General features: G+C 63.8%; 52 protein-coding genes and 1 tRNA gene (1 of these 53 only partly in view). 19 read left to right on the forward strand and 34 right to left on the reverse strand.

What is annotated here, in order from left to right; genetic code table 11:
- Positions 1 to 115 precede the first annotated feature (115 nt).
- Both QRN45_RS15490 and rpoB read right to left on the reverse strand, forming a co-directional pair.
- Positions 116 to 4,015, reverse strand: a complete 3,900-nt coding sequence (locus QRN45_RS15490) for a DNA-directed RNA polymerase subunit beta' (protein WP_078108087.1) — start codon at positions 4,013 to 4,015, stop codon at positions 116 to 118.
- 103 nt (positions 4,016 to 4,118) lie between these two features.
- Positions 4,119 to 7,625, reverse strand: a complete 3,507-nt coding sequence (gene rpoB / locus QRN45_RS15495; RefSeq protein ID WP_078108119.1) for a DNA-directed RNA polymerase subunit beta — start codon at positions 7,623 to 7,625, stop codon at positions 4,119 to 4,121.
- Between the two features lie 397 nt (positions 7,626 to 8,022).
- Between rpoB and QRN45_RS15500 the strand changes: the two genes are divergently transcribed.
- Together QRN45_RS15500 and QRN45_RS15505 are read left to right on the forward strand one after the other, a co-directional pair.
- On the forward strand, positions 8,023 to 9,234 hold the full coding sequence (locus QRN45_RS15500; protein ID WP_284763884.1) for an acetyl-CoA C-acetyltransferase: 1,212 nt from the start codon (positions 8,023 to 8,025) through the stop codon (positions 9,232 to 9,234).
- Positions 9,235 to 9,286: 52 nt separating this feature from the next.
- Positions 9,287 to 9,754, forward strand: coding sequence for an aminoacyl-tRNA deacylase (locus tag QRN45_RS15505; protein ID WP_284763885.1), 468 nt, complete (start codon positions 9,287 to 9,289; stop codon positions 9,752 to 9,754).
- A 139-nt stretch (positions 9,755 to 9,893) separates the two neighbouring features.
- Here the strand turns inward: QRN45_RS15505 and rplL are convergent, their stop codons facing one another.
- From rplL to QRN45_RS15550, 9 genes are all read right to left on the reverse strand, one after another.
- Entirely contained in the window at positions 9,894 to 10,271 is a 378-nt protein-coding gene (gene rplL, locus QRN45_RS15510) for a 50S ribosomal protein L7/L12 (protein ID WP_059387353.1), read from the reverse strand.
- 76 nt (positions 10,272 to 10,347) lie between these two features.
- Positions 10,348 to 10,953, reverse strand: coding sequence for a 50S ribosomal protein L10 (rplJ, locus tag QRN45_RS15515; protein ID WP_264636751.1), 606 nt, complete (start codon positions 10,951 to 10,953; stop codon positions 10,348 to 10,350).
- Between the two features lie 302 nt (positions 10,954 to 11,255).
- Positions 11,256 to 12,407: a GNAT family N-acetyltransferase gene (locus QRN45_RS15520; RefSeq protein ID WP_372489595.1), complete on the reverse strand. Its 1,152-nt coding sequence runs from the start codon at positions 12,405 to 12,407 to the stop codon at positions 11,256 to 11,258.
- The gene (locus QRN45_RS15525) at positions 12,386 to 13,462 is read right to left on the reverse strand and encodes a GNAT family N-acetyltransferase (protein WP_284763886.1); all 1,077 of its coding nucleotides are present in this window, start codon (positions 13,460 to 13,462) and stop codon (positions 12,386 to 12,388) included. The genes QRN45_RS15520 and QRN45_RS15525 overlap by 22 nt, the downstream gene beginning before the upstream one ends.
- Before the next feature lie 111 nt (positions 13,463 to 13,573).
- Positions 13,574 to 14,281 (reverse strand): 50S ribosomal protein L1, encoded by a 708-nt coding sequence (gene rplA / locus QRN45_RS15530; protein ID WP_028265118.1) that lies wholly within the window; start codon positions 14,279 to 14,281, stop codon positions 13,574 to 13,576.
- Positions 14,282 to 14,549: 268 nt separating this feature from the next.
- Complete coding sequence (gene rplK, locus QRN45_RS15535) at positions 14,550 to 14,978, reverse strand: 50S ribosomal protein L11 (RefSeq protein ID WP_028265119.1); 429 nt, start codon at positions 14,976 to 14,978, stop codon at positions 14,550 to 14,552.
- Positions 14,979 to 15,107: 129 nt separating this feature from the next.
- A complete protein-coding gene (nusG, locus tag QRN45_RS15540; protein ID WP_284763887.1) occupies positions 15,108 to 15,938 on the reverse strand; it encodes a transcription termination/antitermination protein NusG in 831 nt (276 codons plus the stop codon).
- Between the two features lie 114 nt (positions 15,939 to 16,052).
- Positions 16,053 to 16,334, reverse strand: coding sequence for a preprotein translocase subunit SecE (gene secE / locus QRN45_RS15545; protein ID WP_059387348.1), 282 nt, complete (start codon positions 16,332 to 16,334; stop codon positions 16,053 to 16,055).
- A gap of 82 nt (positions 16,335 to 16,416) precedes the next feature.
- Positions 16,417 to 16,489: transfer RNA gene (locus tag QRN45_RS15550), tRNA-Trp, on the reverse strand.
- A gap of 320 nt (positions 16,490 to 16,809) precedes the next feature.
- Here QRN45_RS15550 and QRN45_RS15555 point away from each other — a divergent pair.
- Positions 16,810 to 18,039 (forward strand): pyridoxal phosphate-dependent aminotransferase, encoded by a 1,230-nt coding sequence (locus tag QRN45_RS15555; RefSeq protein WP_284763890.1) that lies wholly within the window; start codon positions 16,810 to 16,812, stop codon positions 18,037 to 18,039.
- Positions 18,040 to 18,123: 84 nt separating this feature from the next.
- On the opposite strand, the gene QRN45_RS15560 is transcribed toward QRN45_RS15555, so the two are convergent.
- Positions 18,124 to 18,795: a LuxR C-terminal-related transcriptional regulator gene (locus QRN45_RS15560; protein WP_078108070.1), complete on the reverse strand. Its 672-nt coding sequence runs from the start codon at positions 18,793 to 18,795 to the stop codon at positions 18,124 to 18,126.
- Positions 18,792 to 20,150: an ATP-binding protein gene (locus tag QRN45_RS15565; protein WP_284763891.1), complete on the reverse strand. Its 1,359-nt coding sequence runs from the start codon at positions 20,148 to 20,150 to the stop codon at positions 18,792 to 18,794. The genes QRN45_RS15560 and QRN45_RS15565 overlap by 4 nt, the downstream gene beginning before the upstream one ends.
- 125 nt (positions 20,151 to 20,275) lie before the next feature.
- On the opposite strand from QRN45_RS15565, the gene QRN45_RS15570 reads away from it, so the two are divergent.
- The 5 genes from QRN45_RS15570 (at position 20,276) to QRN45_RS15590 (ending at position 24,384) form a co-directional block, all read left to right on the forward strand.
- Positions 20,276 to 21,763: a PspC domain-containing protein gene (locus QRN45_RS15570; protein ID WP_284763892.1), complete on the forward strand. Its 1,488-nt coding sequence runs from the start codon at positions 20,276 to 20,278 to the stop codon at positions 21,761 to 21,763.
- Position 21,764: 1 nt separating this feature from the next.
- Positions 21,765 to 22,070 (forward strand): hypothetical protein, encoded by a 306-nt coding sequence (locus QRN45_RS15575; RefSeq protein ID WP_284763893.1) that lies wholly within the window; start codon positions 21,765 to 21,767, stop codon positions 22,068 to 22,070.
- A gap of 45 nt (positions 22,071 to 22,115) precedes the next feature.
- Positions 22,116 to 22,373, forward strand: coding sequence for a PspC domain-containing protein (locus QRN45_RS15580; RefSeq protein ID WP_078108066.1), 258 nt, complete (start codon positions 22,116 to 22,118; stop codon positions 22,371 to 22,373).
- A gap of 159 nt (positions 22,374 to 22,532) precedes the next feature.
- Positions 22,533 to 23,558, forward strand: coding sequence for an ATP-dependent 6-phosphofructokinase (locus QRN45_RS15585; protein ID WP_078108065.1), 1,026 nt, complete (start codon positions 22,533 to 22,535; stop codon positions 23,556 to 23,558).
- 94 nt (positions 23,559 to 23,652) lie between these two features.
- The gene (locus tag QRN45_RS15590; protein ID WP_241707080.1) at positions 23,653 to 24,384 is read left to right on the forward strand and encodes a GNAT family N-acetyltransferase; all 732 of its coding nucleotides are present in this window, start codon (positions 23,653 to 23,655) and stop codon (positions 24,382 to 24,384) included.
- 71 nt (positions 24,385 to 24,455) lie between these two features.
- On the opposite strand, the gene QRN45_RS15595 is transcribed toward QRN45_RS15590, so the two are convergent.
- From QRN45_RS15595 to QRN45_RS15625, 7 genes are all read right to left on the reverse strand, one after another.
- Positions 24,456 to 25,979: a DHA2 family efflux MFS transporter permease subunit gene (locus tag QRN45_RS15595; RefSeq protein WP_284763895.1), complete on the reverse strand. Its 1,524-nt coding sequence runs from the start codon at positions 25,977 to 25,979 to the stop codon at positions 24,456 to 24,458.
- A gap of 54 nt (positions 25,980 to 26,033) precedes the next feature.
- Positions 26,034 to 26,594: a PadR family transcriptional regulator gene (locus tag QRN45_RS15600; RefSeq protein WP_284763896.1), complete on the reverse strand. Its 561-nt coding sequence runs from the start codon at positions 26,592 to 26,594 to the stop codon at positions 26,034 to 26,036.
- 99 nt (positions 26,595 to 26,693) lie between these two features.
- Positions 26,694 to 27,107 carry an ankyrin repeat domain-containing protein gene (locus QRN45_RS15605; RefSeq protein WP_264636756.1) on the reverse strand — a complete coding sequence of 138 codons (414 nt, stop codon included), beginning with the start codon at positions 27,105 to 27,107 and terminating at the stop codon, positions 26,694 to 26,696.
- A complete protein-coding gene (gene ygfZ / locus QRN45_RS15610; protein WP_284763899.1) occupies positions 27,104 to 28,189 on the reverse strand; it encodes a CAF17-like 4Fe-4S cluster assembly/insertion protein YgfZ in 1,086 nt (361 codons plus the stop codon). Before ygfZ ends, QRN45_RS15605 begins: the two co-directional genes overlap by 4 nt.
- Positions 28,190 to 28,211: 22 nt before the next feature.
- On the reverse strand, positions 28,212 to 28,934 hold the full coding sequence (locus tag QRN45_RS15615) for a flavodoxin family protein (protein WP_078108059.1): 723 nt from the start codon (positions 28,932 to 28,934) through the stop codon (positions 28,212 to 28,214).
- A gap of 85 nt (positions 28,935 to 29,019) precedes the next feature.
- Positions 29,020 to 29,619: a nitrobindin family protein gene (locus QRN45_RS15620; protein WP_241707075.1), complete on the reverse strand. Its 600-nt coding sequence runs from the start codon at positions 29,617 to 29,619 to the stop codon at positions 29,020 to 29,022.
- Between the two features lie 166 nt (positions 29,620 to 29,785).
- Positions 29,786 to 30,520: a permease gene (locus QRN45_RS15625; protein WP_078108057.1), complete on the reverse strand. Its 735-nt coding sequence runs from the start codon at positions 30,518 to 30,520 to the stop codon at positions 29,786 to 29,788.
- Between the two features lie 317 nt (positions 30,521 to 30,837).
- Between QRN45_RS15625 and QRN45_RS15630 the strand changes: the two genes are divergently transcribed.
- From QRN45_RS15630 to asd, 8 genes are all read left to right on the forward strand, one after another.
- Positions 30,838 to 31,536 carry a winged helix-turn-helix transcriptional regulator gene (locus tag QRN45_RS15630; protein ID WP_059387339.1) on the forward strand — a complete coding sequence of 233 codons (699 nt, stop codon included), beginning with the start codon at positions 30,838 to 30,840 and terminating at the stop codon, positions 31,534 to 31,536.
- Between the two features lie 246 nt (positions 31,537 to 31,782).
- Complete coding sequence (mshD, locus tag QRN45_RS15635; RefSeq protein WP_284763901.1) at positions 31,783 to 32,754, forward strand: mycothiol synthase; 972 nt, start codon at positions 31,783 to 31,785, stop codon at positions 32,752 to 32,754.
- Positions 32,755 to 32,859: 105 nt separating this feature from the next.
- A complete protein-coding gene (locus tag QRN45_RS15640) occupies positions 32,860 to 35,109 on the forward strand; it encodes an RNA degradosome polyphosphate kinase (RefSeq protein ID WP_078108055.1) in 2,250 nt (749 codons plus the stop codon).
- Positions 35,110 to 35,120: 11 nt separating this feature from the next.
- Positions 35,121 to 36,089: an NUDIX hydrolase gene (locus QRN45_RS15645; protein ID WP_284763902.1), complete on the forward strand. Its 969-nt coding sequence runs from the start codon at positions 35,121 to 35,123 to the stop codon at positions 36,087 to 36,089.
- An 18-nt stretch (positions 36,090 to 36,107) separates the two neighbouring features.
- A complete protein-coding gene (locus QRN45_RS15650; protein ID WP_284763903.1) occupies positions 36,108 to 36,911 on the forward strand; it encodes a thymidylate synthase in 804 nt (267 codons plus the stop codon).
- Complete coding sequence (locus QRN45_RS15655) at positions 36,908 to 37,495, forward strand: dihydrofolate reductase (RefSeq protein WP_284763904.1); 588 nt, start codon at positions 36,908 to 36,910, stop codon at positions 37,493 to 37,495. Before QRN45_RS15650 ends, QRN45_RS15655 begins: the two co-directional genes overlap by 4 nt.
- A gap of 2 nt (positions 37,496 to 37,497) precedes the next feature.
- Positions 37,498 to 37,722, forward strand: a complete 225-nt coding sequence (locus QRN45_RS15660; protein WP_264636761.1) for an NF038396 family protein — start codon at positions 37,498 to 37,500, stop codon at positions 37,720 to 37,722.
- A gap of 108 nt (positions 37,723 to 37,830) precedes the next feature.
- Entirely contained in the window at positions 37,831 to 38,985 is a 1,155-nt protein-coding gene (gene asd / locus QRN45_RS15665; RefSeq protein WP_078108050.1) for an aspartate-semialdehyde dehydrogenase, read from the forward strand.
- Positions 38,986 to 39,109: 124 nt separating this feature from the next.
- Here asd and QRN45_RS15670 read toward each other — a convergent pair whose 3' ends face one another.
- Positions 39,110 to 40,228, reverse strand: coding sequence for a winged helix DNA-binding domain-containing protein (locus tag QRN45_RS15670; RefSeq protein WP_284763906.1), 1,119 nt, complete (start codon positions 40,226 to 40,228; stop codon positions 39,110 to 39,112).
- Between the two features lie 247 nt (positions 40,229 to 40,475).
- Here QRN45_RS15670 and QRN45_RS15675 point away from each other — a divergent pair, with 247 nt between their 5' ends.
- Positions 40,476 to 40,820, forward strand: coding sequence for a hypothetical protein (locus QRN45_RS15675; protein WP_284763908.1), 345 nt, complete (start codon positions 40,476 to 40,478; stop codon positions 40,818 to 40,820).
- Positions 40,821 to 40,852: 32 nt separating this feature from the next.
- Here QRN45_RS15675 and QRN45_RS15680 read toward each other — a convergent pair whose 3' ends face one another.
- From QRN45_RS15680 to QRN45_RS15715, 8 genes are all read right to left on the reverse strand, one after another.
- Entirely contained in the window at positions 40,853 to 41,920 is a 1,068-nt protein-coding gene (locus QRN45_RS15680) for a UDP-N-acetylmuramate dehydrogenase (RefSeq protein WP_284763909.1), read from the reverse strand.
- Positions 41,921 to 42,005: 85 nt separating this feature from the next.
- The gene (locus QRN45_RS15685; RefSeq protein WP_264636763.1) at positions 42,006 to 42,443 is read right to left on the reverse strand and encodes a MaoC family dehydratase; all 438 of its coding nucleotides are present in this window, start codon (positions 42,441 to 42,443) and stop codon (positions 42,006 to 42,008) included.
- A gap of 2 nt (positions 42,444 to 42,445) precedes the next feature.
- Positions 42,446 to 42,895: an FAS1-like dehydratase domain-containing protein gene (locus QRN45_RS15690; protein WP_078108045.1), complete on the reverse strand. Its 450-nt coding sequence runs from the start codon at positions 42,893 to 42,895 to the stop codon at positions 42,446 to 42,448.
- Positions 42,896 to 42,940: 45 nt separating this feature from the next.
- Positions 42,941 to 44,440: an FAD-dependent monooxygenase gene (locus tag QRN45_RS15695; protein ID WP_284763910.1), complete on the reverse strand. Its 1,500-nt coding sequence runs from the start codon at positions 44,438 to 44,440 to the stop codon at positions 42,941 to 42,943.
- 8 nt (positions 44,441 to 44,448) lie between these two features.
- Positions 44,449 to 44,673, reverse strand: a complete 225-nt coding sequence (locus QRN45_RS15700) for a DUF3188 domain-containing protein (protein WP_241707065.1) — start codon at positions 44,671 to 44,673, stop codon at positions 44,449 to 44,451.
- Between the two features lie 252 nt (positions 44,674 to 44,925).
- The gene (locus QRN45_RS15705) at positions 44,926 to 45,789 is read right to left on the reverse strand and encodes an HpcH/HpaI aldolase/citrate lyase family protein (RefSeq protein ID WP_241707064.1); all 864 of its coding nucleotides are present in this window, start codon (positions 45,787 to 45,789) and stop codon (positions 44,926 to 44,928) included.
- 173 nt (positions 45,790 to 45,962) lie between these two features.
- Positions 45,963 to 46,928, reverse strand: coding sequence for an aldo/keto reductase (locus tag QRN45_RS15710; RefSeq protein ID WP_284763911.1), 966 nt, complete (start codon positions 46,926 to 46,928; stop codon positions 45,963 to 45,965).
- Between the two features lie 110 nt (positions 46,929 to 47,038).
- Positions 47,039 to 48,742: a glycoside hydrolase family 13 protein gene (locus QRN45_RS15715; RefSeq protein ID WP_241707062.1), complete on the reverse strand. Its 1,704-nt coding sequence runs from the start codon at positions 48,740 to 48,742 to the stop codon at positions 47,039 to 47,041.
- A 107-nt stretch (positions 48,743 to 48,849) separates the two neighbouring features.
- Between QRN45_RS15715 and QRN45_RS15720 the strand changes: the two genes are divergently transcribed.
- Positions 48,850 to 50,070, forward strand: coding sequence for an ROK family transcriptional regulator (locus QRN45_RS15720; protein WP_284763912.1), 1,221 nt, complete (start codon positions 48,850 to 48,852; stop codon positions 50,068 to 50,070).
- On the opposite strand, the gene QRN45_RS15725 is transcribed toward QRN45_RS15720, so the two are convergent.
- Positions 50,067 to 51,638: a Na+/H+ antiporter gene (locus QRN45_RS15725; protein WP_264636767.1), complete on the reverse strand. Its 1,572-nt coding sequence runs from the start codon at positions 51,636 to 51,638 to the stop codon at positions 50,067 to 50,069. The genes QRN45_RS15720 and QRN45_RS15725 overlap by 4 nt on opposite strands.
- A gap of 137 nt (positions 51,639 to 51,775) precedes the next feature.
- The gene (locus QRN45_RS15730) at positions 51,776 to 52,432 is read right to left on the reverse strand and encodes an SDR family oxidoreductase (protein ID WP_284763913.1); all 657 of its coding nucleotides are present in this window, start codon (positions 52,430 to 52,432) and stop codon (positions 51,776 to 51,778) included.
- Between the two features lie 555 nt (positions 52,433 to 52,987).
- Here QRN45_RS15730 and QRN45_RS15735 point away from each other — a divergent pair.
- Positions 52,988 to 53,929 (forward strand): LysM peptidoglycan-binding domain-containing protein, encoded by a 942-nt coding sequence (locus QRN45_RS15735; RefSeq protein WP_284763914.1) that lies wholly within the window; start codon positions 52,988 to 52,990, stop codon positions 53,927 to 53,929.
- Between the two features lie 1,164 nt (positions 53,930 to 55,093).
- Here QRN45_RS15735 and QRN45_RS15740 read toward each other — a convergent pair.
- From QRN45_RS15740 to QRN45_RS15750, 3 genes are all read right to left on the reverse strand, one after another.
- Positions 55,094 to 55,276, reverse strand: a complete 183-nt coding sequence (locus QRN45_RS15740; RefSeq protein ID WP_284763916.1) for a hypothetical protein — start codon at positions 55,274 to 55,276, stop codon at positions 55,094 to 55,096.
- On the reverse strand, positions 55,263 to 55,700 hold the full coding sequence (locus tag QRN45_RS15745) for a hypothetical protein (protein WP_284763918.1): 438 nt from the start codon (positions 55,698 to 55,700) through the stop codon (positions 55,263 to 55,265). Before QRN45_RS15745 ends, QRN45_RS15740 begins: the two co-directional genes overlap by 14 nt.
- A 282-nt stretch (positions 55,701 to 55,982) precedes the next feature.
- Positions 55,983 to 56,934, reverse strand: partial view of a tyrosine-type recombinase/integrase gene (locus QRN45_RS15750; protein WP_284763924.1) — the 3' portion only. It continues 203 nt past the right edge of the window; the window shows 952 of its 1,155 coding nt (coding positions 204-1,155); its start codon lies beyond the right edge, outside the window — the gene reads right to left on this strand; it ends in the stop codon at positions 55,983 to 55,985.

The raw sequence follows: 56,934 nt of genomic DNA on the forward strand, positions 1-56,934 counted from the left end.
GGACCCCGCACTCGCTGAGTACGGGGTCCTTACCTTGACTTGCACACTAAGAGCAGGGCGGCAGGGTCCCTACGTGGCGCGGAACGCGACACGAAAGGGGCCGCCCTGATCGGCGTCAGCGGAAGTCGTTGCCGAGATCGTAGTCATCCAGCGGGATGGCGTGGAACTCGGGAGCTCCGTCGCCGCCCAGGGCGTCGTACGAGAAGTCGGTGAAGGCGCTGGGGCCCGTGAACAGGCTTGCCTTTGCTTCTTCAGTCGGCTCCACGGTGACCTCGGTGTAACGGGGCAGGCCCGTACCGGCAGGGATGAGCTTACCGATGATGACGTTCTCCTTGAGGCCAAGCAGCGGGTCGCTCTTGCCTTCCATGGCCGCCTGCGTCAGAACGCGGGTGGTCTCCTGGAAGGAAGCAGCCGACAGCCAGGACTCGGTTGCCAGAGATGCCTTGGTGATACCCATCAGTTCCGGACGACCGGAAGCCGGGGTACGGCCCTCGGACACCACGCGACGGTTCTCGTCCTCGAAGCGGCTGCGCTCAGCGAGCTCACCCGGAAGCAGATCCGAGTCGCCGGATTCGATGACGGTCACGCGGCGCAGCATCTGACGGACGATGACTTCCACGTGCTTGTCGTGGATGCCGATGCCCTGGCTGCGGTAAACGCCCTGGACCTCGTCCACCAGGAACTTCTGGGCGGCACGCGGACCCATGATGCGCAGAACCTGCTTCGGGTCCACAGGACCGTTGATCAGCTTCTGGCCGACGCTGACGTGCTCGCCATCCTCGATGAGGAGGCGGGAACGGCGCAGCACCGGGTAGGCGATCTCCTCGGAACCATCGTCCGGGGTGATGATGAGGCGCATCTGGCGCTCGGACTCTTCGATGGCGATGCGGCCGGCTGCTTCAGCAATCGGTGCGACACCCTTCGGAGTACGGGCTTCAAAGAGCTCCTGGATACGGGGCAGACCCTGGGTGATATCGTCGCCACCGCTGGCAGAAACAGCACCACCGGTGTGGAACGTACGCATGGTCAGCTGGGTACCGGGTTCACCGATGGACTGTGCGGCGATGATGCCGACGGCCTCTCCGATGTCCACGGTCTTGCCGGTGGCCAGCGAACGGCCGTAGCAGAGCGCACAGGTACCGACCTTGGACTCACACGTGAGCACGGAACGGACCTTGACCTCGGTGATGCCGGCTGCGAGCAGCTCGGCAATGACGACGTCGCCGCAGTCGGTGCCGGCAGCTGCCAGCACCGCACCCTTGGAGTCGACGACGTCGACGGCGAGGGTACGTGCGTAGGCGCTGTTCTCGACGTTCTCGTCAAGGACCAGCTCGCCGTTGGAGTCCGGCACGGCGATCGCGGTCATGAGACCACGCTCGGTGCCACAGTCCTCTTCACGGACGATGACGTCCTGCGAAACGTCCACCAGACGACGGGTCAGGTAACCCGAGTTGGCGGTACGCAGCGCGGTGTCGGCCAGGCCCTTACGGGCACCGTGCGTGGCGATGAAGTATTCCAGCACCGACAGGCCCTCGCGGTACGAGGACTTGATCGGACGCGGGATGATCTCACCCTTCGGGTTGGCCACAAGACCACGGATACCCGCGATCTGGCGGACCTGCATCCAGTTACCACGTGCACCGGAGGACACCATGCGGTTGATGGTGTTCATCGGGGACAGGCTGTCACGCATCGCCTGGGCGATTTCGTTGGTGGCCTTGTTCCAGATCTCGATCAGTTCCTGGCGACGCTCGTCGTCGTCGATCAGGCCCTTGTCGTACTGGCCCTGGATCTTGGCAGCCATGGTCTCGTAACCGGCCAGGATGGCCGGCTTGGAGGTAGGCACCTCGATGTCGGAGATTGCCACGGTGACGCCCGAGCGGGTTGCCCAGTAGAAACCGGCATCCTTCAGGTTGTCCAGCGTTGCGGCCGTGACAACCTTCGGGTAGCGCTCTGCGAGGTCGTTGACGATCCGGGAAAGCTCGCCCTTGTCTGCGACAGCCTCAACCCACGGGTAGTCCTCCGGCAGGGTCTCGTTGAAGAGAACCTGGCCGAGGGAGGTCTGGACCAGTGCGGTCTGACCCGGCTCCCAACCTTCCGGAGCTTCCCAGCCCGCGTAAGGGACAAAGCCCTCAAGGCGGATCTTGACCTGGGAGTTCAGGTGCAGCTCGCGGGAGTCGTAGGCCATGATGGCTTCCGAAACCGAGGAGAAGATACGGCCTTCGCCTGCGGAACCAACGCGCTTGGTGGTCAGGTGGTACAGACCGATGATCATGTCCTGCGAAGGCAGGGTCACCGGACGGCCATCGGACGGCTTCAAGATGTTGTTGGAGGACAGCATCAGGATGCGGGCTTCAGCCTGCGCTTCGGGGCTCAGCGGCAGGTGGACTGCCATCTGGTCGCCGTCGAAGTCGGCGTTGAAGGCGCCACAAACCAGCGGGTGAAGCTGGATAGCCTTGCCTTCAACAAGCTGCGGCTCGAATGCCTGGATGCCGAGGCGGTGCAGGGTAGGTGCACGGTTGAGCAGCACCGGGTGTTCGGTGATGATCTCTTCCAGCACGTCCCAGACCTGCGGGCGGTAACGCTCGACCATGCGCTTTGCCGACTTGATGTTCTGGGCGTGGTTGAGGTCAACCAGTCGCTTCATCACGAACGGCTTGAAGAGCTCCAGGGCCATCTGCTTGGGCAGACCACACTGGTGCAGCTTCAGCTGCGGGCCGACGACGATGACCGAACGGCCGGAGTAGTCGACGCGCTTGCCGAGCAGGTTCTGGCGGAAACGGCCCTGCTTGCCCTTGAGCATGTCGCTCAGGGACTTCAGCGGACGGTTGCCCGGACCCGTGACGGGACGGCCGCGGCGGCCGTTGTCGAAGAGGCTGTCAACAGCTTCCTGAAGCATGCGCTTCTCGTTGTTGACGATGATCTCCGGAGCACCGAGGTCAAGCAGTCGCTTGAGTCGGTTGTTGCGGTTGATCACACGGCGGTAGAGGTCGTTGAGGTCGGAGGTCGCGAAGCGGCCACCGTCCAGCTGGACCATCGGGCGCAGTTCCGGCGGGATCACCGGGACGGCGTCCAGCACCATGCCAAGCGGGCTGTTGTTGGTGGTCAGGAATGCGTTGACAACCTTCAGGCGCTTGAGGGCACGGGTCTTGCGCTGGCCCTTGCCGTTCTGGATGGTGTCGCGCAGGGACTCCGACTCTGCCTGCATGTCGAAGTTCTCAAGACGCTTCTTGATGGCTTCGGCACCCATGGAGCCTTCGAAGTACATGCCGTAGCGGTCGCGCAGTTCGCGGTACAGGCCTTCGTCACCTTCGAGGTCGGCGACCTTGAGGTTCTTGAAACGGTCCCAGACCTGCTCGAGGCGCTCGATCTCAGCATCCGCGCGCTTGCGGACGTTGGCCATCTGGCGGTCCGCGGAATCGCGGGCCTTCTTCTTGTCCGCAGCCTTGGCGCCTTCACCCTCGAGGCGGGCAAGCTCGTCCTCAAGGTCGCGGGCAATCGTGGCGATGTCGCTGTCGCGGTTGTCGACGAGCTGCTTCTTCTCGAGGTCGTGCTCCACCTGGAGGTTCGGCAGTTCCGCGTGGCGGCTCTCGGTGTCGACGCTCGTGATCATGTAGGCAGCGAAGTAGATGACCTTTTCGAGGTCCTTCGGTGCCAGGTCAAGGAGGTAGCCCAAACGGGACGGAACACCCTTGAAGTACCAGATGTGCGTGACGGGAGCGGCCAGCTCGATGTGGCCCATGCGCTCGCGGCGCACCTTGGCGCGAGTGACTTCAACGCCACAACGCTCGCAGATGATGCCCTTGAAGCGCACGCGCTTGTACTTGCCGCAGTAGCACTCCCAGTCCCGGGACGGGCCGAAGATCTTCTCGCAGAAGAGGCCGTCCTTCTCGGGCTTGAGCGTGCGGTAGTTGATGGTTTCCGGCTTCTTGACCTCACCGTAAGACCAGCCGCGGATGTCTTCCGCGGTGGCGAGGCCGATCTGCATGAGGCCGAAGGAGGATTCGCTGGACATATGGTCCCTGTTCTCTCTTGTTCTCTAAATTCTGAAGTCTTGGGTTTACGGAAAGAGGCAGCTGCCTTGGCTGGCGGTCTGCACCGCCAGCCAGAGCTGCTGTTTAGACCTCTTCTACGGAGCTGGGCTCTGCGCGAGACAGATCAATGCCCAGTTCTTCCGCAGCCGTAAAGACTGCGTCATCAGAGTCACGCATTTCGATCGTCGTACCGTCCGTGGAAAGGACTTCCACGTTCAGGCACAGCGACTGCATTTCCTTGATCAAGACCTTGAAGGATTCCGGAACGCCAGGCTCGGGGATGTTCTCGCCCTTGACGATGGCTTCGTAGACCTTCACACGGCCGTGGATATCGTCCGACTTGATCGTCAGCAGTTCCTGGAGGGTGTAGGCAGCGCCGTATGCTTCGAGCGCCCACACTTCCATTTCACCGAAGCGCTGGCCACCGAACTGTGCCTTACCACCCAGCGGCTGCTGCGTGATCATGGAGTACGGGCCGGTGGAGCGCGCGTGGATCTTGTCGTCCACCAGGTGGTGGAGCTTCAGGATGTACATGTAGCCCACGGAGATCGGGTCCGGGAACGGCTCGCCGGAGCGGCCGTCGAACAGACGGGTCTTGCCGGAGGAGTCGATCAGGCGGTCGCCGTCGCGGGTCACGTTGGTGGAATCCAGCAGACCTGTGATTTCCTCTTCGCGTGCACCGTCGAACACCGGGGTGGCAACGGTCGTCTGGCCGGATTCGCGAGGCAGGTTCGGGAGGTTCTTGACCCACTCCGGCTCGCCTTCGATCTTCCAACCGGTCTTCGCAACCCAACCGAGGTGCGTTTCAAGCACCTGGCCGACGTTCATGCGGCCCGGAACACCCAGCGGGTTCAGGACGATGTCCACCGGCGTACCGTCGGCAAGGAACGGCATGTCTTCGATCGGGAGGATCTTGGAAATGACACCCTTGTTACCGTGGCGGCCGGCGAGCTTGTCGCCGTCGGTGATCTTGCGCTTGGCAGCAACGTAGACGCGGACCAGCTGGTTGACGCCAGGGGGCAGCTCGTCGTCGTTGTCGCGGTCGAAGACGCGCACGCCGATGACCGTGCCGGACTCACCGTGGGGAACCTTCAGGGAGGTGTCACGCACTTCGCGGGACTTCTCGCCGAAGATCGCACGGAGGAGGCGCTCTTCCGGAGTCAGTTCGGTTTCACCCTTCGGGGTGACCTTTCCGACCAGGATGTCGCCGGCTTCAACCTCGGCACCGATGTGGATGATGCCGCGCTCGTCCAGTCCTGCGAGGACTTCCTCGGACACGTTGGGGATGTCACGGGTGATTTCCTCGGCACCAAGCTTGGTGTCGCGGGCATCGATCTCGTGCTCCTCGATGTGGATGGAAGAAAGAACGTCCTCAGCGACGATGCGCTGCGACAGGATGATGGCGTCCTCGAAGTTGTGGCCTTCCCAGGACATGAATGCCACGAGGAGGTTCTTGCCGAGGGCGAGTTCACCCTGGTCCGTTGCCGGGCCGTCAGCGATGATGCCGCCGACTTCGAGGCGCTGGCCTTCGTTGACCAGGACACGGTGGTTGTAGCAGTTGCCCTGGTTTGAACGCGCGAACTTGTTGATGCGGTAGCTGGTTTCCGTGCCGTCGTCGTTGAGCATGGTGACGAGGTCAGCGGAAACTTCGTTGACGACACCGGCCTTCTTCGCGATGACAACGTCACCGGCGTCGACGGCGGCGGCGCGCTCCATGCCGGTACCCACGAACGGGGCCTCGGAACGGACCAGCGGCACAGCCTGGCGCTGCATGTTGGCACCCATGAGTGCGCGGTTTGCATCGTCATGCTCAAGGAACGGAATCAGAGCGGTAGCTACGGACACCATCTGGCGCGGGGAAACGTCCATGAACTGGACTTCGCCGGCCGGAACCAGGACGGGCTCGCCTCCACCACCACGGGCACGGACGAGCACGGTTTCTTCCGCGAACTTCTTGTCTGCATCCAGAGGCGCGTTGGCCTGCGCAATCAGGACCTCTGCTTCGTCGTCGGCGGTGAGGTACTGGACCTCATCGGAAACAACGCCCTCGGACACCAGGCGGTACGGAGTCTCGATGAAACCGAACGGGTTGATGCGGCCGTAGGAAGCCAGCGAACCGATCAGACCGATGTTCGGGCCTTCAGGAGTTTCGATGGGGCACATACGTCCGTAGTGGGACGGGTGAACGTCTCGAACTTCCATGCCTGCGCGGTCACGGGACAGACCACCCGGGCCAAGGGCCGACAGGCGGCGCTTGTGGGTCAGACCAGACAACGGGTTGTTCTGGTCCATGAACTGCGACAGCTGGGAGGTTCCGAAGAACTCCTTGATGGCTGCCACGACGGGGCGGATGTTGATCAGGGTCTGCGGCGTGATCGCTTCGACGTCCTGCGTGGTCATGCGTTCGCGGACGACGCGCTCCATGCGGGACAGGCCGGTGCGGACCTGGTTTTCGATCAGTTCGCCGACGGCGCGGATGCGACGGTTGCCGAAGTGGTCGATGTCATCGATCTCGACGCGGAGCTCGTGGTCTTCGCCATCGCGCTTGCCCATGAGGGTCTTCTCGCCGGCGTGAAGCGCGACGAGGAACTTGATCATGGCCACGATGTCTTCAACGTGCAGGACCGAAGCTTCCTTGTCGCCAAGGGAGCGGTCAATGCCGAGCTTGCGGTTGATCTTGTAACGGCCAACCTTCGCCAGGTCGTAGCGCTTGGCATTGAAGTACAGGTTGTCCAGCAGGGACTGGGCAGCCTCGACGGTGGGCGGCTCGCCCGGACGCAGCTTGCGGTAGATGTCCAGCAGGGCGTCTTCGCGGGTTTCGGTAGCGTCCTTCTCCAGCGTTGCGCGCATGGAGTCGTACTGGCCGAACTCTTCGAGGATCTGGCCTTCGGTCCAGCCAAGGGCCTTCAGCAGAACGGTGACCGACTGCTTGCGCTTGCGGTCGAGGCGGACGCCGACCTGGTCGCGCTTGTCGATTTCGAGCTCGAACCATGCACCGCGGGACGGGATGATCTTTGCAGTGAAGATGTCCTTGTCACTGGTCTTGTCGGCGGTGCGCTCAAAGTAGGCGCCCGGCGAACGGACCAGCTGGGAGACGACGACACGCTCGGTGCCGTTGACAACGAACGTTCCCTTCTCGGTCATGAGAGGGAAATCGCCCATGAACACGGTCTGCTGCTTGATTTCACCCGTGTTGTTGTTCATGAACTCGGCCTTGACATACAGCGGTGCCGAGTAAGTGGCGTCACGGTCTTTGCATTCGGCCATGGTGTACTTCGGATCAGCGAACTCCGGCTCGGAGAAGCTCAGGGACATAGTGCCCTGGAAGTCCTCGATGGGGGAGATCTCTTCGAAGATGTCGGCAAGTCCAGAGGTGGTGGCGACGCTCAGGTCGCCTTCCTCGACGGCCTTTGCAACCCGCGACTGCCAGCGTTCGTTTCCGACCAGCCAGTCAAAGCTGTCTGTCTGCAGTGCAAGCAGATTCGGAACGTCCAGCGGTTCGTGAATCTTTGCGAATGAGAGCCGGCGAGTTGCACCATCGGTGCTTGCCGTATTAGCGGTTTCGTTATTAGAGGTGCTCGAGGCGACCAAGAGGGATCCTTCCACAGACCTTCAGGCGTTTTCAGATCTCCCCCGCTTGCACCCTGCAGATTGAATCCGCAGTGTACCTTTCCGGTTCCGCTATATGACCCGGGACCCCCGCTGGCCAAGACCATGCTCGTTCTAAACGGCACGTCGATGGCGCAGCTGAGAGGTAAAGCCCACCGCTATATGAAGGCTGAAGGTTAACAGGGAAGACGCAAATATCCACAATACGGCAAATCAACCCACCTGTCTACCCCACATCTCGCCTGAATGCAAGCACCGTTGCTGCAGGCACCTATGCGGGCAGGGTGGGTGGAATGTTGTCCCGGGCTCCATCGTTGAATGGAGAGGTGATGTACCCCACGGTAACCTAGGCTCACCACCTTTGATCGGAAGAGAGAAAATGAGCACCCCCTCAGAAACAGCGGACAACAACAGCGACGTTGTCATCCTTTCCGCCAGCCGCACCCCACAGGGACGGTTGAACGGGCAACTGGCCGGGTTCACCGCCGTCGAGCTCGGTGCTCACGCCATTTCAGGCGCCATTGCGGCAAGCGGACTCACCGCGGACCAAGTGGACGCAGTGATTATGGGGCAGGTCCTGCAGGCCGGCGCCGGCCAGAACCCGGCGCGGCAAAGCGCCATCGCCGCCGGAATCGGCTGGAACATCCCGGCGGTGACCATCAACAAGGTATGCCTCTCCGGACTCACTGCCGTGATCGATGCCGCTCGCATGATCCGCAGCGGCGACGCCGCCGTCGTGGTTGCCGGCGGCCAGGAATCGATGAGCCGCGCGCCCCACCTGCTGCCCGGTTCGAGGCAAGGGTGGAGCTACGGCGCGATCCAGGCACTCGACGTCGCGGCCCATGACGGCCTCACGGACGCGTTCGACGGACAGTCCATGGGCCTCTCCACCGAAATCAAGAACCTCTCGCTCGGCATCGACCGCCGGTCCCAGGATGAAGTGGCCGCCGCTTCGCACCAGCGTGCGGCCGCGGCTGCCGGGCAAGGAGTGTTCGACGGCGAGATCACGCCCATCAGCGTCAAGCAGCGCAAGGGGGAACCCTTGGTGCTGACAAGCGACGAAGGCGTCCGTCCCCAGACCACGCTCGAGACCCTCGCCCCTTTGAAGGGCGCCTTTGCGACCGACGGAACCATCACCGCGGGCAACTCCTCTCCCCTGTCCGACGGCGCCTCCGCACTCGTGCTCACGAGCCGGCGCTTCGCCGAAGAGAACGGCCTGGAATACCTTGCCGTCGTCGGGAAACCCGGCCAAGTAGCGGGACCTGACAACAGCCTGCATTCGCAGCCTTCCAACGCGATACGGCATGCGCTGGACCGGGCGGGGTGGACAACGGCCGACCTCGACTTCATCGAGATCAACGAAGCCTTCGGTTCGGTGGCGGTGCAGTCCTTGAAGGATCTGGACTATCCCTTGGAGAAGTGCAATATCCATGGCGGTGCAATTGCGATCGGGCACCCGATTGGGGCCTCAGGAGCGCGGCTTGCCCTTCATGCGGCCCACGAGTTGAAGCGCCGCGGCACGGGCAAAGCGGCGGTGGCACTTTGTGGTGGCGGCGGCCAGGGCGAAGCCCTGCTTCTCTACCGCGACTAGTTATTCGGTGCGTTCCGAAGCGGGAAGAGCCATGAACGGAAAGGGTGCATGAATGCGGGGCACTGAGCGATTCCTCGCCGACGCGGCCAACCGCGGACTTGGGGTCCAACTCGTGGAGCGGGCGGCGGCAAGCAGCCTTGAGGACGCGGCCCGCATCATGGGGATCACACCGGCGGACATCGTGAAGTCGCTTGTGGTCAAGCACCGGGATGGCACGTTCCTTTTCGCGTTGGTTCCGGGTGACCGGCAAATCTCCTGGCCCAAGTTGCGCGCCCTCCTGGGCGTCAACAAGCTGTCCATGCCCTCCGCCGAGGTCGCCTTCGAGGCAACCGGCTATGAGCGCGGCACCATCACGCCGCTGGGAAGTAGGACGCCTTGGCCGGTTTATGCCGATGCCAACATCACGGGACGCCGGATCTCCATGGGCGCAGGCGAACACGGATTCAGCGCGTTCGTCGACGCCGACGAACTGGCCGCTGCGCTGGAGGCCGTCGTCGCCGACATCAGCGACCCGATCTGAGCCTTCCAACAAACGCAGGGCGGGGTCACTTACGGCCCATCCGACAGCCCCCTATGGGCCGTAAGTGACCCCGCGTTGTTCTTGAAATGCAGGAAGCCCCGTCCGGACGAATCCGGACGGGGCTTCCTGAAAAGCCGAGTTACTTGACAGTAACCGTGGCGCCGGCAGCTTCGAGCTGCTCCTTGGCCTTCTCAGCGGCTTCCTTGGTGGCGCCTTCGAGAACAGCCTTCGGTGCACCGTCAACCAGGTCCTTGGCTTCCTTGAGGCCGAGGGAGGTGATGGCGCGAACTTCCTTGATCACTGCGATCTTCTTGTCACCGGCAGCTTCGAGGACGACATCGAATTCAGTCTTCTCTTCGGCCTCTTCAGCAGCAGCGCCACCGGCAGGGCCGGCGACTGCAACAGCAGCAGCGGTAACTTCGAAGGTCTCTTCGAAGAGCTTGACGAACTCGGAGAGCTCGATGATGGTCAGTTCCTTGAAAGCTTCAATGAGCTCTTCGTTGCTGAGCTTCGCCATGTTTGGCGTCCTTCCTTTAGGTGGTGCAGCCAAGGACGTCGTCCGTTACTGCACCGCAGTTTGAGTGGGGGAGAACTTAGTTCTCTTCGGTTGCTGCGTCAGCGGCTTCAGCCGGAGCGGCAGCCTCTTCCGCAGCAGCCTCGGCGGGAGCCTCTTCGGCAGCCGGTGCTTCTTCAGCGGCCGGTGCTACAGCGCCGCCCTCTTCTTCAAGCTTGAGGCGCAGAGCGTCAATGATGCGTGCAGCAGCGGCAGCAGGTGCCTTGAGGATGCCTGCAACCTTGGCGAGCTGCAGCTCACGGGACTCGAGGGCTGCCAGTGCGGCAACCTCTGCTGCGTTCAGTGCCTTGCCTTCGAAGTAGCCGGTCTTGATGACCAGCTGCTTGTTGGCCTTGGCAAAGTCCGTCAGGCTCTTGGCGGCAGCAACCGCGTCACCCTTGATGAATGCGATTGCAGTGGGGCCGGCGAGCTGACCGTCGAATGCTTCGACACCAGCTTCCTTGGCTGCAATGGCGGTCAGGGTGTTCTTGACGACCGAGAACTTGGTGTCCAGGCCGAGAGAAACACGCAGCTGCTTGAGCTGTGCAACAGAGAGCCCGCGGTATTCGGTCAGGACAGCGGCGTTCGATTCCTTGAAATCGTTGGTGATCTCAGCTACTGCGGAGATCTTGCTTGGCGTTGCCATAACCCTCCTTCCGGGGAATAAAGCCGGTCTTCCGGGTCCCCGCTCAAAAGAGCTGCAACTAAAAAACGCCCCGCGCAGATGCACGGGGCTTGGCTCGACACAATCCTACGATCGTGGAGATTTGCTTCGTTCACCTGCGCCGGCCGCCCTTTGTCAGGGTCCTTCGTCTAGGAAACCACTTGGTTCTTCCGCACATAGCTACAGAGTTGAGCTCTGCGCGGAGGAGTGGATTCCCATCAACCGACGGTCTTTGGTAGTTCAAGCTTACGGGACGGGCAAGTGCATCGCCAAATCGCGCCGGTTCACTCGGACGAGGTGACCCTCGGGCCCATGTTCGGCAGTTCCTTCTGCCACAGACCGGTGACCCCGGCGGTGGTGAACCCCAATTGCTTGTTGACGGTCAGCAGGTATCGGTTTTCGGGAGCGTTCCAGGTGTAGATCACCCGGGCGTCGGGGAACTGTTCGCTGAGGCGCTGCATATTGGCGACCTTGATGAGGAGTCCCAGCTTGTTTCCCCGGTGCTCCTGCAGGACGATCGTGTCGTCCTGGAAGACGACATCCTGGCGTTGTGCCAGCACGCCGATGGTGGTCAGCCCGACGATCCGCCCGCTGGCGACGTGCTCGACGGCGGTGACCACCGTTCGGCGCCCCTGCGCGACGGCGGCGTCTTCCGCCTGGCGCAACACACCGGCGTCGAACACCAACTGCTGTTGCTCGGCTTCCGCAGCGTCATTGCCTTCGGACACCACTTCCCCGGCCGCGTTCTCCAGCGCGGCCACGGCTTCGAGCCACTGTTGAGGGCAACGGTCGGTCCAGTGGTGGACCCGGTAACGGCCGGCGTTCGCGGCCTCGGCTTCGGCCTCGAGTTCGGCAACAAGCTTTGAATCAAGCGGGAGCGCGCAGGAACTGAATTGTTCGATGTGCTGGAGGGTGTAGCCGGTTCGCCGGGCAAAATCGACCTCGCGGCTGGCCAAAGGAACGAAGCCCAGGCCGCTGCCAGGCACGAGCTGGCCCTCCGCACCGCCGCGCAGGGACTCGGCAGGGTGGTTGGTGTCCACCATGATCATCGTCCGGCCCTCGCTTCTGGCGAAATGTTCGGCAGCTTCCAGAAGCTGCCGTCCGACGCCCCTGCGCTGGAATTCAGGGAGGATGTCCAAGGTGAACTCGGCGAGGTCCATGTTGTCGGCAAGCGGCAGCGCGATGTCCACGGTGCCGACAATGCGCCCGTCAACGCGGGCCACGAGAATGACCTGGCGTTCGTAAGGATCGCCGAGTTCGAGCAGCTTTTCCAACGGGGTGTAAGCGAGATCGTCCGTGCCCCAGATCTGCATGCGGACCCGGCGGCTGACTTCGACGGCGGCAAGGAAGTCCTTCGCGTCATCGGCGTCAAGGGAATCAGGGATCCAGAGTTGGCCGATCTCCACCGTGCTCGTCATTTGATCCTCTTTTGCCATTCGCCGTCGTATCCCGCCGGTTTGAAGCCGAGCTGTACGTTGATGGACAGCATATGTTCGTTTTCCTCGGCGTTAAAAGTCATGACGCGCTCGACTTCCGGATATTCCTTTTGAAGCCTGCGCAGATTGGCCAGTTTGACGAGCATTCCCAGTCCGTGGCCGCGGTGAGGCCTTGCCACCAAAGTGTCGTCTTGTTCGGCCACCCGCGGCTTCGCGGGATCACAGTAGATCACGGTGTACGCGACGAGCTCCCCCGTCCACCGATGCTGCGCAGCGGCCACAAGGGCAGCCCGTCCCCCGGCAAGCGTCGTGTCCTCGAGTTGCCTGACCCGGTCAGCATCCCAGGCCTCTGCCTCGATCTCAAGGCCTCCCGCCGGCGTATCCGTGCTCATTCGGCCCATCAGCCCGGCCAAGTGGTCCACGCATTCGCCGGGGCAACGGTTCGTCCAGGCAAGGACCGCGTAATCGGGGTCGGCTTTGGCATGCGCCGCAAGCTCCAGCCGTGTCCACCCCGCGGTATGGTCCATGTCCAGCGTGCTGAATCTGCTGGCCTGTTCCAAGGCATATCCATTCTTGAGGCAGAAGGCTGCTCCCGGCCCGTCCTCGGGTACTCCCCCGGGTGCCGCGGCTGCGCCTGCGGGGCCGATCGGGTGTTCGGTGTGCGCCTGAAGGACGCGCCTCCCCCGGGCCTCCGCAACCTCCTCGACGGTGCGGAGCAATGCGGTTCCGATTCCACGCCGGCGGTACGCATCCAGGACATCTACGTGGAGCCACGCGGCATGGACGTTATCCGTGAGTGGAACGAAGCAGGAGGCGTGCCCGATGATGCGTCCGTCAACCCGGCCGAAGAAATTCCTCGATGCCTCGTATGGGGTATCGCGCCATCCGGCGAGCCGGACTCGCGCAGAGAGTGCCCTCTCCAAGCTTCCCCAGGTTTCCTGCACCATGGCGTCCATCACGGAAGAGAGCTCCCGGAATTCCTTGCTGTCCGGCCCATTCAGGGAGTCCGGCAGGTTGAGCTCGTGGATGCTGAAATCCGGAAGCCGGCCTGTCATGCCCTCAGCCTAACGAGCGGCCGCCATCAGCGATAGGTGCCGGTCGCATACGACGAAAGGACCGCCCGGCGAATGCCGGACGGTCCTTTCAGAGTCGATGCTCCCGGTGGCTTACGCCTCGGTGAGGACCTTGGTGACGTTGGGGTCAACCGAGATGCCCGGGCCGAACGTGGTGGCGACCGTAGCCTTCTGGATGTAACGGCCCTTGGACGCGGACGGCTTCAGGCGAAGCACCTCTTCCAGGGCGGCTGCGTAGTTCTCGGCCAGCTTCAGTTCGTCGAAGGAAACCTTGCCGATGATGAAGTGCAGGTTCGAGTGCTTGTCGACGCGGAAGTCGATCTTGCCACCCTTGATGTCGTTGACGGCCTTGGTGACGTCTGCGGTCACGGTGCCGGTCTTCGGGTTCGGCATGAGGTTACGCGGGCCGAGGACCTTACCGAGGCGGCCAACCTTGCCCATGAGGTCAGGGGTTGCCACTGCGGCGTCGAAGTCGGTCCAGCCGGCTGCGATCTTTTCGATCAGGTCATCGGAACCAACGAAGTCGGCGCCTGCAGCGATTGCTGCTTCTGCCTTGTCGCCCGTTGCGAAAACCAGGACGCGGGCAGTCTTACCCGTGCCGTGCGGCAGGTTGACGGTGCCGCGGACCATCTGGTCGGCCTTGCGCGGGTCAACGCCCAAACGGAAAGCGACCTCAACGGTGGCGTCGAACTTGGACGGGTTGGTGTCCTTGGCGAGCTTGATGGCCTCGAACGGGGCGTAGAACTTGTCTGCCTCGATCTTGGCTGCGGCTGCCTCATATGCTTTGCTGCGCTTTGCCATGCTGCTTATTCTCCTTGTGCAGTTGTGGTCTGCGGACCGCGCTGGGCCCTGCCACAGTTGGGGATCCGGCGTGGATCTCCAACATTTTCAATGTTTCAATGGTGCCGGTTTCCCGGCGGTGCGCTCCGGCGTCGTCAGTTTCCCGAACAGACGCCATGAAGCGGTGAGGGGAATTAACCCTCGACGGTATCTAATTGTCGAAAGTCTCCGGGACTCACTTCCGGCGAGTGCTTCGTTCCTCAGCCCTCACCGTCCGTTCATTCCTCGACTATTCGACAGTGATGCCCATGGAGCGTGCGGTGCCGGCAATGATCTTGGCAGCGCCCTCAAGGCTGGTGGCGTTGAGGTCTTCCATCTTGGTGGTGGCGATCTCGTTGACCTGTGCCTGGGTCAGCTTGGCAACCTTGACGGTGTGCGGCGTGGCCGAACCCTTTGCAACGCCTGCAGCCTTCTTGATGAGCTCTGCAGCCGGCGGGGTCTTGGTGATGAAGGTGAAGGAACGGTCTTCGTAGACCGTGATTTCAACCGGGATAACGTTTCCGCGCTGGGCTTCCGTTGCAGCGTTGTACGCCTTGCAGAATTCCATGATGTTGACACCGTGCTGGCCAAGCGCAGGACCGATCGGCGGGGCCGGGTTGGCGGCACCTGCCTGGATCTGCAGCTTGATGAGGCCGGTGACCTTCTTCTTGGGAGCCAATGTAGGTCCTTCTCTCAATAACTTCCTAGGACACAGGAGCGTGCCTCAGGTTGATGGCCGCCATGGCAAGGCGGCCGGCCGCTCCGTGGCTGCTAAGCGGGCAACCGCGGGGCGAAATTCTTGGATCAACTAGATCTTGGTGACCTGGTTGAATGCGAGGGTAACCGGGGTTTCGCGTTCGAAGATCGACACCAGGACCACAAGCGTCTGGGAATCCATCTTGATCTCCGAGATCGTGGCGGGAAGGGTCTCGAACGGGCCTTCCTTGACGATGACGGACTCGCCAACTTCGAAGTCGATGTCGACGGGCGTCTGGTGCTGCTTGTTGACCGGCTTGCCCTTTTCGGCCTGCTGCTCTTCGAAGACCGGAGCCAGCATCGAAAAGACCTCGTCGAGGCGAAGCGGGACCGGGTTGTGTGCGTTGCCCACGAATCCGGTGACACCGGGGGTGTGGCGGACGGCGCCCCAGGACGCGTCAGTCAGGTCCATGCGGACGAGGACGTAACCCGGAATGCGTACGCGGTTGATGATCTTGCGCTGGGCGTTCTTGATCTCAACGACTTCTTCCATGGGCACCTGGATCTCGAAGATGTAATCTTCCATGTCCAGGGTCTGGATGCGGGTCTCAAGGTTGGCCTTGACGCGGTTTTCGTAGCCGGCGTAGGAGTGGATGACGTACCAGTCACCCTCCTGGCGGCGAAGCTTGGCCTTGAACTCCTCAGCGGGGTCCGCGGGCGCTACGGCTGCAGCGGCGGCCAGGGCGTCGGCGTCGGACGCATCGGCGTCGTCTGTAGACTCGTCGGCCTCGGACTCATCCTGGTCGGCGTCGTCGACGTCGGCAGTTTCGGGCGCAGCAGAATCGACCTCGGATCCTTCCACGGCGTCAGCCGTGGCGTGGGCCGTGCTTTCAGCGGGCCCATCCAGCTCAGTCTCAGTTACCTCGAGCTCCTGCTCAGACACTTGGTCTCCTGCTTCCTCATTGCCTAACATGCCTATTTAAATGGCTCAATTCCGCAAACCGTGCGAAATCCCTTGATTTTCCGGGGATTCCACGCGGTTTGCGGAGCGATCCGCTTAGTGGTTCGTGGTGCCAGTAGCGCCGAAAACCCATTTGATTCCCGTACCGAAAGCCAGGTCCAGGATCGTGACGACAAGCATCATGATGGCCACGAACACCAGCACCACGACTGTGTAGTTGACCAGTTCCTTGCGGGTGGGGGCAACTACCTTCTTGAGTTCACCAATTACCTGGCGGACAAAAAGCGCAATTCGAGCGAAGAGGCCGGAATCGGACTTCTTGGCAGGGCGGCCCTTCGAGCTGCTCGCAGCTGTTTCGGTCACCTGATCCTCACTCATCTATGCAAACGTCGTTGACCCGACTCTGATCAGAGCCATGGTTGCTGCGCTTGTTCCAAGGAGAACCCCGGAACAGCTTGCGCAGGGCAGACAGGACTCGAACCTGCAACCTGCGGTTTTGGAGACCGCTGCGCTACCAATTGCGCCACTACCCTATGGAACGAATCCATATTTTGGCCACACTCCATCAAAGCCAAGGAATCCCGAAGAACACGGGAATCCGGAGCCAGTCTGGGGCGCGAACCATTGTGATGTTTTTCAACACCGGTGAACCAGTCTACGCAACAACGTCGCGATAGTCGAACCGGGCCATTTCCGGAGCGTTCAGGCCTTGCGGCTGATCAGTGCTCGCTTGATCAACGCACACTGTCACTTTCCCGGCGTTAGCCCGATAGCTCCGCAGAACAGCATAAAGTAGATTCCGTCGAATCCCACCATCCAGCTCATGAGCTGCCCGCGAAGAACGGTGCTTTAAATGTCTGCCGGAATACCTGCCGCCCGCATTTCACAGCGAATTTCCGCCATCGCCGAATCCGCCACCCTTGCCGTTGACGCCAAGGCCAAGGCGCTCAAGGCAGCGGGTCGCCCCGTGATCGGCTTTGGCGCCGGGGAGCCCGACTTCCCGACCCCCGACTACATTGTCAAGGCCGCCGTCGAGGCCGCCGCCCAGCCGAAGTACCACCGGTACTCCCCCGCTGCCGGCCTGCCGGAGCTGAAGAAGGCTATCGCGGACAAGACGTTCCGCGATTCGGGCTACAAGGTTGACCCTTCCCAGGTGATGGTGACCAATGGCGGCAAGCAGGCCGTCTACAACACCTTCGCCACACTTGTCGATCCGGGCGACGAAGTAATCATTCCTACGCCTTTCTGGACCACTTACCCGGAGGCGATCCGCTTGGCCGGAGGCGTTCCCGTTGAGGTCTTCGCCGGCCCCGAGCAGGGTTACTTGGTCACCGTGGAGCAGCTCGAAGCCGCGGTCACCGACAAGACGAAGATCCTGCTTTTCGTTTCGCCGTCCAACCCGACCGGGGCTGTCTACAGCGCCGAACAAGTGGCCGAGATCGGAAAATGGGCGGCGGCCAAGGGCCTATGGGTGGTCACCGACGAGATCTATGAGCACCTGACGTACGACGGCGTGCCCTTCACTTCGATTGCCACTGCCGCCCCCGAACTCGGCGACAAGGTGGTCATCCTCAATGGTGTCGCCAAGACCTACGCCATGACGGGATGGCGCGTTGGATGGATGATAGGCCCGACCGACGTCATCAAGGCCGCCACCAACCTCCAGTCCCACGCGACGTCGAATGTTTCCAACATCATGCAGATCGCAGCCCTCGCGGCAGTCTCCGGTCCGCTGACCGCCGTCGACGAAATGAAGGTGGCCTTCGATCGCCGCCGCAAGGCGATTGTCGCCGGACTGAACGCGATCGAGGGCGTGGAATGCCCGACGCCGGCCGGAGCCTTCTACGTGTACGCCGATGTCCGTGGGCTGCTGGGCAAGGAGTTCCCGACGTCGAACGGTCCTGTCCGTCCGGCAACGTCCGCTGAGCTTGCCTCACTGATCCTCGACGAGGTTGAGGTCGCTGTTGTTCCGGGAGAGGCCTTCGGCCCCTCCGGTTTTGTGCGCCTCTCGTACGCCTTGGGCGACGACGACCTCGCCGAAGGCGTTCGACGCCTCCAGGAATTCCTCGGCCAGGCCAGGTAACCAGCCCGCCTGCACAAACGCCCGCTCACCTTGGGACAGAGGTGAGCGGGCGTTTGGGTTTAAACCCCCAAAGGCGAGCGGGCGTCAGAGGAGGCGGCGCTCGGCGGCCCACTTGGTCAGTTCGTGGCGGCTGGAGAGCTGGAGCTTGCGGAGCACTGCCGAGACATGGGTTTCCACGGTCTTGATGGAAATGAACAACTCTTTGGCCACCTCCTTGTAGCTGTAGCCCCGGGCGATGAGGCGCATGACTTCCAGTTCCCTCGCGGAGAGCCGGTCGAGTTCGTCGTCGGCGATCTCGGCGGGAGACGTTCCAAACGCGTCCAGGACAAATCCTGCGAGCCGCGGCGAGAAGACGGCGTCGCCGTCGGCCACGCGGATCACGGCGTCGGAGATCTCGGGACCGGAAATGGTCTTGGTGACATAGCCACGGGCACCTGCCCGAATGACGGCCACGACGTCCTCGGCTGCATCCGAGACGCTCAAGGCCAGGAAGCTCGTGCTCCCGCGCAACGCCGAGGACCCGCTGATGACTTCCCGTCCGCCGCCGCCAAGTCCGCCCGGCAAATGGACGTCAAGCAACACCACTTCAGGCTGAACCTCGGCAATCACGGCGATGGCTTGCTCCACTGTTCCGGCTTCGCCCACGACGTCGATCCTGGAATCGAGGTCGGCCTTCAGCCCGGACCGGAAGATGGCATGATCGTCCACGATCACCACGCGCACGCTCCGCTCCACTTGCTCTGATAAGGCATTCATGCTTTGGCGTCTCCGTTTCGGTTTTCTGCTTTGTCGGCGTTCTCGACAGGCAGTTTCAGGCGGACTTCCGTGCCCTCGGAACTGCTGTCGATGACCGCTGTGCCGCCGTGGCGTTTCATCCGACCGATGATTGATTCCTTGACTCCGAGGCGGTCTTCGGGGACGGCATCCGGGTCGAAGCCGGGTCCGCGGTCCCTGACGAAGACCTCGCTGCCCGAGTCGGAACTCTCGAGATAGACGGACACGGCTCCGCCGCCATGCCTGGCGGCATTGTGCATCGCCTCGCGGGCCGCCAGGACGAGTGCTTCGTGCCGGTCCGTCATGGCTGCGTCTCCCACGCTGACGACGTCGACCGGGTGTCCGTGGGCGTCCTCCACTTCGGCTGCGGCCGCGGCTATCCGCTCCGCCAGGAGTCCCGAGTCCTTGGCGGCGTCCCGGTACAGCCAGGTGCGCAGCTCACGCTCCTGGGCACGCGCGAGGCGGACCACGTCCTGCTCGGAACCGGCCCGGCGCTGGATCAAGGCGAGCGTCTGCAGTACCGAGTCGTGCAAGTGGGCGGCAATCTCGGCCCGCTCGGTCTCGCGGACCCGCGCCGCCCGTTCAGTTTCAAGGTCTTTCCAGAACTTCAAGCCCCACGGCAGCAGCACCAGGGCGACGCCGCCCAACACGGCGATGGAAGCCAACAGGGCGAGCCAAGTCTGCTCCCACGAGCCGGAACCGGACACCATGACCAACACACCGGCAACCACGAGGGCCAGGCCTGCGGCGAGGCGGACCCAGCCGCCGGCTTGGTCCGCCTTGGTCTTGTCCACCAGTCCGGCCCGGCGCGTCTCGTCCAGCTGCATCCAGGCAATCGCCGCTCCGCCGAGTATGGCCGCTGCGGGGATCAGGGTGCCGAGCGGGACTTCGACGCCGAACTGCCGGGCGATGAGGATGGCAGCCACCAGGAGGAGGCCCGCTCCCAGGAGGATCTCCTTCCCGTACTGGATGCGCTTCAACTTGAACCAGGAGGCGACGACGGGCGCCGGGGCGTACAGCGGCAGGGGCTGCGCTCCGGCGTCGGGCGCTGCCACATCGGGGGGCATGCCCACCGAAGGAGGCATGCTCACCGCGGGAGCAATGGGCGACGCCGGCCGGCGGCTATTGCGGCGGGCGCTTTCGTCGGCGGTGGGCACCATGACCCACAGCCACGCGTAGAAGACCACGCCCGCGCCGCCTGCGAACGAGGCCAGGACCATACCGAGCCGGATGTACTTCACGGGCCAGCCCAGGTGGTCCGCCAGGCCGCTGCACACGCCGGCAATCATCCGGTCGCCGCTTCGGACCAGCGGCGGGCGTTGCATGGCGGTTGTCATGAATCCATCCAAACACGTATCAGGGCCTTCGGCGCTCGAAGCCAGGGCATCTCAGGGGGCCACTCAGGGAACGATCAGGGTATCCCCCAATAGAGGGCTGCGCCGCGGGGCGGCAAGATCGAAGTATGAACGCGAACAGCATGAATCCCGAGGACCCCGGACAAGCACCGGAGCCCGGACAAACTGCAGAATCCAGCCACCCTGCCGGGCCGGGCTCGCCCGAGGAGCCGGCCCAGCCCAACGCCGGCCACACCGGCGGCGCGGCTCCGGACTACGCTGTGCCCGCTCCCCCGCAGAACTTCTTCACCTGGATCCGAAGCCAAGGCATCAGCCGTGGCCGGGACCGGTGGGTGGGCGGCGTAGCGAGCGGCATCGCGCACCGCTTCGGCATCGATCCCTTGATCGTCCGCGGCATCTTCATCATCCTCACCCTCTTCGCCGGCATCGGCATCCTGCTCTACGGCATCGCCTGGGCGCTCCTGCCCGAACCCGATGGCCGCATCCATGCACAGGAAGCCGGGGCCGGCCGCTGGTCCGCAGGCATGACCGGCGCCCTCATCACAACCATCATCGGATTGCCAAGCCTCGGCCGCGGCTTCTGGGGATGGGGCTGGAACGGCGTTCCCGGAATCCTCTGGACGCTGTTCTGGGTAGGCGGCATCGTCTACCTGATCTATTTCCTGGTCCAGCGGAGCAAAGCCCGCAGCGGTAGGCAGAGCATGGGCCCACACCACTATGCGGCCGCTCCAGGTTCCTTTGGCGGCACAAGCACGCAGGCCTCGGCAGGTTATCCGGCCGGCCCGTACAGCGCGGGACCCTACAGCGCCGGGACTTCCGGGCCTGGGACTTACAGCGCCGGGGCTTACGGAGCCGGCAATTACGGGGCCGGCGGCCCCGTGACCCCTTCAGGTCCCGTCAATCCCACGGGCCCCTACCCACCGGCCGGCGCACCCCATCACCCCGAGCGTCCCGAGCGGCAGAGGCGGCAGGGACCGGGCGCGGCGATCGTAGCGGTTTCAGCGGGCGCGGCCCTGCTGGGCGGCGGAACAATCAAGCTGCTCGACGCCGGCAACGTCATCCACCTGGGCGACGCCGCCAATGCAGTGGTCTGGGCCACGGGCGCCGCAGTCCTCGGCCTCGGCATCCTTGTCGCCGGGCTTCGTGGCCGCACGTCGGGGCTGCTCGGCTTCCTTGCCATCGCGACGCTCGTGATCGGGGGCATCTTCAACATCGCCCCCAACGCGGACCACTTCCGCCTGCAGAATGCGCAGTGGAATCCTGTGAGCATCGACGATGCCCGCAAAGGCTTCGACATCACCGGGGCCAACGGGACCGTCGACCTGACCAAACTGAACCTGAGCGCACCGCTGAGTTCCGACGTCGTGGTTCCCATGGACGTGACCGCAAGCAACATCAAACTCCTCGTCCCCTCGACAGTGCCGGTGGAGGTCCAGGCAGACATGACCTTTGCGAACCTCAAGCAGGACGGTAGTGCCGTCGCCCAAAGCAACGGTGGCACCCTGGACAGCTTCAACATGGACAAGCCCGGCGCCAAGCTGGTCGTCAAACTCAACGGAACGTTCAGCAACGTCACCGTCCAGGAAGGAAACTGACATGAGCACGCACGAACCCACGCGGGCATTCGAACCAGACCCCGTCCCGGCGCCTGCATCCCCTCCCCAAGCCCGGGCAAGGGTGGGCACGGTGGTCTGGGGGCTGATCGTCCTGGCTCTCGCAGCCTTGATCATCATTTCCAAACTCGGCCTCGTGGCCCTCAACGGCAACTATGTGCTGATCGGGCTCATGATCGGAGCAGGTGCGGCACTCGTGATCGGAGGGCTGGTGTCGGCGCGCTCCCGAAAAGGCAGCGGGTCCGGCCCTGGCTCCGGGACCGGCGCCGCCGATTCCGGCCGCCGCTAGCAAGAAGCACGTGACAAAGCAGCCACAACACGGAAGGCTCTAGCCATGAACAAGTTCTTCAGCATCGTACGAGGCATCGGCCTGAAGCGCGGTCCGCAGCGTCTGATCGGCGGGGTGTGCGGTGGCATCGCCGCCAAACTGAACGTGGACGTGGCCTACGTCCGCATCGGCTATCTGATCTTCTGCCTGCTACCCGGGCCAGCCGTGCTCATCTACATCGTGGCGTGGCTGTTGCTTCCCAACCAAAGGGGCGACATTGCGCTGGAATCTTTCCTCACCCAGCGTTCGCAAGGGAAGAACTAGCACGGCCCGGGCTTGCCCGGGCTGTTTCCTGGTTATTTCAAAAGTCTCATCCACGGCGGTGGTCATGGTTTGTGTCCCACCCCACATTTCCCCCTACAATCGTTGTGAGCTCAGCGTGGCGCTCTGCACGTATACCTCCTAGCCAGGATTTGAGCCCTCATGAAAATTGGAATCCTTACCAGCGGTGGCGACTGCCCCGGACTCAACGCCGTCATCCGCGGCGCCGTCCTCAAGGGAATTGCCATCCACGGCCAGGAATTCGTCGGTTTCCGGGATGGTTGGCGGGGCGTCGTGGAGGGCGACGTCATCGACATTCCCCGCACGATGGTCCGCGGTATCGCCAAACAGGGTGGAACCATCCTTGGCACGTCCCGCACCAACCCGTTCGAGAACGGCGGCGGGCCGGATGTCATCAAGGCCCACATGGACCGCCTCGGCATCGACGCGATCATTGCCATCGGCGGCGAAGGCACCTTGGCCGCCGCGAAGCGCCTCACCGACGCGGGCCTAAGGATCGTGGGCGTCCCCAAGACCGTGGACAACGACCTCGACGCCACCGACTACACCTTCGGCTTCGATACCGCCGTCCAGATCGCCACGGAAGCCATCGACCGGCTGCGCACCACCGGAGAATCCCATCACCGATGCATGATCGCCGAGGTCATGGGACGCCACGTGGGCTGGATCGCCCTGCACGCGGGCATGGCCGCGGGCGCGCATGCCATCCTGATCCCCGAACAGAAAGTCAGCATCGAGCAGATCACGGAATGGGTCCAGGAAGCCCACGATCGCGGCCGCGCACCGTTGATTGTTGTTGCCGAGGGTTTTGTCCCGGACCACATGGAAGCCCCGCACTCCGAACGCGGCCTTGACACCTTCGGCCGGCCCCGCTTGGGCGGCATCGCGGACCAGCTGGCCCCCGAAATCGAAGCCCGCACGGGCATCGAGACCCGCGCCACGATCCTCGGCCACATCCAGCGCGGCGGCGTCCCCTCGGCTTTCGACCGCGTGCTGGCCACCCGGCTGGGCATGGCAGCCATCGATTCCGTCGTGGAAGGCCGCTGGGGAACCATGGTGGCCCTCAAGGGCACCGACATCGAGCATGTGGGCTTCGAAGCTGCCCTCGGCAAACTCAAGACCGTCCCACAGAACCGCTACGACGAAGCCGCGGTACTGTTCGGCTGAGCCGGCCCCTCAAAGGAATCTTCCTGGAGCAGGCGGGTACCACGAGGTGGCCGCCTGCTCCTTCCCTTTCCGGTGACTGCATAGACTCGATGTCATGGAACTTGATGCGGGATCGGCGGAAATTGTGCTGCTGGCCTGGGCCCGGCACTTGGGGTTCGACGACGAGGCCTTCAGTTTCGTCTCCGGCCCAGCCGCTGCCCGCACTGGGGAGCGCTTGGTCAGGGAAGACGACGACGCCGAATCCATCACGTTCGTGAGGCTCTTTGGCCGCTCCGCATTGGTGGCTCCGGCTTGGGCGGTGGCCGCCGCCGTCGGGTTCTCAGACGATCAACTGAGCGAGCATTCCACACTGTTGCGGATCAGTCGCGAACACGGCGGCCACGGGCTCGGGACGTCGGCACTGCTGTTCGCCGACGATTTGCCCCTCTTCCAACCGGGCGGCGAAGTCACCGTCTCCCACGGCCATCCGGAGGCAATCGAGTTGGAGGGCAGGTGCCCTCCGGACGACGTCAACGAGGTCCACCTCTCAAAAATGGACCACCATTTCACCGTGATGGACGGGAACGAACCGGACCGCAAACCGGTGGCCTGCGGCGCCTACGCGGAATGGCAAGGGATCCTCGCAGACATGGGCGTCCTGGTGCCGCCCGAATTGCGCCGGCAGGGGCTCGGAACCCTGGCTGCCTCGATCGCCGCCCACGAGGCACTCGCTTCCGGCCTGACGCTGCAGTGGCGGACCGCTCTGGACAACCGGGGTTCCATGGCCTTGGCCCGAAGGCTGGGATTCGCCGACGGCGGTATCCAGACCTCCGTACTGCTCCGCTAGCGACTTGCCCTGGCCGCGAGTTGGCAGACGATGCCCGCATTTTGGGGGCATCGTCTGCCAGTTCGCGCGGGCTAACTGTCTTGCGAAACAGTCTCAGGCTTGGCCCCTGCGGCAGCCGGGGAACCCCATCCCCGGACGGCTTGGGGCTTGCCGAACAACAACGCCGCTACGGCGCCCAACAGAATCGCAAACGCCGGCAGCAAGACCGACTGGCTCATCGCCGTCGAGAAGCCGGCGTGCAGGAATTCAGGCAAACTTCCGGTGAATCCGCCTTCCCCGGCCGGGGCGGCACCTGGCGGAGCCGCGGGCAGCTCAGCCGCGAGTCGGGACTGGATCAGCGCGGCAATCGCGGCGGATCCCAGCACGGCACCGATCTGGCGCGTCGTGTTGAAGACACCGGAACCGGCTCCGGCGGAACGCGGCGGGAGGTTGCGGGTGGTGGCGTTGGAGACCGGTCCCCAAATGAAACCGTTGGCCACGCCCTGGAGGGCGCTCGGCAGAAGGAACATCCAAATGGGAGTGTCCGGCTTCAGGAGCGAGCCGGTCCAGAAGAGCGCTCCGGACAGGCAAAGGAGCCCGAAGGCGGCGAACCAGCGCGGGTTGATGCGGTCGATCAGCTTGCCGACAAAAGGTGCCAAGGCGCCGGAGATCACGGCCATGGGGATCATCAGCAAGGCGGACTGCGTCGGGGACAACCCGCGGACCACCTGGTAATAGAAAATCGTGGGCAACGGGAACGCGGTGATGGTGAAGCCCACCGCCATGATGGTGGTGTTGCCCAAGGAGAAGTTGCGGTCCTTGAACAGGCCAAGAGGCAGCAAAGGCTCACCGCCGCGGCGCTCCAGCAACCACTGCCAGAAGACAAACACGGCCAGGACAACGAGGCCCGTGATGATCAGTCCCCACACGGTAATGGGTCCGGTGACGGTGCCCCACTTGTAGCTTTGGCCTTCCTGGATGCCGAACACCAGCAGGAACATCCCGGCTGCCGACAGCAGCACTCCCAGGACGTCGAACTTGTGGCTGTGCGTGGTCAGCTTCGGTACCAGCCGGGTCACGAGGACGAAGGCAACGACGCCGATGGGAACGTTGACGAAGAAGATCCACTGCCAGCCGAGGCCGTCGACCAGCACGCCGCCGAGGATCGGGCCGACGAGGATGGCCATGCCGGCCGTGGCGCCCCAAAGGCCCATGGCTGCGCCGCGGCGGTCCGGCGGGAATATCCGGGTGATGACGGCCATGGTTTGGGGCGTCATCATGGCCGCGCCGATGCCCTGGACCACCCGGGCCGCGATGAGCATGCCGATGTCGCCCGAAAGGCCGCACCACAGTGAAGCCAAGGTGAAGACAACGAGACCGATCAGGTAGAGGTTCTTGGGCCCGAAGCGGTCGCCGAGCCTTCCGGTGATCAGCAACGGCACGGCGTAGGCGAGGAGGTAGGCGCTCGTCACCCAGATGACCGAGTTGATATCGGTTTGCAGGCCCTCCATGATCCGTGGGTTCGCCACGGAGACGATGGTGGTGTCGATCAGGATCATGAAGAACCCGACCACGAGGGACCACAGTGCGGGCCACGGTTTAGCGACGTTTTCCATGGGTTTCCTTTGACTGTGCTGAATCGATTGCAGGTTGGTGCGTGGGACGGGCGCTTACCATGGCAATTGCCCGCTGCGGAGATCGTCCTGGAAGGTGCGTATCCAGTCGATTTCCGTCCGCAGCATGGTTTGTTGGTACTTGACGTCGATCCAAAACTTGGGCTCGACGCCTTTGGCAGCGACGGCCTCTTCTCCTTGGACCAGGAAGTCGAGCTGGTTTTCCAAGTTCGCCACGCGGTGGTCCAGGAGTTCGAGTACGACGCCGGACGGCAGGTTGTGTGCCTCGGCGATCGCATGGGGGAAAATCGGGTATTCGTTCACGGGTTCCGAAAGCATGTTCTGGAGGCGCTCCGTCAGCGCCTCCCGGCCGCTTCCGGTGATCCGGTAGGTGGTGCGCTCGGGCCGGTTGCCGGCGCGGTCAGTGCCCGTCGACTCGACCAAGCCTGCTTCTTCCAGCCGAGCGACGGCGTGGTAGAGCGTGCCCGGCCGGACTTTGACCAAGCGGTCCTCATGGCGGGCCATCAGGAGCTGGTACATCTCGTACGGATGCATCGGCGCCTCGACAAGGAGGGCCAACGCGGCGACGCCAAGTGGAGTCAGTGCGGCTCGTGCCATTTTCCCCATCCTCCGTGCGAACTATTCCACATCAACTATTCCACATGGAATATCTGATCGCAAGCAGTCCGCCAGCCATGCCCGGCGTGCCGTCTTGGTTTATCCGAGCAGTTCGAGAATCTCCGTGCGGGCAAACATCCGCGCGGCCTCGCGCGCCGTGGGCGTACCGGCGTCGGGATCGGCCCCGGCGTCAACCAGAAACCGGGCCACCTCCGTGTAACCCTTGAAAACTGCGCCGGCCAGCGGAGTCTGGCCACGATCGTTCGCCCCGTTTGCGTCTGCACCGTGGTTCAACAGGAGCTGAACGGTTTCGGCATGGCCGTTATATGCGGCGAGCATCAGAAGCGAGTCGCCGGCGGCAGTGCGCATTCCAGCCGGCGCACCGGCGTTGAGGTAGCTGCGCAGGAGCACCGAGTTGCCTTCCCTGGCAGCATCGAACAAGGTGTGCGCCAGGGCAATGGCCTCGTCGTCGACACCTGTCGCTTGGGCGTCAGCGCCGGTGGTTTCGCTCATCGATGGGGTCCCTTCAGGAATCCGGACTGGCGCCCCACCACCTGTCCGGCGTCGGGCGCGACGATTACTTCCTGGGCGGCCGGATAAGGCTCTTCGCCGTCCAGCACGGTCAGCACTTCCTGGGGATCCACTGAGCGCTTGATCAGCGCCAGTCCCACTGCCCCCATCTCGAAATGCTGGGCCACGGATGTCAGCGTACCCACCTTGCGCTCTCCGGCAAATACGACGCTGCCCGGCGCCGGGAGGGTGTGCTGCGAGCCGTCCAATTGCAGGAAAACGAGCCGCCGGGGCGGGTGTCCAAGGTTGTGGACACGTGCGATGGTCTCCTGGCCCTTGTAGCAGCCCTTGGACAGGTGGACCGAGGTCCGCAGGAGATCGAGCTCGTGCGGGATGGTCTTCTCGTCCGTCTCCGCGCCGAGCCGGGGACGCCAGGCGGCAATACGGAGCGCCTCCGCCGCCAGGGAACCGGCGAGTGCCATGCCCTCGACGGCCGCTTCAAGCTCGGCCGCGGGAATGAGGTACTCGAACCAGGGACGCTCGAGGCCGGGATGGGAGCTTTCCTCCACCACGCTGTAGGAGTAGCCGCCGACGCCGATATGCGGCCACGGGTCCTCCCAGACCAGCCGTTCCGACCATGCGTCAATGGCCTTGGTTGCGCCGACAACCGCCCAATCGGAAGACACGTCGGCCACCTCGACGCGCAACATGAAGCGCATCTTGTTGAGCCATTCCGCCAGCGGGGCGGCCTCGGCGGCCTCGACCAGCAGCCAGGTGGTCTCGCCGTCGTCCACCACGCGGGCATCGAACTCGATGCGGCCCTGGATGGTGAGGAGCAGCAATTCGCTGGAGACGCGCGGTTGGAGGTTGGTCAGTTGCTGCGAGGAAAGGGTGTTGAGCCAGCTGAGGCGGTCCGGTCCCGTGACCGTGACAACGCCCCGGTAGGAAAGATCGACGACGGCGGTGCCGGCGGCGAGGGCGCGCTGCTCACGCAAGGGCTCGCCGTAGTGGGCCGCGACGCCGGAGTCCTCGCCGCCGCCTTCCACAGCTCCGGGGCGCGACAAAAGGGGGCTCGTGTAAGTCATATGTAGTAGAAGTCCTTGGGGCTCAGCGGTATTCCGGGTTTTCAAAATCGAAGCGCGTGCCGGCTTTCCATTCATCCGGGAGGTTGCCGTACGCAGGAATGCCGCCTGCATCCTTGAGCATCCGGGCGTAGTGGAGCAGGTTCCAGGTCATGAACGTGGTGTTCCGGTTGGTGAAGTCGCTCTCGGGGCCACCTGATCCTTCGTCGAGGTAGCTGGGGCCGGGGCCGACCGCACCGATCCAGCCGGCATCGGCCTGGGGCGGGATGGTGAAACCGACGTGCTGGAGGCTGTACAGGACGTTCATGGCGCAGTGCTTGATGCCGTCCTCGTTGCCGGTGATCAGGCAGCCGCCGACCTTCGGATAGTAGGCCCACTGGCCCTTGCTGTTGAGCTGGCCCGAATGGGCGTAGAGCCGTTCGATGAGCTTCTTGGTCTGGGAGGAGTTATCGCCAAGCCAGATAGGACCGGCCACCACCACGATGTCGGCTTCCAGCACAGCCGGGTACAACTCCGGCCATTCGTCCGTGGCCCAGCCATGTTCGCGCATGTCCGGATACACACCGGCGGCAATGTCGTGATCCACGGTGCGGATGACCTGGGTACTGACGCCCTGCTTTTCCATGATGCGCCGGCTGATGGTGATCAGTCCGTCGGTATTGCTCACTTGCGGGGATGGTTTGAGTGTCCCGTTGAAAAACACAGCCTTGAGATCGTCATAGCTTGCGGGCTTTGTTGCTTCGTTCACTTGCTGCTCCCCTGTGGTTCGGACTACGAAACGGGACGTTCAGTGAGACCTCTTCGGTGAGACCTTGAAGCCAGCGAACAGGCCCCTAGGAGAGCTTGTTCAGGAAAGCCGAAGCGTGGGCCTCGAGCGATTTGCCCGCGGTGGACACATCCCAACGCCACAATAGATTGCCATCCACGAGGCCGAAGATGCGTGTGGCCGCAGTGTATTCCTTGGAGTGACCGCCGCGCATCACCATGTCGGTGCTCAACTGGATCTGCGGCCCCTTGATTTGGCCGTAGTACAGCTCGCTGATGCCACCGGGATGGGCTATCGTCACAGCGATGTCGAACCCGCCGTCCGCGTTCCGGTGCGCCTCGACGTCGTCGGCCGTCTTCAATACCGGGACCATTTCCGCCGGAATCAGGCCCGGTCCGCCGTCGGCGTCGAGCATTTTCCGCTCCAGCGCCCAGAAGCCCGTTTCCACGGTGAGAGGCCGCAATTTGGTGCCGTCCTCGTCGCTGAGCCAGCTTTCCGCCCGGTACTCCAAGTACGGCAGACCGTGGTGCGTGAAAGAGACATGCTGGATGAAGTGTTCCGAGTCTTCTTCACCGGTCCCCAGCCGTCCCCGGCCTTCCCACTCACCAATGAGCCAGGAAAGGGGTACCAGTTCGGGTGTCAGGTCGGAAGGGATTTCGATGGGCACAGCAACTACCTCAGTGGACCGGAAGGTACAGAAGCTCTACTTCTGGCCCTTGAAGAGACGGTAAACGACAAAACCAGCGAACCATGCCATCGAGAGGCTGGCCAGGCCGAGGAGGACGAGGAAGAAGATTTCAAATGCAAGTACGGACATGATGCCATCCTAACTGTTAGTAGATGAGTAGTTTGTCGATGAAATAGCACATGGCCCCAACCGCCCAGACGGGTGCAACGCCCATTCCAAGGACGGCCGGGAAATTCAGCCGGCCGAGCCGAAGCGTCACCATCCGACGGAAACTGACCAGGACCGAACCGATCACGACGCCCACGACAATGGCGGGAACGATCGCGATATCGGAGAACACCAGGCCCGCCAGCGGGGCCACCAAACCGGCCGCCACGATGCCCAGGGGCGCCACGACCCGGTCCGGCCAGCGCAACAAGCCTGCGAGGAGAGCCACCGCGGCACTGAGGGCCGCGACCAACAGCATTTCCTTGATGCCGTTGAACCTCGCACCCGCAATCCAGCCCGCGCCGAGGCAGCTCAGCAGGACGCCGGCACAACTGCCCAGGGTCGATTCGAGCCGTTGGGCCTGCCCTGTTCCGCGGATCAGCTGCACGACGAACACCGCAATCACGCCGGCGGCGATGAAGCCCGGCGTCGCGTCGAGAAATCCGGGGGCCGGGACGAAGCCTGCAGCCAGGGCCGAACCCGCGCCGCTCAGCCCGATCACGGCTGCGAGGGTCTTCTTGGCGGGGACTGCAAGAAAATGGGGCCAGCCGACGCCGACGGCGGCCGACGCCAGAATTCCGACGGCGACCAACCCCTCCGTGGGGCCGTAAGAGCTGGCGACGAAAACCGCGAGCGCCACGAGGCCGACCACCCCGATGCTCCAAGACTTCACTGCGCCCCTGACCTCACTGTGTCCCTTACCTTGCTGTGCGCTCGATCCGCGGGTCCCCTCAGGGACTCCGTTTCGATCCAAGCTGCGACCAACCTCGTGACAATCCTGCCTTATACGGAACAAATATGTCGCAAAGAGGGGTTGAAGGTGACACGAATCCCTGACGTTGCAGGGGCCTTTGGGTATACTCGGTTGTCAACAGCGCTTCTTGTTGCAACGCTTCCGTTACAACGGAACCACGCCCCATAAGCAGCTACCGGCCGGTGGAAACCCGGTTCAGACGCCCGATGATGCGCGGACCGCCCATTGGAGGAACTATGTCGCACATCCTGCTCCTGACGAACAGCACCGGCTCGTCGGTAGACATCCTGCCCGCCTTGGAGCTCTTGAACCACCGGGTCCACATTCTTCCTGCCGAGCCCACGGCATTGCTCGAGACCGATCCCACCGACGTCGTTTTCCTGGATGCCCGCAAGGACCTGGTGGGGGCCCGTTCCCTGACCCAGCTCCTCAAGGCCACGGGCTTGAGCGCACCCCTCATCCTGATCCTCACCGAAGGTGGCATGGCTGCCGTCTCTTCCGCATGGTCCGTGGATGACATCGTCCTCGACTCTGCGGGACCGGCGGAGGTCGAAGCCCGGATCCGCCTGGCCGTGGCCCGCGCGATTCCCGGCGAAGAGGAAACCAACACCGAAATCCGGGCGGCCGGCGTCGTGATTGACGAAGCAAGCTACACGGCCCGCGTGAACGGGCAGCCGCTCAACCTGACCTTCAAGGAGTTCGAACTCCTGAAGTATCTGGCCCAGCACCCGGGCAGGGTGTTCACTCGCCAGCAGCTCCTCACCGAGGTCTGGGGCTACGACTACTACGGCGGCACGCGCACCGTGGACGTCCACGTCCGCCGCCTGCGCGCCAAGCTCGGCGTGGACCACGAGAACCTCATCAGCACGGTCCGCAATGTCGGCTACCGGCTGACATTGGTCCGCTTGCCGGAAGATGAGCTTACGGAGGCCTAGGCTTCCGACCCCCCACGCTTCGGAACCCCATGCTTCGAACACAAGGAAGGCCCGGACTCCATGAGTCCGGGCCTTCCTTTGCTTGAGTGGAGGACATACGGGTCGAACGTATCGAGGCCACCCCACTGGTGGATCCCCCTCGTATCCTGCTTCGCAAAGCCGGACGAGATATAGACCTTACACGGCCAAGGGAGTGCCTGCAAAATCCATCCCGCCAAACCGGCCCGGGACGTATAGCCTTGCAGCATGAGCCCTGCGCACCCGGAGAACTGGCCCGTACTCGTCGTCAAAGGCGCCTCGGATAGCGAGTTGTTGAGAGACATCAAAATGCTCGCCGCAGCTGCCGAGGAGTCGGACGGCAATCCCCCGTTGTCCGAACAGACCCTCGTCATGCTGCGCGGAGCCGATTCCGGCGACCACTCAGTGCTCACCATGGCCCTGTATGCCCCGGACGAGCAGTCCGATCCGGCGAGCGGCCAGGACCTGGCGGGAATCGCCGTCGTGGTTGAAGCGGACGACGGGACCGGGGTCCTGGAAATGGCGGTGCACCCCAGCTACCGCAACCAGGGTGTCGCCGGGCGGCTGTTGGACTCGCTCCGGGACAGCCGCGGGCTTGCGGGCCTGAACGCCTGGTCCCATGGAAACCACGAGGCCGCCGCGGACCTCGCGGCCCGCTACGGCTACGGCCCCGTACGTGAACTGTGGAAGATGCGCCTCATGTCCTCCACCGCGGAACTGCCCGACCCCGGCCTGCCTGAGGGAGTCTCGCTGCGCGCCTTCGTGCCGGGTCAGGATGAGTCCGCCTGGCTGGCTGCCAACAGGGCAGCATTTGCCCACCATCCAGAGCAGGGGTCGCTCACCCGGGCCGATCTGGAAGCCCGGATGGCCGAGGACTGGTTCGACCCCGCAGGTTTCCTGCTCGCCGTGAATCCGGCCGGGGAGCTGCTCGGCTTCCATTGGACGAAGGTGCACCCCCGGCAAGGATCCCACCCGGCCATCGGCGAAGTCTACGTCGTCGGCGTAACGCCTGCAGCCCAAGGCCTGGGACTCGGCAAGGCGCTCACTGTTGCCGGGATCAGGTATCTGCAGAGCCACGAGCTGCACTCGGTGATGCTGTACGTGGACGCCGACAATACCGCGGCCGTCGCCCTGTACCAGAAGCTGGGATTCGTGCGCTGGGACGTCGATGTCATGTATGCGCCGCTAGCCGGGAAGTAACCCGGAACCAAGGCGTATCTGAAAGGCTAGGACATCTAGGATTCCGGCACGTGGAATCCTTGTAGGGTTGAATCAAACCCCGCGCTGAACGAGAAGGAGAGCCCGATGAACCCGGACCCGGTCGGAACCACCAAAACCGAGGTCAAGGGCGCAACCTTGCCTCCCCGCTTCGGTTCATCCGAAGTCCCGGCAGCGCGGGCAACCCAGGACCGCATCGACATTCCTGAGTTTGCGCCCTCCCTAGAGCCCGAAGGCGACATCACTCCGGACCGCTTCCTGGACCGCGAACTGAGTTGGCTCGCCTTCAACTCGCGCGTCCTCGAACTCGCGGAGGACCCGGACCTCTTCCTGCTGGAGCGAGTCAATTTCCTCTCCATCTTCGCCTCGAACCTGGATGAATTCTTCATGGTGCGGGTAGCCGGCCTGAAGCGTCGCATCGCCACCGGACTCGCGGTTCCCTCCCCTGCCGGCCTGAGCCCCATCGAAGTCCTGGAGCAGATCGGCGATGCGGCCCGGAAGCTGCAGGAACGCCACGCGCGCGTTTTTGCCGAGCAGATCCGCCCCGCTTTGGCCTATGAGCACATCCACCTCATGCGCTGGGACGAACTCGACGACGAAGCCCAGCACCGCTTGAGCATCATGTTCGGCGAGAAGGTCTTCCCGATCCTCACTCCCCTCGCCGTCGATCCGGCCCACCCCTTCCCCTATATCTCCGGGCTCTCCCTCAACCTGGCCGTGATTGTCCGCAACCCCGTGAGCGACAAGGAACTGTTCGCCCGCGTCAAGGTTCCGGACCAGCTGCCCCGTCTCGTTTCGATCGACGGCCCGCGGGCCGGCGCGGTCCCGGGCCGCGTGGCCCGGTTCATCGCGCTCGAAGAGGTCATTGCCGTGCATCTGGACAAGCTGTTCCCCGGAATGGAAGTCATGGAGCACCACAGCTTCCGCGTCACCCGCAACGAGGACGTGGAAGTCGAAGAGGACGACGCCGAGAACCTCCTGCAGGCGCTTGAAAAAGAACTTCTGCGCCGCCGCTTCGGCCCGCCCGTCCGGCTTGAGGTCACCACGGACATCAACCCGAACATCCGCGCGCTCCTGGTGCGGGAACTCGGCGTCGAGGAATCCGAGGTCTACTCCGTCCCGGCACCCCTGGACCTCCGGGGCCTGTCCGTCATCGGCGGCATCGACCGCGCCGACCTCCACTACCCGAAGCACGTGCCCCATACCTCGCGGTACCTGAACGAATCCGAGACGTCCAAGGCCGCCAACGTCTTCGCGGCAATGCGCCGCCGCGACATCCTGCTGCACCACCCGTACGACTCGTTCTCGACGTCGGTCCAGGCTTTCCTCGAGCAGGCGGCCGCCGACCCCAAGGTCCAGGCCATCAAGCAGACCCTGTATCGCACGTCCGGCGATTCCCCCATCGTGGACGCGCTGATCGATGCTGCCGAAGCCGGCAAGCAGGTGCTGGCCCTCGTGGAGATCAAGGCCCGCTTTGACGAGCAGGCCAACATCTCCTGGGCGCGCAAACTGGAGCAGGCCGGAGTGCACGTGGTGTACGGAATCGTGGGACTCAAGACGCACTGCAAGTTGTCCCTGGTTGTCCGCCAGGAAGTGGACGGCCTCCGCAGGTACTGCCACATCGGCACGGGAAACTACCACCCCCGGACGGCCCGCTACTACGAGGATCTCGGTCTGCTGACCTCCAACGAGCAGGTGGGCGAGGACCTGTCCAAGCTCTTCAACCAGCTCTCCGGGTATGCCCCCAAGTCGACGTTCAAGCGGCTCCTCGTGGCCCCCCGCTCGGTGCGGTCCGGGTTGATCGACAGGATCGAGACCGAGATCCGCAACGCCCGCGCGGGAATCACCGCGCGGGTCCAGATCAAGGTCAACTCCATGGTGGACGAAGCCATCATCGACGCCCTTTACAGGGCGTCGCAGGCCGGGGTGAAGGTTGACGTCATTGTCCGCGGCATCTGCTCGCTGCGCCCCGGAGTGCCTGGATTGAGCGAGAACATCACGGTCCGCTCCGTCCTGGGCCGCTTCCTGGAGCACTCCCGCGTGTTTGCCTTCGCCAATGCCAACGATCCCGTGGTCTACATCGGCTCAGCGGACATGATGCACCGCAACCTCGACCGTCGGGTCGAGGCCTTGGTGCAGCTCTCCAGCCGGGAGGACACCGCCGAGGTCATGGACCTGCTGCGGCGCTACATGGATCCCGGCACGGCCAGCTGGCACCTTGACAACCAAGGCCACTGGACCAGGTTTCACCAGGCCGAAGACGGCTCGCCTCTGCTGGACATCCAGTCCTGGCTGCTTGCCTCCCGGTCCCGCCAACGTGCAGTCGCCCGGCGGTAGGTAGCGAAAAGTTGAAGAGCGATACACCTGTTGCAGACCAGACGGACCATCCCGGGGAGCCGATCGCCGTCACGGCGGCCGGCGCCATTCCCTGGCGTGTCACCAAGGGCGCCCTTGAGGTCCTGCTGATTCACCGGCCCAAGTACGACGACTGGTCCTGGCCCAAGGGCAAGCTCGACGCCGGGGAAACCATCCCGGAGTGCGCTGTCCGCGAGATCAGGGAAGAAATCGGCCTCAAGGCAGCCCTCGGGATCCCCCTTCCTCCGACGCATTACCATGTGTCTGCCGGGCTGAAGGTGGTGCACTACTGGGCGACGCAAGTCAACGGGTCCATCATCAAGCCGGACGGCAACGAAGTGGACGCTTACATGTGGGCCGCGCCGGACAAGGCGGCGCGTTTTTTGAGCAACCCGACGGACGTGGGTCCCCTCCAGGCGCTGGCGAAGGCCCACCTTAATGGTGAGCTGGAGACGTGGCCCCTGATTCTGGTGCGCCATGCCAAGGCAAAGCCGCGGTCCTCCTGGACCAAGGCCGAGGGCAGCCGGCCGCTGGCCGTGACGGGTCAGCGGCAGGCGTTGGCCGTGGAGCGGCTTCTGGGCGTATGGAAGCCTCTGCGGATCGTGAGCAGTCCGTGGGCCAGGTGCGTATCCACCATCGCGCCGTACGCCAAGTCAGCCGGAGCCAAAGTGAAACTTGTCGAGGCCCTGACGGAGCACAACCACCAGCGGAGCCCGAAGAAGACGTCCGCCGTCGTCGAGGGTTTGTTCGACAAGCAGCGTGCGGTGGCGTTGTGCACCCACCGGCCGGCGCTCCCCACCGTCTTGAAGACGCTTGGAGAACGCATGGGTCCGGAGCTTCACGAGGCGCTTCCGGCCCAGGACCCGTACCTGGCCCCCGGCGAGATCATCGTGTGCCACGTGGCCCGCGGAAACGGTCAGCGCGTAGTGGCCGTGGAACAGATCAAGCCCTTCGACGACTGACTCCAGTAAGCTGGGTGCGTGAGCATCCCAACCCCATATGAAGACCTCCTGCGCGACGTCATGGCCAACGGCACGCACAAGTCGGACCGCACGGGCACTGGCACTCGGAGCGTTTTCGGCCGCCAGCTGCGCTTCGATTTGAGCCAGGGTTTCCCGCTCATCACCACCAAGCGGGTGCACTTCAAATCACTGGCCCTGGAGCTCTTGTGGTTCCTCCGCGGCGAGTCGAACGTGAAGTGGCTCCAGGAGCAGGGCGTCACCATCTGGGATGAGTGGGCAGACGCCGACGGCGAACTCGGCCCGGTGTACGGCGTGCAGTGGCGGAGCTGGCCGGCTCCCGACGGCGGCCACATCGACCAGATCGCCGAACTCATGAAGGGCCTGGCCGCCAACCCGGATTCGCGCCGGCACATCGTTTCGGCCTGGAACGTGTCCGAGATCAAGGACATGGCCTTGCCGCCGTGCCACGCGTTCTTCCAGTTCTACGTTGCCGACGGCAAGCTGTCCTGCCAGTTGTACCAGCGTTCGGCCGACATGTTCCTGGGTGTTCCGTTCAACATCGCCTCCTACGCGTTGCTGACCTGCATGCTGGCCCAGCAACTGGGCCTTAAGCCCGGCGATTTCGTCTGGACCGGCGGAGACGTCCACGTTTACGACAACCACGTTGAACAAGTCACCGAACAGCTCTCCCGGGAGCCGTACGAGTACCCGCAATTGCGCTTCGCCCGCAAGCCGGACTCGATCTTCGACTACACCTTCGAGGACTTCGAAGTAGTCGGCTACCGCCACCACCCCTCCATCAAAGCGCCCGTGGCGATATGAGCAACCACGAAACTCCTGCCGCGGAGTCCCCTTCCTCCGGGGAGGGCGCGGAAACGCTCACCGGAATCGGCCTGGTGTGGGCACAGACCGGCAGCGGAGTGATCGGCAAGGACGGGACCATGCCATGGCACGTTCCCGAAGATTTGCAGCACTTCAGCCGGCTGACCACGGGGCACCCGGTCATCATGGGCCGGAAGACGTGGGAGTCTTTCTCCGCAAAGTACCGTCCTCTGCCCGGCCGCACCAACATCGTGGTGACCCGGCAACACGGCTGGGCGGACTCGCCCGAAGCACATGGCGCCGTCGTCGTCTCCTCACTTGATGCCGCACTCCTCGAGTCCCAGTTCGCACCGGGCGGCCAGAATGTCTGGATCATCGGCGGGGGCGAAATTTACCGGCAGTCCATGGACATCGCGAATGTCGCCGTCGTTACGGTCATCGATTCCGACATCGACGGCGACACCTTCGCGCCGGAGTTCGGTGAGGCTTGGAATCTTGAGGCAACGCAACCGGCTGAAGGCTGGCTGACCGCCAAGAACGGCACCAACTACCGGATCGCCACATGGCGCCGGACGGAAGACTGAGAATGCTGAAGAAACCTGAGACCCTGTTCGTGCTCGGCTACATGCTGTTGCCGCTCTTCGCGCTCTTGTCCGCGATCGTCGGGCTCACCATGATCCTGGGCGGCAACAAGATCCTGGGGATCATCGTCCTGATAGTGGTAACCCAGGTTTTCGCTTTCGGCGCGTTCTACGCCCTGCGTGCCCGAAAGGCGGCCCTGCTGGAAGAACCCGACGCCTCACCCAAGTAGCTCGCATTAGATGTCGTTTAGAGGGCTCATAACGACACCTATTGCCAGTCAGTTGGGTCGTGACGTAACCGACAGCGGCCGGGAGCCGCGAAAGTCTAGACTGGTTCAATGACTACAGCAGCTAATCCGTCCGTTGGACTGGTCGGTTGGCGTGGCATGGTCGGCTCCGTCCTGATGCAGCGCATGCAGGAAGAGGGCGACTTCGCCAACATCAACCCGGTATTTTTCTCCACCTCGAACGCGGGAGGTGCCGCGCCGTCTTTCGCTGGTACAGCAGAAGGTGCCGCAGGCAAGCTCGAGAACGCGTTCGACATTGAGACTCTTGCCAAGCTGCCGATTATTGTCACAGCCCAGGGCGGCGACTACACAAAGCAGGTCCACGGCGAGCTTCGCAGCCGGGGCTGGGCCGGGCTCTGGATCGACGCCGCGTCCACGCTGCGCATGAACGACGACTCCATCATCGTGCTGGACCCCATCAACCGCGACGTCATCGACGCCGGCCTGTCCGGCGGCGTGAAGGACTACATCGGCGGCAACTGCACGGTTTCCTGCATGCTCATGGGACTCGGCGGCCTGTTCAAGAACAACTTGGTCGAGTGGGGCACCTCCATGACCTACCAAGCGGCGTCGGGCGGCGGTGCCCGCCACATGCGCGAACTGCTCAACCAGTTCGGCACCCTCAACAACGAAGTCAGCAGCGAACTGGACGATCCCGCCTCCGCGATCCTGGAAATCGACCGCAAGGTCCTGGCCACCCAGCGCACCGGCGTCGACGCCACCCAGTTCGGCGTGCCGCTTGCAGGCTCCCTGATCCCGTGGATCGACGCCGACCTCGGCAATGGCCAGTCCAAGGAAGAGTGGAAGGCCGGGGTGGAAACCAACAAGATCCTCGGCACCGGCAACGGAAAGCCGGGCAAGGACCATGTTGTCATGGACGGGCTCTGCGTCCGTATCGGCGCCATGCGCTCCCACTCCCAGGCACTGACGCTCAAGCTGCGCGAGGACCTGTCCGTCGCCGAAATCGAAAAGCTCCTGGACGCCGACAACGAGTGGGCCAAGGTTGTGCCCAACACGAAGGAAGCCTCCATGGCCGACCTCACCCCGGTGGCTGCCTCCGGCACCTTGGAGATCCCCGTGGGCCGTATCCGCAAGCTCGAGATGGGTCCTGAATACATCAGCGCGTTCACCGTGGGCGACCAGCTCCTCTGGGGTGCCGCCGAACCGCTGCGCCGCATGCTGAAGATCGCTACCGGCACCCTCTAGGCGTCCTGCCTTAGTCAACTAACCCGCAGTTGATGTCGTTTTGAGCGCTCATAACGACATCAACTGGGGGGAGCCGGTGGGGACTTGCGAGGCGAGGGTGGCGGTGGGGATGAGTTGGGTCCCGTCAGCTCTCCATGAACCGCAGGTACTTCACCGCCTGGAGTTCGAAGGATCGTTTGGCCGCAGGGGCCAGGCCTTCCGCAGCGAACGGTTCAGGCACGACGACGGCGCTCCGGCCGGTGCCGCTGCGGGACCAGGTGCCCACCACTTCGCCGCCTGACACAATCATCCGCTTGAAGACCCCGTTGCCCCCAGGAACGACTTTCTGGAAATGCCCAGGGGGCAGGACAAGGCTGCGGTCCTTATACCCGAGCAGGAATTCATCGAATCCAGGCAAGGCGAGGACCGTACGCGAGCCGGGAACGCCGTCGTCGAGCAGTGCCGCCGTCTCGGGCGACAGCCAATAGGACGTTTCCCGGAAGACGAGCTCAACGATTCGGCCGCGGATGACCTCGTGGGCTGCCCGGACTTCGGCTTTGGGAATCTGGCTCCACCACGCGAAGTCCGCGAGTGTGGCCGGTCCGTGGCTGCGAATATACCTGAGCAGGAATTCGGCAATTCCTTCTCCACGGTCGAGGCGCCGGGATTCCGGAATCCACTCATCGAAGGCGACGAACAGTTGCTGTCCCAGGGCTTTGCCTGCCGTGCCCGCCGGAGGACCTTGCACCAGCCAGGCGTTCTGGCACAGAATCCAGAGCAAATGGATGCCGCGTTGGGCCGACGTCATTTGGCCAGCGGATTCGAAGATCTTGAAAAGCTCCTCGCGCGTGGCGCCAGGACTGCCGCAGACGCGTTCGAGGGCCAGGTCCCGGCACGTCGCGACGTCCGTCTCGTCGATGCCGAGTTCCCGGTGCCGTGCGGCAACAGAACGCATGGATCGCTCTGTGGTGATGGCGAGGATCCAGCGCAAGTCCTGCGGCGGAACCAGGTGCAGCGTGCCTCGCATAGGCCAGGACCGGACCACTGTGCCGCTCTCCAGCGCTTCCAACACCTTGGATAGTCCGGAACCGGGGACCCTCTCCCCCACGGCCCAGAACGCCGAGGCAAGGTCTTGAGCCTGCATGGCACCCATCCGGGAGACGCATTCCTCCGGGCTACCGAAACCCCCAAGCAATCCTTGGCTCGCGAGCCGCATCCTGCCCATGACTCCGGGGGTGACCCTGATCCTCGCCGAAGCTGCCATGGCCACATCGTAGGACGCATGGCGGACAGCTTCAGTCCTCAATTGCTCGCAGGAGGAACTCCCATGCCGCTCACAGGGGCCGTCCAGCGGGCCCTCCTACTCTAGGGGAATGCTGTTCGGTGAGTTAGGTCCGCTGCTGCGGCCGCTCAGCCGGCGGTTAGCAGCCGCTGGTTGGTGTGCTGCCGCCGTCGGGCTTGTCTGCGGCTTGGCCATAGCTGTTGGTGCGGGGGTCCGGTTATCCCCGTCGATGCAGACTGTCCAGGAGGTTGGACTTGCCGCCACAGGCGCGGCCGCCCTGCTTCTGGGCCTTGCAGCCGCGAGCCAGCCATCGTCCGATCGGCGCGTTGACGATCGGCGCGTTGACGATCCCGAATCCGGGTTCACGGGCGCGAACGATCAAGTGCGCAGTTTCCTGCTCGCCGCGATTGTCATGCTCCTGGGCGTGGCCGGCTTTGCGGCGGCAGGCTGGATTTCCCCGGGCGGTCCGTCGCCCCAGAGCATGGCGTTCAGCCAGATCTTCCTCTTGGGGGCCGCGAGCTGCGGACTGACGTTCCTCTTGCTCAACAAGGTCCATCCGACCGGAAAGCGCTGAAGCGCGTTCCTCGCGGGGACCTACGCAGGCTCCTACAGGGCCAAACCGATCAGTAGCGGCTCCGGGTGCAGTTCGATGCCAAAGCGCTCGACGACGCCGCGGCGCACCTCGCGCGCGATGGCCACAAGATCCTCCGCGCTCGCCCCTCCGCGGTTGGTGATGGCGAGGGTGTGTTTCGTGGACAGCGAGGCCCGCCCGCCGGACACGCCCGCGGGATCGAGTCCGAAGCCCTTTCCGAAGCCGGCCTGGTCGATCAGCCAGGCTGCGGACAGCTTCACGAGGCCGTCGTTCCCGGCGGGGTACTGCGGCGCTCCCTCGGGCAGCGAGGCAGCTGCGGTGGCCGGAACAATCGGGTTGGTGAAGAAGGAACCCGTGGAGTACGTATCCCTGTCCGAAGCGTCGAGGACCATGCCCTTGGAGGCGCGCAGCCGCAGGACTTCGCGCCGGACGTCGTTGGAATACGCGCGCTTCCCGGCCTCGACCCCGAGGGACCGGGCCAACTCCGCGTACCGGATGGGCGCACTCATGCGTCCGAGCGGCAGCTGGAATTCAACCGTCAGCACGACGTAACGTGGCGAGCCCTCGGTGGTGGTCTGTTTGAGGATGGAATCCCGGTAGCCGAACTTGAGCTCCGAGTTGGTGAAGGTGTGCACGGCGTTGCGTTCCCGGTCCCAGGTGCGCACGGCGGCGATGGTCTGGGACACGTCGGCACCATAAGCGCCAACATTCTGCACAGGAGTGGCGCCCGTGGCACCCGGGATGCCGGAGAGGGCTTCCAGCCCGGACCACGCGTGCAGCACCGAGTGCCCCACAAGGGCGTCCCAGTTGTGCCCTGCCTGGACCACCACGGAAACGCCTCCGCAACTGTCTTCCGAGTTGACGGTGAAGCCCTGCGAAGCGATCTTCAGCACAGTGCCCGGGTATCCGGCGTCGGAAACCAGCAGGTTGGATCCCCCGCCGATAATGAGCAGTTTCTCGCCCGCAGCATCCGCCGTGCGGACGGCGTCGATGATTTCCGCCTCGGTGCGGGCCTCCACAAAGGCGCCGGCAGGGCCACCAACGGCGGCCGTGGTCAGTTCGGAAAGCATCGTCTGGGTCACCAAACAAGCCTAGCTGGGATTCGTTGTGCCAGCCGACCCCGGGGCGCGCCGGTCAGGCGCGCGCCCCGGCGCGCGAGCTGATTACTTACGCAAGTTTCACAACGGCTTGGGACTTCATGAGGACCTTCTGGCCGCCGAAGGTGACGGTCAAGTCGATGCGCGCGGTGCGGGCCTCGGCGTCGAGCGCTCCCACCACTCCGGCAACCTCGATCACGGCGCCGGGCTCGCTGGTACCGGTGGTGTCGGCGACCAGCACGGGCTTGGTGAAGCGCGTCTGGTAGTCGACGACGGCGGCAGGGTCGCCGGCCCAGTCGCTCACCAACTGCACGGCAGAGCCCATGGTGAACATGCCGTGGGCGATGACTCCGGGAAGCTCGACGCCGGTGGCGAAGGATTCGTTCCAGTGGATCGGATTGAAGTCGCCCGACGCGCCCGCGTACTTGACCAGGTCCTGGCGCGTGACCTCGATGCTGCGGGTGCCGATTTCCTGCCCGACGGTGAGTTCTTCAAGTTTCAAGCTCATGGCTACTGTCCCTCTCCGCGGACCAGGATGGACGACGTGGTGGTGGCGACCTTTTCGCCGTCCAACGTTGTGATTTCCGAACGCGTCGTGATCATGGCCCCGCCGCCCATGGCGCGGACGCCGTCGACGTGCAGTTCGGCCCGCAACTGATCCCCTGCGACGATCGCGCGGTGGTGCGTGAAGCGCTGGTCGGCGTGCACCACGCGGCTGAAGTCGATCCCTGAATCGGGGTCCTCGATCAGCTGGGCATCCGCCCGCTGGGCGACGATGATGGCGAAGGTCGGCGGGGCGACGAGGTCGCTGTGGCCAAGCGCTTTGGCGGCTTCGACGTCGAAGTGGGCGGGGTGGGTGGCCTTCACGGCCCGGGCGAACTCCCGGATCTTTTCGCGGCCGACGTCGTACACCTCTGAGGCAGGGTAGCTGCGGCCCTGCAAATCCGGGTTAATAGTCATGATCCAACCCTATCGGCCCCTGAGCCGGTAAGAAGAGCCGGACGGCTACTCCGTGGCAGGCGGTCCGAACCATCTGGTGAGGGCGTCGGCGAGGCCCCGTTGGGAGCCTTCTCCGACCCAGGCCACATATCCGTCGGGCCGGATCAACACGGCAACGGGGGCGGGGACTGCCCCGATTGCGGGAAGCTCCCAAGTCCCGGGGTAGGTGGCGTCGATCAACTGAACGCGGTCCGCCCACGGCGTGATGTCGATGCTGCCGGGCTCGCCAAGGTTAAGGAGCACCGGCTGGGCACTGTGCAGCAGGCTGAAGACACGCAGCGGGCCGACGGGGGTGGCGAGGTCGAGATCGGGCATGCGGCGTCCGAGCAAAGGGTGACCCTCGCCGACGTCGTAGTGTACATCGAGGCCGGACTGCATCGCCGCGAAGCGCTGGCGCGGCTCCTCCATGCCGAGGAGCTCGGCCACGACCTCGCACACGGCCTTCGTGCGTTCGTCCTGGCGGCGGAGCGCGACACTCGCCATCGTGTTGCGCAGCACGCGGGCGGCCACTGGGTGGCGCTCGGCGTGGTAGCTGTCGAGGAGGCTTTCCGGCGATGTCCCCTTGACCACCTGCGCCAGCTTCCATCCCAGGTTCACGGCATCCTGCACGCCGGTGTTGAGGCCCTGTCCGCCGTCGGGGGCATGCACGTGTGCCGCGTCGCCGGCGAGGAGGACCCGTTCGTCGCGGTAGTTCGCGGCCTGCCGGGTCATATCGGTGAAACGGGAGATCCAGATGGGACTGTGGGCCCCGTAGTCCGTCCCGCATACGGCGATGAGCGCCGCGCTCAGGTCCTGGAGGGTCGGCTCGTTCGCGGCCCCGACGTGCTCTTCGGTCACCATGACCCCGACGGGTCCACCCTCCGCGTAAACGATCTTGCCGTCGTGGATCTTGTAGTCGAGCTTGCCGAACGAGTGGATGCCAAAGGCGTTGGTGTGGACGCCCAGTGGCGGCTGCTCGGCCATTTCGACCTGGGCGATCAGGGCGCTGGTGGTCGGATCCCACCCCGGGAACTCGATGCCGGCCGCCTTACGGACCAGGCTGCGGCCGCCGTCGCACCCGACGAGGTATTCCGCGCGCAGCGGCTCGCCGGCGGACAGCCCGACGTCGACGCCGGTCCCGTCCTGCGCGAAACCGGTCACCTCGCGCCCGTAGTAGATCGGCACCGCCAGCTCGGCGACCCACCCGGCCAGGATGCGCTCGATGTGGTTCTGCCACAGGCCGAGCCCGTAGTTGTGCCGGGTAGGAAAGTCGCTGAGGTCGAAACGGACGCCGCCGAACCCCGCAACCTGGGCGACCTGTCCTTCGGACAAGAAGCGATCGGCAATTCCGCGCTGATCGAGGACCTCGATGGTTCGCGAGTGCAAACCGCCTGCACGTGAGCCGGCGAGCTCCTGATTTGCGCGCCGCTCGACAATCGCTACGTCGACGCCGGCCAACGCCAGTTCGCCCGCGAGCATCAGCCCTGTGGGGCCTGCTCCGGCGATCACCACCGCGTGCTGGGTCATTCCGCGGGCTACTTCTTCAAGCTCTTGCGGACCTGCTGTCCGCGGACCACCATGCCCACGACATGCAGGACCAGGCCGAGCCCGATCACGAACAAGGACGTCAGAGCAAGGCCCTGGTTATGGGAGGCGTTGCCAATGATCGTCAGGATGATCCCGACGGCGATAAGCCCCATCGCGCCGAAAACCAGCGTTTTGTAGGCGATTGAGGCCGTGGCCCAGAATTCGTTCAGCACCACCCAAGTTTAGGACACTTGCCGAAACCGCGGGTTCCACAGGGCGGGAACCGACGCAAGTGAGCGAGCGTGGCGTCAAAACCCGATATAAGCGAGCGAGCGTCCGACTCCAGCCAACGCCCGCTCACATATACGGCTTTCCAGCCAACGCCCGCTCAGATCATCTGCAGGAGGGTTTCGGGTATTTCCCTCATACGTGAGCGGGCGTCCTGAAAAAGCCGGACTTAGGTGAGAGAGCGTCGGTGGGTGCGCTTACAGAGAGGGCTGGACCCCGAAGGCTACCGCGAGCTTCATGATCTTTTCGGCGCGGCCGAGGCGTGGAAGGTCGGAGCCGTCGCGGATGACCCTGCCGTTGGCTTCGAAGTCGTTCATGAAGTCCGTGGCCCAGGCGACGTCGGACGGGGTCGGGCTGATGACTTCGTTGATGACCGTGGTCTGGTCAATGGCCAGGCAGAGCTTGCCGGTCATGCCCATGGTCACAGTGATCCCGGTCTGCTCGCGCAGGATCGGGTGGTTGGTGCCGACGGTGGGGCCGTCGATGGGACCCGGAAGGTTGCCCACGCGACTGGCGACGACGAGCTTGGCACGCGGGTACGCCATTGCCTCAGGCGTGGCGGCCATGCCCGTGTCCCGGCGGAAGTCGCCCGAACCGAAGGCGAGGCGGAAGGCACCCTGTGCGCGGGCGATGTGGTTGGCTTCCTCGATGCCGAGGGCCGACTCCACGAGCGGGATGACCGGGGTCTTGCCGTCCATGCGGTGGAAGGACTCGGTGACCTGGTCCGCGGACTCAGTCTTGGCGAGCATGACTCCCAAGAGACCTGGCGTGCCACGGAGGCCGGCGAGGTCATCGGCCCAGAACGGGCTGGTGGCGTCGTTGATGCGGACCCAGGCCTGGCCGCCGGCGGTCAGCCAGTTGATGACGTTGTCGCGGGCAATGTCCTTCTGCGACGGGTCCACGGCGTCTTCAATGTCAAGGATGATGGCGTCCGCGCGCGACGAGGCCGACTGGTCGAAAAGCTCCGTCTTCATGGCGTTCACAAGGAGCCAGGAGCGGGCAATCTCGGCGGGAATGTTGCGGGTGGACCGAATGGACTCGGCGGCGGTGCTAGACGTCATGTATCTACCGTATCCGGCCAGCCACCAGGAACGCTAAGAATCGGGCACCGGTGTGAGCATCAATACGAACAAAACGATTGTGACAGCCAGCCCCAGCCCAACTGACTCGCAGTTGTTGTCGTTATGAGCCCTCAAAACGACAACAACTGCGAGTCAGTTGGGTTTAACGCGCTTTAGGGGAGCTTGCTGCCCCGCGCACCCACCCACAGGCCATACCACTCGGCGCGCGTCATTGCTGCGGCAACGGCGGGAGCATCCGCGCAGGCAGCGATCCGCGCCGGGTTGGAACTGCCCAGCACCGGGGAAATTCGCGCCGGATGCTTCATGAGCCAGCCCAACAACACGGACTCAGGAGTGACGCCCTTTGCTTCCGCGAGCTGGGCGACCAGAGCGGCAGTCGCAGTGTCCGCGGCAGTCGGGAAAACCGGCGTCGAGCCCGTGTACCGGCCCTGGGCGAGGGAACCGTAGGCCTGCAGTTCAATCCCCCGGCCGACGCAGTGTTCCAAAGTGCCGTGCGGAAAACTGTAGCCGAGGGCGTCGTCGTGGTTGACCAGGACCCCGCTCTCGAGCCACGCCCGCCGGTGCAGGCTCATTTCCAGCTGGTTGGCCACGATCGGCACCTCCAGCTGGTCCTGCAGGAAGGCGATCTGCGCGCCGGACATGTTGGACACGCCCAATTGCCGCACCTTACCCTCCGCCATGAGCTGCCCGACGGCGGACGCCACCTCTGCGGGTTCCATCAGGGGATCGGGACGGTGGAGCAGAAGCACGTCAACGTAGTCGGTCCTCAGCCGTTCCAGGCTTCCATTGACCCGCTCCAGGATGGCGTCCTTGCTGAGGTCGTAATGTCCATCGACGCCGGGCTGGCTCAGCCGGATTCCGCACTTGGTCTGGAGCTGGATCTTTTCCCGCAGCCCCGGCGTCCGGGCGAGGACTTCGCCGAAGACGGCCTCGGCCTTGCCGCTGCGGTAGATGTCGGCATGGTCGAACAGGGTGATCCCGATGCCCATGGCGGCTTCGATCGCGGCCGCGGCCTGCTCGATTTCGACAGCACCGTATTCGCTGCCCTCCCAAGGACCTCCGAGGCCCATGCATCCATAAACAAGCCGGCCCGCGGCAGTTTCACTCTTTGCAGTCATTTTCCAACTCTTTCACAACGCAACTAACCCGCAGTTGTTGTCGTTTACAGCCTTCAAAACGACATTAACTGCGAGTTAGTTGGGCGAGGGATAGGGGCAGGGGCGAGGGACTAGACGATCCAGGCCGTCGTGTTTGCCGGGAGCTTGCCGCCTTCGAGCGGTGCGCTGCTCACGACGACGGTGCCTTCCGGAAGTGCCACGGGCTCGGTGCCGAAGTTCGTCACCGACTGCCAGCCGTTGGGGCGCACGAAATGGAGCACCGACTCGTGACTGGACGGGATCCACTCCAGGTCCTCGGCCGCCCGCAGTTCCGAACGCAGTTCCAGGGCCTTGCGGTATAGCTCCAGCGTGGAGCCGGGAACGTTCTCCTGCTCCGCCACCGCGTAGTCCGCGAACCATTCAGGCTGCGGCAAGTGGGCATGTCCCTCGCCGAAGCCGAACGACGAACCCTCGCTGGTCCACGGCAGCGGGACACGGCAACCGTCACGGCCGACGTCGACTCCCGGGTTGCGGAAGAACGCCGGGTCCTGGCGCTGGCCGGCCGCGATGTCGCCGACTTCCTGCAGTCCGAGTTCTTCGCCCTGGTACAGGTATGCGGAGCCGGGAAGGGCGAACATCAGCAACGACGCGGCGCGGGCGCGGCGCAAGCCGAGCTCGGCGTCGACGTCGGCGGCCGAACCGCCGTCGAGCAGCCACTGCTTGCCGTCCTGGCCCAGGCCGTCACGGCCGCCGCCCGCGGGCAAGCCGTAGCGGGTGGCGTGCCGGACGACGTCGTGGTTGGAGAAGACCCAGGTGGAAGAAGCACCGGAGGCAGCGGCTTCGCTGAGGTTCTTCGTGATGATGTCGCGGAACTGGCCTGCGTCGAAATCAGCCTGGAGGAGGTCGAAGTTGAATGCCTGGCCCAAGCCGTCGGGGCTGGCATAGCGGGCGCGGCGGTCAGCGTGCACCCACGCTTCGGCGACGGCCGTCCGGGGCGGGTTGTACTCATTGAAGACCTTGCGCCACTCGGCGTAGATCTCGTGCACCTCATCGCGGTCCCAGAACGGGTGGGCGCCCAAAGCGTTTTCGCCCTCCTTGGGCAGCTCGGTCTTCGACGGCAGAACCTCCGGCAGGTCTTTCGTGAGGGCATGGGCGACGTCGATGCGGAAGCCGTCCACGCCACGATCGGACCAGAAGCGCAGGGTCTTCAGGAAGTCCTCGCGGACCTCGGGGTTGTCCCAGTTGAAGTCCGGCTGCTCCTTGGTGAAGATGTGCATGTACCACTGCCCCGGGGTGCCGTCCGGTTCGGTGATGCGCTCCCAGGCTGGGCCGCCGAAAATCGAGTCCCAGTCCGCCGGGGGCAGTTCGCCGTTCTCGCCCAGACCGTCGCGGAAAATGTAGCGCTCGCGGGCTGCCGAACCCTTCGGTGAAGCCAGCGCCTCCTTGAACCATTCGTGCCGGTCCGAAGAGTGGTTCGGCACGATGTCCGCGATCAACTTGATGCCTGCGGCGTGCAGGGCGGCCGCCATCTCATCGAAGTCTGCAAGGGTGCCCAGCTTCGGGTCAACGTTGCGGTAGTCATCGACGTCGTAACCACCGTCAGCCAGGGCCGACGGGTAGAACGGGCTCAACCAGACGGCGTCGATGCCGAGGGATTTCAGGTACGGAACCTTGGCGGTAATGCCCTTGATGTCGCCCAGTCCGTCGCCGTTCGCGTCGGAAAAGCTGCGCGGGTAGATCTGGTAGACAGCCGCTTGGCGCCACCAGTTCGGATCGGCCATGCGCTCGGAGCGCTCGGAGTCGAAGTGGGTGGCCATGGTGACGGTGGAGGACAAAGGGAATCCTGTTCTGTGTCGACGCTGCGATGGACGGGGCTTTATTTAGAATCTAAATTTAGTGCCTCTAGTATTATGTGACGCATACCAACAGAAGGTCAACAGCCATGCCCGATATCGCGACTGCCACTCCGCAGATGCTCCGGCGGTTCAACGCGGCCACCGTGCTCGGAGCCATCCGCGCTTCCAACGCCGTGACTGTTTCTGAGCTGATGGACGCCACCGGCTTGACCCGCGCCACCACCATTTCCGTGTGCGAAGACCTCATGGCCCGGGGCTGGATCCGAGAGCTGGAGAACCAGCGTGACTTCGGCACGTACCAAAAGGGCCGCCCCGCACGACGCTTCGAGCTCGACGAAAGCGCCGGCTGCGTCTTGGGGATCGACGTCGGCGTGCTCAAGACCACCGTTGTGGTGGCCGATCTGCGCGGCCGCACCATTGGACGGTCCAGTGGACCATTTCGCGCCAGGGAGATCGAAGCGGAGGAACGGATCCGGGTTATCAGCGAAACCGCTCTCCTTGCCCTCGAGGCTGCCGGAGTGGCACCGGACAAAGTCCTCGCGGTGACGGTCGGGCTTGCCGCCCCGGTGGGCCGCGACGGAAACATCCTCGTCAGCCAGCCGTTCTGGAGCCTGTTCGACGTCGGGCTGAAGAAGGCCCTGCACGATCTGCACGGATGGGCTGTGGTGCTGGAGAACGATGCCAACTTGGCGGCATTGGGCGAATGTTGGCGCGGCGCCGGCAGCGGCGTCCAGGACTTGGCAGTCCTCCTTGCCGGTGAACGTTTCGGCGCGGGCCTGGTGGAATCCGGCCGTTTGCTTCATGGCAGCCGCGGCGGCGCTGGCGAGATGGCCTACCTGGACATGGTGGACGGAGTCGGATCGGCGGACGGCCTCGCCGCGCTGGCCAGATTGTGGGCGGCGGAAGCCCTGGCGGGAAAGTCGAAAACCACACTGCGGACGGCGGCCCCCGCTGGCCAGGAGGTCACGGCACAGCACGTCTTCGCCGCTGCTGCCGAAGGCGACAAGGTTGCGTTGGACATCCTGGACCGGCTTTCGGATCGGCTGGCCCGGGTAGTCTCCACGGTGGCCATCATGCTCAACCCGGAGCTCGTGGTGATCGGCGGCGCGGTGGCAGCTTCGGCGTCGGCCCTTCTTGAGCCGACCGTCCGGAAGCTGGCTGCCTACACCGCCACTCCCCCGCGGTTGGCAGCGTCGCCGCTGGGCGACGCGATTGTTGGCATCGGCGCGGTCCGACACGCACTCGACCGCGTCGAGAAGAACTCCCTGGACCTGGTGCTGCGGCGGCCCAAGACCTTCGACAGCTAGTCCGGCATCGCCATGGTGCGGAGGTCGAGCTGGCGCAGCACCCGGTCCGCAACCTCGGGATCCATCCCCGGTTCGCTCCGTGCCGCGACCACTTCCTGGCGCGCGGCGTCGAGGGCGATGGTCTGGACTGCTATCGCCAGTTCCCTGCCGCGTTGGCGCTTTTCAACGTCTGTTTCGTTCTTCAAGGTCCCGTCAAGCAGCTCGGCGTGCAGGCGGGTCATCTTTTCCTTGACGAGCGCCACCTTGTCCGCCGGCAATTCCTTCATCAGATCGTGTTCCTTGAGCGCGGAGATTGCGGCGGTCTGGGCGCGCTTGGCCAAGAGCCGCGCGGCATCCTTTTCGTGCGAGCCGTCTTCGGATGCCTTGAGCACGCGCATAAGCCAGGGAAGGGTCAGCCCCGGCAGCACCAGGGTGGCCAGCAATACCGCGCAAGCGATGACCAGAATTTCGTGCCGGGCGGGGAAGTCGCCCCCATCGGCAATCGTGAGCGGGAGGGCCAAGGCGAGTGCGAGCGTCGCGAGGCCGCGCATGCCACACCAAGTCAGGATCAGGACCTCCTTGGGGGACGTCGGCTGCAACAGGTTCTTCCGCTTGCGGGCCGAGATCGCCAACAGCCCGAGCCACGCGAAACGGACAACGAACACCAGCACGCACACCGCCACGGCCGGGCCGATCATGCCGTAAACGGCCGCTCCCTCGTCCCGGATCACATGCCGGATCTCCAACCCCACAAGTCCGAACGCCAGGCCCGTCGCGAGGAGTTCCACCACATCCCAGAAAGCGGTGCGCGTGACACGTTCGGCCGCGTCCTGGGACCGCGCGTGCCGCTGTGTCTCCAGCGCCGTCACGACGACGGCGATCACCCCCGAAGCGTGGAGTTCTTCCGCCAGGATGTAGGCCGCGAAGGGAATCACCAGGGTCACGGCGCTTCGGGCCACCATGGAGGTGACCAGCTTGGTGATCAGCCTCGTCAACCAGCCCATCGCGATGCCGACGATGACGGCCAGTGCCGCACCGATCACGAATTGGAGCACGACGCCGGCCCCCAGCTTGGTGCCGGAAACCGTCGCCGCCACCGCGGCCTGGAAGATCACGATGGCTGCAGCGTCGTTGAACAAGCCCTCGCTCTGGAGCACCGTGATGAGCCTGCGCGGCATGTGGACGCGGCCGGCGACGGATTCAACCGCAACCGGGTCCGGCGGAGCCACCATGGCCCCCAGCGCGATCGCCGCAGGAATGCCGATCCCGGGAATCATGAGCCACGCGGCTCCGGCAACTACAGCCGTGGAGACCACAACAAGGGCGACAGCCATGAGCAACAGCGTCCGCCATCGGACCCGGAACACCGCCCAGGAGCTCTTCTGCGCGGTCGCAAAGAGCAAGGGAGGGAGGAATATCGGCAGGATCAGTTCCGGCGCAAGCTCAAAATCCGGGAACCCCGGGATGAAGGTCATCGCTGCAGCCAGCAACAGCATCAACACCGGGTACGGGAGCCGCAAGCGGTCCCCCAAGCCCACGGCCACGACCGTTGCAAGCAGCAATCCAACAATGAGTGCCAACTGGTCCATGTTCCCGATTTCCCCAGACGTCGTAGCGGCAGCGTCCCGGGCGCATGCCGTGGACTAGCCCTACCAACATATCGCGGCTGGGCGCGGTCCCGAGGCCGGTTTTGTGGCCGGCATGGCATAGTCCCGGCTGGGCGCGGCTAAGACGCCGTGAGGGCCTCGACCACCGGCACCGCACCGTCCCTGAACTCGATGGTGCGGCGCACAGTTTCCGGCAGTTCCAAGACGGCGGCAGCCACCAAGGCGACATTGGCCCGCGAGGTTTCCGTCCCCACGCCCGGGTCCGCGGGGCTTACCTCGATGAGCGCAGAGCCCGGATTGCTGGTCAGCGCCCCCGGACCGAGGATCGTCCAGTCGAGGTCTGTCCCACGCAGGTACTCGTCGGCCGCGGCTTTGGCTTCCGCATAGGCATAGAAGCTGTTGTCTTCGGGAACGCCGTGGTTGGGCCCGGCCCCGAAGTAGGACACCATCACATAGCGGGCCACGCCCGATTGCGCCGCGGCATCCATCGAGCGGATGGCGGCGTCCCTGTCCACCGCATACGTACGTTGCGGGCTGCCGCCCCCTGCCCCGGCTGACCACACCACCGCATCGTGGCCGTCAAGCGCGGAGGCGATCTCCGCCGTCGTCGACTTCTCGACGTCGAGTATTACCGGGGCTGCACCCGTCACCGTGACGTCGGGCGCGTGTTCGGGATTGCGGATGAAGGAAGTGACCGCGTGGCCTTCGTTGCTCAGGATGCGGGACAGGTGCAAGGCCACCTTGCCGTGGCCGCCCATGATTGCGATTCGACTCATGGACCCATTCTGTCGCAGTGGTCAAGTACCTCGGCCGCACCCTCCCCAAGTCGGTGGATAAATTCCCGAAAAATAGCCCTCTTCGCATTTGCGGAAAGGAATGACTAATTCGTAAATACTTCGAACAAATAGGGCCTTCAAAAACTAAGCAGACTTAGTTTAATCGCCATCACATTTTCCGCTCGAAGACCGGAGGACCTGGACACTTCAGACACACCCTCGCCGCCGGAGACGCCTTGCGAGTGTTGGGTGGATGGCGGGAAATAAAAGCAAGTGGCACCCACTCGTGTGGAGTTAATTTCGAATTTCTAGACTCAAATCACCTGCAGCAGGAAAAGGAATGCCTCATTCATAAATCTCATTGATGGATTTATCCAAATAGCCGGGTTACATCCCGTTGATGGATTTATTCGAAATGGGATGAATTGAGGGCTTCCTCAGTGCTGCGCAATTAAGCAAAAGGGTCTCAACAAGCGCCGTCCCCTGCGCCTGCGCATCACCTCCAGGGCCAGCCAACCGACTTGCCCCAGAAACGATGAATCACGGGGATATGACATGTATCAGCAGGAGTACAGGCACAGCGGGATCAGCGGAGGCAGCGTCCTCGCCCTGATATCCGCGGGGGTAAGAACACTCACCAGGTACAAGGCATCAATAGTCACTTGGGCAATCGTGGCAGTCGTCGCCGTTGCCGCCGTGACGATGCAGAACTACTCACAGATATTGGCGCCAGGAGGCACCAGTTCCGCCATCGCACCGCTCCTGGGCTCGGGAGCCGGGCTCACCCTGCCTTCGCCGGCCGCTGCCAATCCGACGCCGGTTGAAAGCGCTGCCCCGGCAGCCACGCTGGTGCCCGTGCCCGCACAGACGCCAGCCGCCGTCGCGCCTTCAGCCCCCGCAGCGGCGCCGGCAGTCGCAGCTCCACCCGCTGCGGCCCCTGATCCTGCGACGGACACGAACGCCTACACGGTGGTCAGCGGCGACACCATCGGCTCGATAGCCGCCAGGTTCGGCGTCGACGTCAACGCTATGCTGGCAGCGAACGGCCTCAGCGCGTATTCGGTGATCGTGCCCGGCCAGGTGCTGAAGCTGACAGGACCGTCGGTTGCCGCGGCCCCGGCAGCCGCTCCGGCACCAGCACCGGCTCCTGCCCCTGCTCCTGCTCCGGCGGTGCGGACCATCTACGTTGCGGGTTCAGGTGGCCAGGCCGCTGTGGATAGTTGCATTGGCCCGATCCACTTCACGCCCACGGACGCCTACTCGCTGTTCATTACAGAACACGATTTCTGCGGAGGATGGGCACAATTCTCGGGGATCGGCGTCGGCGAGAAAGTGAGCATCCCCGGGTACGGCATGTACACCGTGACAGCCCGCGGCCAGGTGCCCCAAGGCGGGACCACCAACAACGTCGCAGCGGTATTCGGCGGGTTTCCCCGGGCGGTACTCCAGACGTGCATCCCGGGAACCAACCAGATGCTGGTAATCGCGTTGAACTAGGGCTGGCCCCGTCGGCGCAGCTGGCGACGGCGCCTTCCTGACCCTCTTTGAATCCGGGAAGGCCTGGCGGGAGGCCTGCGGAACCCTGCAGCCCAAATATGAGCAGGCCGGGAGCTCAACGCTCCTGGCCTTCTTCTGTTTCTGTGGTGATGGGGATGTTCGATCTCCCGATAAGACCTCGCTCAATAGCTTCCATTTTGGGAGACTGAATCAAGACCTGAGATTGGGGCGAAGTTGGACGGACAACAGTGGATCTGGGTTGCGACGGTACTGGTCGTCGCGGCTGTGGTAGCCATTGTCATGGCCTTCGGACGCCGCGGATAGTCTCCGCTTGATCGCAAAACGCGTTGCCAGTCCGCCGCAAACGGCGAGCCAAGCTTTCGCATCACCGACTCGCCCTCAAAACAGGACGCACGGGGGTCAGGCTCGATCAGGAACAGATATCAACCGCTCTGCGCCCGGTTGAGCATCGCGGATTGGTTGGGGCCGCCTTTCAGGGCGCGACAGCTTCGCATACTTCCGCTTCGAGCGCCACAGCACCAGCAGATGGAAGGAACACATCAGCACGACTGTGATGCCAACGAAGACCACAAGGTCAATGAGAAAGCGGCCAAAATCCACGAGCAGCGATGCCTTTCGGTCCGGACAACCTCCTGATCGTAGCTTGAGATGGCCACACAAACGAAACGGCCTCAATACAGGGTGAACCTCAAGGAAACTCTAAGAAAAGATCAAGATTCAACTAAGAGTGTTCGACCGGGCGCCAAATGCTCCTGCAAAAATCTGATTTAGTGTTAATCCTGAACCCTACTCTGCGGCCGCTCCCGGGGACTTGCGCGCTGCCCGAAGCCAGGATTCTGCATGGTTCGCGGCTGTCTAGTGGATGGCTGGCAAGCAGAGTTTCGATGGTGCGGGTAACTCCACCGCAAGCGCGTAAGAGCGGGCCATCGTCGAGAAGCGCCGCCACCTGAGGATTGGGGGACACCCAAGTGGCGGCGCCCTCTAAAAACTATCGGCAGGTCGACGGTGCTCCCAGCCATTCAGCAGGATCTTTACGAAATCTTTACGGCTAGTGCCCAGCAGGCTTGCGGGCTGCGGTCAGGACAGGGGGGAGATTCAGCTTGCGGGGTGGTGGCGACCGGAGTCTTTTGCCGGGCACCCGGCCTACTTGTTCCGACGTCGTCGCGACCGTTCCAGGATAACCACAGCCAACAGCGCGGCGCCCATGACGAGGGGCATGCCAGCCGTGAGAAGCCGCACGAGGTTTGGGAAGAGGGCCGCGAGGAGCGCCATCGCCATCAAAATGAACAAAGCGAACCCGATAATGGCGACTCTAAGTTTCATCATCAGTGCCCTGTCCGCGCGGACCGCCCGCATTTGAAGAGGACTCATCGCGGGCATCGTCAAAGAAACGCCGGGCTCGCGGCAGCCACAGCGGGCCGATGAGGGCAATAGGAACAAGGAAGAGCAACCATCTCCATGACGGTGGCCAAGAAAAGCCAAAACCGCACACCACGACGGCGAAGCTCAAGTAATAGCGCATGTTTCGATCGCCGTGCTTGAGGGCCTGCACCAAGCTGGCACAGATCACGGAAAGCAGCAGCAGGACAAATCCAAAGAGCCACGGAACCCAGCCCCATGGCGGTCCCGACACCATCTGGAAGACGGCCCCGACGCCGAGGACGTCGATCACCGCTAAGGCAACCATGAACGCCCATACGGAGAAGACCACTTCGATTGGGGGCTTCCTTCCCTTGCTCCGGGATCTCATGACCAGAGCGTAAACCCTGGTCCTGGGCCCAAAACAGCCCATCCAGAAGACGAACCCCTTGTGGTCACGGCCCCAGAAGCAGGCTCAAAACAGCAGCAGGCCAGAAGCGAAACGCTTCTGGCCTGCTGAAACTTGTAGCGGTGGGGAGGCTCGATCTCCCGACCTCACGATTATGAGACGCCCGCTATTTGCATGCCACGTCAGTAGATTCGGCGCACGAACTATCCAAAAACCATCCATGCCGATTCGATTCCATCGGCCTCAGACGCTCGGCCACAGGTCTCAACCTGCGCTGAGCAGACGATCGACTGCTTGGGCTGAAGAATGGAGATCATCTTCGTAATAGTGGGCGTAGACGTCCATCGTAGTCACCGCCGACTTGTGGCCTGCGATTTGCTGCACGACCTTCACATTGGCATTCCCGCTGATTGCCAAGCTGACAGCGGTTCGTCGAAGATCGTGGAATATGATGGGAGGGAAACTCGAGTCGGCCGCTTGGCAGCGTTCTATGGCGGGATGAAACACCCTACGAACGAAGTTCGAGGCCCGGAGCTCCCTCCCGGACGGCGACGTGAAAACGAGCGCTCCGTCGGATGCGCCGCCAATATGAGTGGCAAGAACAGAAGCTACGGTCTCCGGGATTGGAACGGTTCGCGGCCTGCGGCCCTTGGTCGTTTCCCGGAGCTGTTGACGTCCATCTACAGTTACCAGCGTGGACTGAACCCTGACTTCAGACCGGCTCCCCAAGGTCAATGAGGATTTGCGAAGCCCGGCAATTTCCGACCATCGCAGACCCGTCGTGCCAGCGAACAAGATGAGCAACCCATAAGAGTCGTGAGACTTGCCATCATAGCGGCCGCCTCGGGCACACTCCGCTGCCAGCATTCGGAGCTGCCCGGCGGTCAAAGCGTTGCCTTCTCTGACCGGTTCCGGAGTGGGGATGTTGTTGACAGTAGGATTCCTGGCGATATTAGTTGCAATGTAGCCTCGGTCGACCGCGTGCTGCAGCATGCGCCCGAGTTGCCGATAAGAGCGACGGCGTGAGTCGTCGCTCTGGAAGGTGGTCAGCCACTCATTGACAACCGGAAGTGTGATCTGGGCCAACGGGCGATTCTCGAAATGAGGCTGAATGTGCGTCTTGTATATCCTGCGGTATCCGGCCACAGTCACAGGGGACGCCGGCCGAGCACCACCGGCACCCGAGGTCTCAATACGCTGAATCCACTCTTGATAC

It is taken from the genome of Arthrobacter sp. efr-133-R2A-63 (genome assembly GCF_030209795.1).
GTDB classification, from domain to species: Bacteria; Actinomycetota; Actinomycetes; order Actinomycetales; family Micrococcaceae; genus Arthrobacter; species Arthrobacter bambusae_A.

What these genes read in the sequence shown, in the direction of transcription:
- QRN45_RS15685 (WP_264636763.1), bottom strand. Translation starts at nt 42,443, where the DNA reads ATGAGCTTGAAACTTGAAGAACTCACCGTCGGGCAGGAAATCGGCACC.
- QRN45_RS15595 (WP_284763895.1), bottom strand. Translation starts at nt 25,979, where the DNA reads ATGGAAAACGTCGCTAAACCGTGGCCCGCACTGTGGTCCCTCGTGGTC.
- rplA (WP_028265118.1), bottom strand. Translation starts at nt 14,281, where the DNA reads ATGGCAAAGCGCAGCAAAGCATATGAGGCAGCCGCAGCCAAGATCGAG.
- ygfZ (WP_284763899.1), bottom strand. Translation starts at nt 28,189, where the DNA reads ATGACTTACACGAGCCCCCTTTTGTCGCGCCCCGGAGCTGTGGAAGGC.
- QRN45_RS15725 (WP_264636767.1), bottom strand. Translation starts at nt 51,638, where the DNA reads ATGGACCAGTTGGCACTCATTGTTGGATTGCTGCTTGCAACGGTCGTG.
- QRN45_RS15660 (WP_264636761.1), top strand. Translation starts at nt 37,498, where the DNA reads ATGCTGAAGAAACCTGAGACCCTGTTCGTGCTCGGCTACATGCTGTTG.
- QRN45_RS15675 (WP_284763908.1), top strand. Translation starts at nt 40,476, where the DNA reads ATGCAGACTGTCCAGGAGGTTGGACTTGCCGCCACAGGCGCGGCCGCC.
- QRN45_RS15690 (WP_078108045.1), bottom strand. Translation starts at nt 42,895, where the DNA reads ATGACTATTAACCCGGATTTGCAGGGCCGCAGCTACCCTGCCTCAGAG.
- QRN45_RS15630 (WP_059387339.1), top strand. Translation starts at nt 30,838, where the DNA reads ATGTCGCACATCCTGCTCCTGACGAACAGCACCGGCTCGTCGGTAGAC.
- QRN45_RS15590 (WP_241707080.1), top strand. Translation starts at nt 23,653, where the DNA reads ATGGAACTTGATGCGGGATCGGCGGAAATTGTGCTGCTGGCCTGGGCC.
- QRN45_RS15580 (WP_078108066.1), top strand. Translation starts at nt 22,116, where the DNA reads ATGAACAAGTTCTTCAGCATCGTACGAGGCATCGGCCTGAAGCGCGGT.
- QRN45_RS15520 (WP_372489595.1), bottom strand. Translation starts at nt 12,407, where the DNA reads ATGGCAAAAGAGGATCAAATGACGAGCACGGTGGAGATCGGCCAACTC.
- QRN45_RS15640 (WP_078108055.1), top strand. Translation starts at nt 32,860, where the DNA reads ATGAACCCGGACCCGGTCGGAACCACCAAAACCGAGGTCAAGGGCGCA.
- QRN45_RS15735 (WP_284763914.1), top strand. Translation starts at nt 52,988, where the DNA reads ATGTATCAGCAGGAGTACAGGCACAGCGGGATCAGCGGAGGCAGCGTC.
- QRN45_RS15710 (WP_284763911.1), bottom strand. Translation starts at nt 46,928, where the DNA reads ATGACTGCAAAGAGTGAAACTGCCGCGGGCCGGCTTGTTTATGGATGC.
- rplJ (WP_264636751.1), bottom strand. Translation starts at nt 10,953, where the DNA reads ATGGCAACGCCAAGCAAGATCTCCGCAGTAGCTGAGATCACCAACGAT.
- QRN45_RS15490 (WP_078108087.1), bottom strand. Translation starts at nt 4,015, where the DNA reads ATGTCCAGCGAATCCTCCTTCGGCCTCATGCAGATCGGCCTCGCCACC.
- QRN45_RS15605 (WP_264636756.1), bottom strand. Translation starts at nt 27,107, where the DNA reads ATGAGCGAAACCACCGGCGCTGACGCCCAAGCGACAGGTGTCGACGAC.
- QRN45_RS15505 (WP_284763885.1), top strand. Translation starts at nt 9,287, where the DNA reads ATGCGGGGCACTGAGCGATTCCTCGCCGACGCGGCCAACCGCGGACTT.
- QRN45_RS15695 (WP_284763910.1), bottom strand. Translation starts at nt 44,440, where the DNA reads ATGACCCAGCACGCGGTGGTGATCGCCGGAGCAGGCCCCACAGGGCTG.
- rplL (WP_059387353.1), bottom strand. Translation starts at nt 10,271, where the DNA reads ATGGCGAAGCTCAGCAACGAAGAGCTCATTGAAGCTTTCAAGGAACTG.
- QRN45_RS15585 (WP_078108065.1), top strand. Translation starts at nt 22,533, where the DNA reads ATGAAAATTGGAATCCTTACCAGCGGTGGCGACTGCCCCGGACTCAAC.
- QRN45_RS15670 (WP_284763906.1), bottom strand. Translation starts at nt 40,228, where the DNA reads ATGGCAGCTTCGGCGAGGATCAGGGTCACCCCCGGAGTCATGGGCAGG.
- QRN45_RS15655 (WP_284763904.1), top strand. Translation starts at nt 36,908, where the DNA reads ATGAGCAACCACGAAACTCCTGCCGCGGAGTCCCCTTCCTCCGGGGAG.
- mshD (WP_284763901.1), top strand. Translation starts at nt 31,783, where the DNA reads ATGAGCCCTGCGCACCCGGAGAACTGGCCCGTACTCGTCGTCAAAGGC.
- QRN45_RS15565 (WP_284763891.1), bottom strand. Translation starts at nt 20,150, where the DNA reads ATGACAACCGCCATGCAACGCCCGCCGCTGGTCCGAAGCGGCGACCGG.
- QRN45_RS15575 (WP_284763893.1), top strand. Translation starts at nt 21,765, where the DNA reads ATGAGCACGCACGAACCCACGCGGGCATTCGAACCAGACCCCGTCCCG.
- QRN45_RS15570 (WP_284763892.1), top strand. Translation starts at nt 20,276, where the DNA reads ATGAACGCGAACAGCATGAATCCCGAGGACCCCGGACAAGCACCGGAG.
- QRN45_RS15705 (WP_241707064.1), bottom strand. Translation starts at nt 45,789, where the DNA reads ATGACGTCTAGCACCGCCGCCGAGTCCATTCGGTCCACCCGCAACATT.
- QRN45_RS15720 (WP_284763912.1), top strand. Translation starts at nt 48,850, where the DNA reads ATGCCCGATATCGCGACTGCCACTCCGCAGATGCTCCGGCGGTTCAAC.
- QRN45_RS15560 (WP_078108070.1), bottom strand. Translation starts at nt 18,795, where the DNA reads ATGAATGCCTTATCAGAGCAAGTGGAGCGGAGCGTGCGCGTGGTGATC.
- QRN45_RS15600 (WP_284763896.1), bottom strand. Translation starts at nt 26,594, where the DNA reads ATGGCACGAGCCGCACTGACTCCACTTGGCGTCGCCGCGTTGGCCCTC.
- QRN45_RS15500 (WP_284763884.1), top strand. Translation starts at nt 8,023, where the DNA reads ATGAGCACCCCCTCAGAAACAGCGGACAACAACAGCGACGTTGTCATC.
- secE (WP_059387348.1), bottom strand. Translation starts at nt 16,334, where the DNA reads ATGAGTGAGGATCAGGTGACCGAAACAGCTGCGAGCAGCTCGAAGGGC.
- QRN45_RS15740 (WP_284763916.1), bottom strand. Translation starts at nt 55,276, where the DNA reads ATGATGAAACTTAGAGTCGCCATTATCGGGTTCGCTTTGTTCATTTTG.
- QRN45_RS15745 (WP_284763918.1), bottom strand. Translation starts at nt 55,700, where the DNA reads ATGAGATCCCGGAGCAAGGGAAGGAAGCCCCCAATCGAAGTGGTCTTC.
- QRN45_RS15555 (WP_284763890.1), top strand. Translation starts at nt 16,810, where the DNA reads ATGTCTGCCGGAATACCTGCCGCCCGCATTTCACAGCGAATTTCCGCC.
- QRN45_RS15525 (WP_284763886.1), bottom strand. Translation starts at nt 13,462, where the DNA reads ATGACAGGCCGGCTTCCGGATTTCAGCATCCACGAGCTCAACCTGCCG.
- QRN45_RS15730 (WP_284763913.1), bottom strand. Translation starts at nt 52,432, where the DNA reads ATGAGTCGAATCGCAATCATGGGCGGCCACGGCAAGGTGGCCTTGCAC.
- asd (WP_078108050.1), top strand. Translation starts at nt 37,831, where the DNA reads ATGACTACAGCAGCTAATCCGTCCGTTGGACTGGTCGGTTGGCGTGGC.